Origin of the sequence: Leucobacter iarius (genome assembly GCF_039530105.1) — a bacterium.
Lineage (GTDB): Bacteria > Actinomycetota > Actinomycetes > Actinomycetales > Microbacteriaceae > Leucobacter > Leucobacter iarius.
Genome location: NZ_BAAAOB010000006.1, coordinates 55,866 through 111,632 on the forward strand (window position 1 = coordinate 55,866; position 55,767 = coordinate 111,632).

General features: G+C 71.0%; 49 protein-coding genes and 1 pseudogene (1 of these 50 cut by a window edge). 31 read left to right on the forward strand and 19 right to left on the reverse strand.

What is annotated here, in order from left to right; translation table 11 throughout:
• The 3 genes from ABD169_RS15720 to ABD169_RS15730 form a co-directional block, all read right to left on the reverse strand.
• Nucleotides 1–30, reverse strand: partial view of a TetR/AcrR family transcriptional regulator gene (locus ABD169_RS15720; protein WP_344033565.1) — the start only. The gene continues 591 nt to the left of window position 1, outside the view; the window shows 30 of its 621 coding nt (coding positions 1–30); the start codon lies at nucleotides 28–30; the stop codon falls past the left edge of the window.
• A 101-nt stretch (nucleotides 31–131) separates the two neighbouring features.
• Nucleotides 132–2,357, reverse strand: coding sequence for a YhgE/Pip family protein (locus ABD169_RS15725; protein WP_344033566.1), 2,226 nt, complete (start codon nucleotides 2,355–2,357; stop codon nucleotides 132–134).
• 442 nt (nucleotides 2,358–2,799) lie between these two features.
• Entirely contained in the window at nucleotides 2,800–3,939 is a 1,140-nt protein-coding gene (locus tag ABD169_RS15730) for an SMI1/KNR4 family protein (protein WP_344033568.1), read from the reverse strand.
• Between the two features lie 60 nt (nucleotides 3,940–3,999).
• Between ABD169_RS15730 and ABD169_RS15735 the strand changes: the two genes are divergently transcribed.
• The 3 genes from ABD169_RS15735 to ABD169_RS15745 all read left to right on the forward strand — a co-directional run bounded on the left by ABD169_RS15735 (nucleotide 4,000) and on the right by ABD169_RS15745 (nucleotide 7,126).
• Nucleotides 4,000–5,058 carry an ankyrin repeat domain-containing protein gene (locus ABD169_RS15735; RefSeq protein ID WP_344033570.1) on the forward strand — a complete coding sequence of 353 codons (1,059 nt, stop codon included), beginning with the start codon at nucleotides 4,000–4,002 and terminating at the stop codon, nucleotides 5,056–5,058.
• Entirely contained in the window at nucleotides 5,055–5,480 is a 426-nt protein-coding gene (locus tag ABD169_RS15740) for a hypothetical protein (protein WP_344033571.1), read from the forward strand. The genes ABD169_RS15735 and ABD169_RS15740 overlap by 4 nt, the downstream gene beginning before the upstream one ends.
• Before the next feature lie 137 nt (nucleotides 5,481–5,617).
• On the forward strand, nucleotides 5,618–7,126 hold the full coding sequence (locus tag ABD169_RS15745) for an Ig-like domain-containing protein (RefSeq protein WP_344033572.1): 1,509 nt from the start codon (nucleotides 5,618–5,620) through the stop codon (nucleotides 7,124–7,126).
• 106 nt (nucleotides 7,127–7,232) lie between these two features.
• On the opposite strand, the gene ABD169_RS15750 is transcribed toward ABD169_RS15745, so the two are convergent.
• Nucleotides 7,233–8,639, reverse strand: a complete 1,407-nt coding sequence (locus tag ABD169_RS15750) for an APC family permease (protein ID WP_344033573.1) — start codon at nucleotides 8,637–8,639, stop codon at nucleotides 7,233–7,235.
• Nucleotides 8,636–9,577, reverse strand: coding sequence for a proline iminopeptidase-family hydrolase (locus ABD169_RS15755; RefSeq protein WP_344033574.1), 942 nt, complete (start codon nucleotides 9,575–9,577; stop codon nucleotides 8,636–8,638). The genes ABD169_RS15750 and ABD169_RS15755 overlap by 4 nt, the downstream gene beginning before the upstream one ends.
• Nucleotides 9,578–9,708: 131 nt before the next feature.
• Between ABD169_RS15755 and ABD169_RS15760 the strand changes: the two genes are divergently transcribed.
• A complete protein-coding gene (locus tag ABD169_RS15760) occupies nucleotides 9,709–10,452 on the forward strand; it encodes a FadR/GntR family transcriptional regulator (protein ID WP_344033575.1) in 744 nt (247 codons plus the stop codon).
• Here the strand turns inward: ABD169_RS15760 and ABD169_RS15765 are convergent.
• The 3 genes from ABD169_RS15765 to ABD169_RS15775 form a co-directional block, all read right to left on the reverse strand.
• On the reverse strand, nucleotides 10,439–11,335 hold the full coding sequence (locus ABD169_RS15765) for an acetamidase/formamidase family protein (protein WP_344033576.1): 897 nt from the start codon (nucleotides 11,333–11,335) through the stop codon (nucleotides 10,439–10,441). The genes ABD169_RS15760 and ABD169_RS15765 overlap by 14 nt on opposite strands.
• Before the next feature lie 151 nt (nucleotides 11,336–11,486).
• On the reverse strand, nucleotides 11,487–14,438 hold the full coding sequence (locus tag ABD169_RS15770) for a helix-turn-helix transcriptional regulator (RefSeq protein WP_344033577.1): 2,952 nt from the start codon (nucleotides 14,436–14,438) through the stop codon (nucleotides 11,487–11,489).
• A 44-nt stretch (nucleotides 14,439–14,482) separates the two neighbouring features.
• Complete coding sequence (locus ABD169_RS15775) at nucleotides 14,483–14,719, reverse strand: hypothetical protein (RefSeq protein WP_344033578.1); 237 nt, start codon at nucleotides 14,717–14,719, stop codon at nucleotides 14,483–14,485.
• 479 nt (nucleotides 14,720–15,198) lie between these two features.
• Here ABD169_RS15775 and ABD169_RS15780 point away from each other — a divergent pair, with 479 nt between their 5' ends.
• Nucleotides 15,199–16,755, forward strand: coding sequence for a molybdopterin-dependent oxidoreductase (locus tag ABD169_RS15780; RefSeq protein ID WP_344033579.1), 1,557 nt, complete (start codon nucleotides 15,199–15,201; stop codon nucleotides 16,753–16,755).
• 45 nt (nucleotides 16,756–16,800) lie between these two features.
• Here ABD169_RS15780 and ABD169_RS15785 read toward each other — a convergent pair whose 3' ends face one another.
• The gene (locus tag ABD169_RS15785; RefSeq protein ID WP_344033580.1) at nucleotides 16,801–17,337 is read right to left on the reverse strand and encodes an SRPBCC family protein; all 537 of its coding nucleotides are present in this window, start codon (nucleotides 17,335–17,337) and stop codon (nucleotides 16,801–16,803) included.
• 95 nt (nucleotides 17,338–17,432) lie between these two features.
• Between ABD169_RS15785 and ABD169_RS15790 the strand changes: the two genes are divergently transcribed.
• Nucleotides 17,433–17,936: a winged helix-turn-helix transcriptional regulator gene (locus ABD169_RS15790; RefSeq protein ID WP_344033581.1), complete on the forward strand. Its 504-nt coding sequence runs from the start codon at nucleotides 17,433–17,435 to the stop codon at nucleotides 17,934–17,936.
• Between the two features lie 37 nt (nucleotides 17,937–17,973).
• Here ABD169_RS15790 and ABD169_RS15795 read toward each other — a convergent pair whose 3' ends face one another.
• Nucleotides 17,974–20,736, reverse strand: coding sequence for a helix-turn-helix transcriptional regulator (locus ABD169_RS15795; protein ID WP_344033582.1), 2,763 nt, complete (start codon nucleotides 20,734–20,736; stop codon nucleotides 17,974–17,976).
• A 163-nt stretch (nucleotides 20,737–20,899) separates the two neighbouring features.
• Between ABD169_RS15795 and ABD169_RS15800 the strand changes: the two genes are divergently transcribed.
• Nucleotides 20,900–22,942, forward strand: a complete 2,043-nt coding sequence (locus tag ABD169_RS15800; RefSeq protein ID WP_344033583.1) for an Ig-like domain-containing protein — start codon at nucleotides 20,900–20,902, stop codon at nucleotides 22,940–22,942.
• Between the two features lie 55 nt (nucleotides 22,943–22,997).
• Here ABD169_RS15800 and ABD169_RS15805 read toward each other — a convergent pair whose 3' ends face one another.
• Nucleotides 22,998–23,831: a TSUP family transporter gene (locus tag ABD169_RS15805; RefSeq protein ID WP_344033584.1), complete on the reverse strand. Its 834-nt coding sequence runs from the start codon at nucleotides 23,829–23,831 to the stop codon at nucleotides 22,998–23,000.
• 92 nt (nucleotides 23,832–23,923) lie between these two features.
• On the opposite strand from ABD169_RS15805, the gene ABD169_RS15810 reads away from it, so the two are divergent.
• Entirely contained in the window at nucleotides 23,924–24,865 is a 942-nt protein-coding gene (locus ABD169_RS15810) for an AraC family transcriptional regulator (protein WP_344033585.1), read from the forward strand.
• 47 nt (nucleotides 24,866–24,912) lie between these two features.
• Here ABD169_RS15810 and ABD169_RS15815 read toward each other — a convergent pair.
• Nucleotides 24,913–25,938: pseudogene (locus tag ABD169_RS15815) on the reverse strand (MFS transporter); the annotation flags it as partial.
• Nucleotides 25,939–26,101: 163 nt separating this feature from the next.
• On the opposite strand from ABD169_RS15815, the gene ribB reads away from it, so the two are divergent.
• Nucleotides 26,102–26,734, forward strand: a complete 633-nt coding sequence (gene ribB / locus ABD169_RS15820) for a 3,4-dihydroxy-2-butanone-4-phosphate synthase (protein ID WP_344033586.1) — start codon at nucleotides 26,102–26,104, stop codon at nucleotides 26,732–26,734.
• Between the two features lie 30 nt (nucleotides 26,735–26,764).
• On the opposite strand, the gene ABD169_RS15825 is transcribed toward ribB, so the two are convergent.
• Complete coding sequence (locus ABD169_RS15825) at nucleotides 26,765–27,511, reverse strand: siderophore-interacting protein (RefSeq protein ID WP_344033587.1); 747 nt, start codon at nucleotides 27,509–27,511, stop codon at nucleotides 26,765–26,767.
• An 87-nt stretch (nucleotides 27,512–27,598) separates the two neighbouring features.
• Between ABD169_RS15825 and ABD169_RS15830 the strand changes: the two genes are divergently transcribed.
• A complete protein-coding gene (locus ABD169_RS15830; RefSeq protein ID WP_046454113.1) occupies nucleotides 27,599–28,171 on the forward strand; it encodes a TetR/AcrR family transcriptional regulator in 573 nt (190 codons plus the stop codon).
• Between the two features lie 7 nt (nucleotides 28,172–28,178).
• On the opposite strand, the gene ABD169_RS15835 is transcribed toward ABD169_RS15830, so the two are convergent.
• Nucleotides 28,179–28,739, reverse strand: a complete 561-nt coding sequence (locus ABD169_RS15835) for a dihydrofolate reductase family protein (RefSeq protein WP_344033588.1) — start codon at nucleotides 28,737–28,739, stop codon at nucleotides 28,179–28,181.
• A gap of 167 nt (nucleotides 28,740–28,906) precedes the next feature.
• Here ABD169_RS15835 and ABD169_RS15840 point away from each other — a divergent pair, with 167 nt between their 5' ends.
• From ABD169_RS15840 to ABD169_RS15900, 13 genes are all read left to right on the forward strand, one after another.
• Nucleotides 28,907–29,350, forward strand: coding sequence for an Asp23/Gls24 family envelope stress response protein (locus tag ABD169_RS15840; RefSeq protein ID WP_344033589.1), 444 nt, complete (start codon nucleotides 28,907–28,909; stop codon nucleotides 29,348–29,350).
• Nucleotides 29,347–29,538, forward strand: a complete 192-nt coding sequence (locus tag ABD169_RS15845) for a DUF2273 domain-containing protein (RefSeq protein WP_046454116.1) — start codon at nucleotides 29,347–29,349, stop codon at nucleotides 29,536–29,538. The genes ABD169_RS15840 and ABD169_RS15845 overlap by 4 nt, the downstream gene beginning before the upstream one ends.
• Nucleotides 29,535–29,882, forward strand: a complete 348-nt coding sequence (locus ABD169_RS15850) for a hypothetical protein (RefSeq protein WP_344033590.1) — start codon at nucleotides 29,535–29,537, stop codon at nucleotides 29,880–29,882. The genes ABD169_RS15845 and ABD169_RS15850 overlap by 4 nt, the downstream gene beginning before the upstream one ends.
• Nucleotides 29,879–30,442 (forward strand): hypothetical protein, encoded by a 564-nt coding sequence (locus ABD169_RS15855; RefSeq protein ID WP_046454118.1) that lies wholly within the window; start codon nucleotides 29,879–29,881, stop codon nucleotides 30,440–30,442. The genes ABD169_RS15850 and ABD169_RS15855 overlap by 4 nt, the downstream gene beginning before the upstream one ends.
• Nucleotides 30,439–31,056 carry a hypothetical protein gene (locus ABD169_RS15860; protein WP_344033591.1) on the forward strand — a complete coding sequence of 206 codons (618 nt, stop codon included), beginning with the start codon at nucleotides 30,439–30,441 and terminating at the stop codon, nucleotides 31,054–31,056. Before ABD169_RS15855 ends, ABD169_RS15860 begins: the two co-directional genes overlap by 4 nt.
• Before the next feature lie 42 nt (nucleotides 31,057–31,098).
• The gene (locus ABD169_RS15865; protein WP_046454120.1) at nucleotides 31,099–31,314 is read left to right on the forward strand and encodes a hypothetical protein; all 216 of its coding nucleotides are present in this window, start codon (nucleotides 31,099–31,101) and stop codon (nucleotides 31,312–31,314) included.
• A 119-nt stretch (nucleotides 31,315–31,433) separates the two neighbouring features.
• Nucleotides 31,434–31,700 carry a GlsB/YeaQ/YmgE family stress response membrane protein gene (locus ABD169_RS15870; RefSeq protein ID WP_046454121.1) on the forward strand — a complete coding sequence of 89 codons (267 nt, stop codon included), beginning with the start codon at nucleotides 31,434–31,436 and terminating at the stop codon, nucleotides 31,698–31,700.
• A 103-nt stretch (nucleotides 31,701–31,803) separates the two neighbouring features.
• Complete coding sequence (locus ABD169_RS15875; RefSeq protein WP_046454122.1) at nucleotides 31,804–32,370, forward strand: RNA polymerase sigma factor; 567 nt, start codon at nucleotides 31,804–31,806, stop codon at nucleotides 32,368–32,370.
• A complete protein-coding gene (locus ABD169_RS15880; RefSeq protein WP_046454131.1) occupies nucleotides 32,367–32,990 on the forward strand; it encodes an Asp23/Gls24 family envelope stress response protein in 624 nt (207 codons plus the stop codon). Before ABD169_RS15875 ends, ABD169_RS15880 begins: the two co-directional genes overlap by 4 nt.
• 2 nt (nucleotides 32,991–32,992) lie before the next feature.
• Nucleotides 32,993–33,322 (forward strand): hypothetical protein, encoded by a 330-nt coding sequence (locus ABD169_RS15885; RefSeq protein WP_156174900.1) that lies wholly within the window; start codon nucleotides 32,993–32,995, stop codon nucleotides 33,320–33,322.
• Between the two features lie 99 nt (nucleotides 33,323–33,421).
• Nucleotides 33,422–35,017 (forward strand): Ig-like domain-containing protein, encoded by a 1,596-nt coding sequence (locus tag ABD169_RS15890; protein ID WP_344033593.1) that lies wholly within the window; start codon nucleotides 33,422–33,424, stop codon nucleotides 35,015–35,017.
• An 82-nt stretch (nucleotides 35,018–35,099) separates the two neighbouring features.
• Nucleotides 35,100–35,666 (forward strand): NADPH-dependent FMN reductase, encoded by a 567-nt coding sequence (locus ABD169_RS15895; protein WP_046454125.1) that lies wholly within the window; start codon nucleotides 35,100–35,102, stop codon nucleotides 35,664–35,666.
• A 231-nt stretch (nucleotides 35,667–35,897) separates the two neighbouring features.
• Nucleotides 35,898–41,393, forward strand: a complete 5,496-nt coding sequence (locus ABD169_RS15900) for a DUF7507 domain-containing protein (protein ID WP_344033595.1) — start codon at nucleotides 35,898–35,900, stop codon at nucleotides 41,391–41,393.
• A 103-nt stretch (nucleotides 41,394–41,496) separates the two neighbouring features.
• Here the strand turns inward: ABD169_RS15900 and ABD169_RS15905 are convergent, their stop codons facing one another.
• Genes ABD169_RS15905 through pdhA form a run of 3 tightly spaced genes read right to left on the reverse strand, consistent with a single transcriptional unit; the run spans nucleotide 41,497 to nucleotide 44,921 of the window.
• Nucleotides 41,497–42,762, reverse strand: coding sequence for a dihydrolipoamide acetyltransferase family protein (locus ABD169_RS15905; RefSeq protein WP_344033596.1), 1,266 nt, complete (start codon nucleotides 42,760–42,762; stop codon nucleotides 41,497–41,499).
• 21 nt (nucleotides 42,763–42,783) lie between these two features.
• Nucleotides 42,784–43,776, reverse strand: a complete 993-nt coding sequence (locus ABD169_RS15910) for an alpha-ketoacid dehydrogenase subunit beta (protein ID WP_344033597.1) — start codon at nucleotides 43,774–43,776, stop codon at nucleotides 42,784–42,786.
• On the reverse strand, nucleotides 43,773–44,921 hold the full coding sequence (pdhA, locus tag ABD169_RS15915; protein ID WP_344033598.1) for a pyruvate dehydrogenase (acetyl-transferring) E1 component subunit alpha: 1,149 nt from the start codon (nucleotides 44,919–44,921) through the stop codon (nucleotides 43,773–43,775). Before pdhA ends, ABD169_RS15910 begins: the two co-directional genes overlap by 4 nt.
• Before the next feature lie 172 nt (nucleotides 44,922–45,093).
• Here pdhA and ABD169_RS15920 point away from each other — a divergent pair, with 172 nt between their 5' ends.
• Complete coding sequence (locus ABD169_RS15920) at nucleotides 45,094–45,693, forward strand: TetR/AcrR family transcriptional regulator (protein WP_344033599.1); 600 nt, start codon at nucleotides 45,094–45,096, stop codon at nucleotides 45,691–45,693.
• Between the two features lie 18 nt (nucleotides 45,694–45,711).
• Here the strand turns inward: ABD169_RS15920 and ABD169_RS15925 are convergent, their stop codons facing one another.
• Together ABD169_RS15925 and ABD169_RS15930 are read right to left on the reverse strand one after the other, a co-directional pair.
• Entirely contained in the window at nucleotides 45,712–46,218 is a 507-nt protein-coding gene (locus ABD169_RS15925) for a YbaK/EbsC family protein (RefSeq protein WP_344033600.1), read from the reverse strand.
• A 26-nt stretch (nucleotides 46,219–46,244) separates the two neighbouring features.
• Complete coding sequence (locus ABD169_RS15930; protein ID WP_344033601.1) at nucleotides 46,245–46,856, reverse strand: DJ-1/PfpI family protein; 612 nt, start codon at nucleotides 46,854–46,856, stop codon at nucleotides 46,245–46,247.
• A gap of 313 nt (nucleotides 46,857–47,169) precedes the next feature.
• On the opposite strand from ABD169_RS15930, the gene ABD169_RS15935 reads away from it, so the two are divergent.
• The 7 genes from ABD169_RS15935 to pepN form a co-directional block, all read left to right on the forward strand.
• A complete protein-coding gene (locus tag ABD169_RS15935; protein WP_344033602.1) occupies nucleotides 47,170–48,984 on the forward strand; it encodes an ABC transporter substrate-binding protein in 1,815 nt (604 codons plus the stop codon).
• On the forward strand, nucleotides 48,981–50,042 hold the full coding sequence (locus tag ABD169_RS15940) for an ABC transporter permease (protein ID WP_344033603.1): 1,062 nt from the start codon (nucleotides 48,981–48,983) through the stop codon (nucleotides 50,040–50,042). The genes ABD169_RS15935 and ABD169_RS15940 overlap by 4 nt, the downstream gene beginning before the upstream one ends.
• Nucleotides 50,039–50,959 carry an ABC transporter permease gene (locus tag ABD169_RS15945; RefSeq protein ID WP_344033604.1) on the forward strand — a complete coding sequence of 307 codons (921 nt, stop codon included), beginning with the start codon at nucleotides 50,039–50,041 and terminating at the stop codon, nucleotides 50,957–50,959. The genes ABD169_RS15940 and ABD169_RS15945 overlap by 4 nt, the downstream gene beginning before the upstream one ends.
• The gene (locus tag ABD169_RS15950; RefSeq protein ID WP_344033605.1) at nucleotides 50,956–51,963 is read left to right on the forward strand and encodes an ABC transporter ATP-binding protein; all 1,008 of its coding nucleotides are present in this window, start codon (nucleotides 50,956–50,958) and stop codon (nucleotides 51,961–51,963) included. Before ABD169_RS15945 ends, ABD169_RS15950 begins: the two co-directional genes overlap by 4 nt.
• Nucleotides 51,960–52,772 carry an ABC transporter ATP-binding protein gene (locus ABD169_RS15955; protein WP_344033606.1) on the forward strand — a complete coding sequence of 271 codons (813 nt, stop codon included), beginning with the start codon at nucleotides 51,960–51,962 and terminating at the stop codon, nucleotides 52,770–52,772. Before ABD169_RS15950 ends, ABD169_RS15955 begins: the two co-directional genes overlap by 4 nt.
• Before the next feature lie 157 nt (nucleotides 52,773–52,929).
• Nucleotides 52,930–54,474 carry a serine hydrolase domain-containing protein gene (locus tag ABD169_RS15960; protein ID WP_344033607.1) on the forward strand — a complete coding sequence of 515 codons (1,545 nt, stop codon included), beginning with the start codon at nucleotides 52,930–52,932 and terminating at the stop codon, nucleotides 54,472–54,474.
• Between the two features lie 2 nt (nucleotides 54,475–54,476).
• Nucleotides 54,477–55,767 (forward strand): aminopeptidase N (gene pepN / locus ABD169_RS15965; RefSeq protein ID WP_344033608.1); only part of this gene is annotated, 1,291 nt, incomplete at its 3' end.

Consider the following 55,767-nt stretch of genomic DNA (forward strand, 5'->3'; position numbering starts at 1 on the left):
CGCCTCGCGGGCGGGGGAGCGTGTGCTCATCGGGTCGGCCCTCACAATTCGGCGGACGATCAGTTTAGCGGCGGACGGCTCATGACTCCGCAACTCCGGCCGTTCGTCTGCAATCACAGGTAGTCCGCGTCTCAGGCGACCGTGACCGCGTTGTCGAAAGCGTCACTCGAGTCCTGCTGGTGCCGCTCGCGCAGGCTCGCGATGGTAGTGACGGCAAGCGCCGCGACCAGCCACGTCGCGATGGCCAGGATCCCCGGCGCCAGGTCGATTGTTCCCCCGGCGATCAGGGATCGGAAGCTCTCCACGGCATAGGTCAAGGGGAAGTACGGGTGGATGATCTGGAAGAACATCGGCGAGGTCTGGATCGGATACGTGCCGCCGGCGGCTGCGAGCTGCAGCACAATGAGGATGAGCGCGAGGAAGCGTCCCGCGTCACCGAGGAGGGCAATGAGCGCCTGGTTGATAGCGAGGAAGGTGAAGCTCGCGAGAGTGATCATTCCGAATAGTCCCCAGGGGTTGGCGACGTTCAGCCCCAGTCCTCCGATGAGGATGAGCGTGACGAGCGCGCTCTGGGCGATGGCGACGGTCGCAACGGCGGCGAAGCTGCGTGCGGCGACACGGAAGCCCGAACCGCGTCCCTGCAGCGCGCGACGACTGAGCGCGGGCATGACGAGGAAATAGCCGATCGCTCCGACCCACAGCGCCAAGGCTGTGAAGTACGGGGCGAGCGCATAGCCGTAGGCGGGGACCTCGTTCGTTCGAGTGATCTCCGCATGGATTGGATCGGAGGTGACCTTGCTGAGGTCCGTGGCCTCCTGATCGGTGTAGGTAGGGATCTGAGAGACGCCGTCAGACAGGCCGGAGCTGAGCTTCGCCGCGCCGGTGTCGAGCGTTCCGAGCCCGTCGTGGAGCTTGGCGGCACCTGTGACAGCGTCATTCGTTCCGGTGCCGAGCGCGTTCGATTTCTCGGCAAGCGCACTCGCGCCGGAGGCGACCTGACCCGTGCCGTCGGCGAGCGTGCTGGCTCCGGTAGCAGCGGTGCTGATGGCAGTGGCCAGATCCGGCATTTTGTCGGAGAGCGCGGCTGCTCCCGCCGACACCTGAGCTGTGCCGGCCTTCAGCTGATCTGCGCCGGTGCTGGCTTGTGCGGTTCCGGCTGCGAGTTCTTGTGCCCCGGCGTTGAGTCCGGTGAGGCCCGTGTTCTCGGTCTTGGTGCCGACCAGCGCGGTGCCCCCCGCTGCGAGCTGCGCGGACGACGTCTTCACCGCTGTCGCGCCCTGACTGACTTGGGCTGCTCCGGTGCTGAGGGATGCCAGCGCCGCTTTGCGTTGCGGGTCGGTCATGATGTCGTAGTTCGCGACCAAGTTGGCGAGTCCTACCGAGACGGTGGTGGCACCGTCGGCGAGCGTCGGGGTCTGGGATGAGAGCGCGTTGAGCCCACCACTGAGCTGTGCTGCGCCGGTGAGTGCCGTATCGGTTGCGGTGGACAGGGAGGCTGCGCCGGTGTTCACCTGCCGGGCGGCAACGGCGAGGGCGTCAGCGCCGGTGGCTGCTGTGGACGCGCCGGCGGCGAGTTGGCCGGTCTGAGCCGGAAGTTCTGTAGTTTTCGACTGCAGCGCGGCGAGCCCGTCCCTCAGCGTGTGTGCACCGCTGTTTGCCTGCGCGGCACCGTTCGCGAGTGTTCCTGCTCCCGCGATGAGGAGGTCTGTTCCGTCCGCGAGCTGATCGAGACCCGCGACGAGGGCTGTGGATCCGTCTGCCGCACTTTTTGCACCGCTCGCAACCTGGGTGGCACCGTCGTCCGCTTCGGCCATCTTGTCGTGCACGGTGGTGAAGCCGAGGTAGACGTTCTTCAGATATTCGGAGCTCACCTGTGTTGCCAGAGAGTTGCGCACCGTTGTGGCGATCGTGGTCGCGATGGTCCCGGCGATCATGTTTGATGCGTCGTTCGTCTCAACGCTCAGTTTCGCGGCGCGTGCAGTTTCGGCGTTGTTCTCTGCTGGAGAGACGGCCGCGGCGGAGAAGCCGTCCGGGATCGTCATCACGGCTTGGATCTCGCCGGATTCCAAGGCGGCCTTCGCGGCCTTCGCGTCCATGCTCTTCCAGGTGAAGTTGTTGTTCGCGGTGCTCGAGGTGAGTTCTTCCTCCACCGTCGAGCCGAGATTCAGAGTCCTCCCGTTCGTCGTCACCGAGGAATCTTCGTTGACGACCGCGGCGGGCACGCCGTCGAGGCTGTGCGTCGGATCCTGATTCGCCCAGGTGAGCAGCCCCGCGTAGATCAATGGAATCAGCGCGATCGCGACAAGGATGACGATCGTCTGGCGGGACTTCTTGAGCTTCGCGAACAGCGAGGGCATGTGAGCGGCTTTCGTGAATCGATGAACTTTACAAATGTAAAGTAACACGTGATGGTCGCCGAATCAACAGGAAGCGCTTCTCGCCATGGTGAGCACGGCGAGGCCCGTGCCAGCACTGCCCGGGCGGACCAGCGACCCTGGTCTCGGCCCTGGAATCCGCGGCTTGCGGTCGATCCTTTCGTGGGCCGCGGGGGACTCGACCGGCGTGCCGTCGAACGAACTTCTTGACCGTCTGGATCGCGCGCCGCATGCGTCGGATTTCGTCTTGAAAAGCGAGCTCCTCTTCGGAGCCCGCTACGTGCGTCGGACCCGGCGGGAAGACGGAGACCTCTTGCCCGGAGAGCAGGAGGTCGCGGTTCGGATCCTGTCAGCCCGACCGAAAGCCCTGGCGAGAACGAGTTCTCGCCAGGGCTTCATGCGTTGCCTGGGACCGATCCGCGCCTCACGCCCGCCCCAACACGTTCAACACCCGAACCAACCCAACTTCGGTCTCGCGCGCGAACCGGAACCCACCCGCAACCGCGACGATCCCGCCCAAAGCGATCTGCGCGTCCCACCAGTCCTCCACGAAGCCGGGCGCCCATCCGCCCGTCGTGAAGCCGTAGGGCTGGCCCGTGTACGAGGACGGGATCATCATCGCGTAACAGGGATGCTCGTAGCTGCGATCCGCCGGATCCTCGTACAGGAAGTCCTCCCGCGAGCGAGCCGTGGTCAGCGACGAATACAGAAGGAACATGGTCGCGTACATGAGATGCGAGTCCGCGTCGGCGTGCAGCGCGAAGAAGCCCTTCTCGCGTACGATCCGCCGACCGATCGCACGGATGCTCGCCTCGCCATTTTCGAGCACTGGGCCGAGCGCCGCGAGGCCGCGCAGCACGATGGGGGAGAAGGATCCCTCCTCGACCGTCTCGAACTCCTCGGCGAGCGCCTCTTCGGGATCATCCAAGAACTCATCCTCCGGCACCAGTCCGCGAATGAACGTCGCAAAGTCCGGCGCGAGGAACGAAACACGATAGTCGTCCTCCTGGTCCACGATCACCACCAAGGGCTCGCCCTCCGGGCCGCATTCCCGATAGTCGAGCATGAATTCGCTGTGCCCGGCGGTCGGGGTATCGGCGAAGCACACGCCGATCTCGGGATACCCCCACTCGGACTGCATGAACGGCGACCCGAGATCACCGAGCAGCGACCACGTCGCCGTGCGGCCGATCGCGCGTAGCCCAGTGACGGCCACGTGATCCTCCGCCCAGACGTGCACGCCCTCCGTGGGGAAGCAGTTGCGGCGGAGCGTTCCGCCGTTCCGTCTGCGGCACAGCTCCACGTACGCGGCAGGCAGCCGGTACCCGAGCTCCGCCTCGACCTCGGCGACGAGCTCGTCGCTCGGCGCGGGCTCCGTGTACTTCTCGCGCCCGTACGCGGAATCGTCGAACAGATCTGCGAGCTCGCCTGCGCTGAAGATCGTCATGCCCGGCAGTCTGCCACGCCGCAGGCGCGGCAAGCGCGATGTGCAGAGCACGCGCAATGAGCGCGCCATGTGAGACAAACGACCGAGACGTTGCCGCCGCAGGAATGTCGGATGCACTGCGTAGAGTCGAACCGACGCCCCAACGCACCAACGAAACACGCAAGCAGGAGGACGCCCGTGGCCAAGCGCAAGACCTTGCCGAAGGACTTCGACGAGCAGCTGAGCTCGACGCCGCTCGACGACTTGAAGGCGATCTTCGACAAGACGCTCCTCGACGCGCGCGGCGGCTACGGCAAGCACACGGCGATCGGCTTCGTCGACTGCCCCGACGAACTGATCGCCTGGCTCGCTGAGCAGGGCCTCGACGTCGACGCGGCCGACACCTACGACCGCTCGCCGCTGTGGGAGCGGGCGTCACTCGGGCGCGACGCGCAGATCCCGCTGCTGCTCTCGCTCGGCGCCGACATCGAACGAACCGACCGCTACGGCGATACGCCGCTGCACGCGGCCGCGGGGAATCAGCGCGCGGCGACCGTCCGGATGCTGCTCGGGCACGGTGCGGATCCGCGCCGCCTCAACGAGAGCGACGAGGATCCGCTGCTCAACGGGTTGCATCGCACGCAGAACATCGGGATCCCGGCGATGGCCGAGGTCGCGCGCCTGCTGCTCGACGCGGGAGCGGAGCCGAGCGACGAGGCTCGTGCGCAGGTCACGCGGATCGGCACGGGCTTCGAGTTCCATCGCGCGGGCTTCAACCGCGACTTCCTCCCCGAGGTCGACGCCGGACTCACCGCGCTGTACGAGCTCTTCGGCGTCGAGCCGGTGCCGCGGCGCGCGATGCACGACGGCGTCTCGCCGATCACCGTGCCCGCGGGGGCCTGGCAGGATCAGCACCAAGCGCTGTGGGAACTGCTGGTGCCGTCGAGCGGGCCCGCGCAGACCGCGCAGGGCGAAGTGGTTCGGATTACGGGGAGGATCGCCCGCGAGATCCTCGACAACGGCAGCCCGAACTGGGACCGGCAGTTCAAGCGCATGCTCGCGGCCGTGCCCGAGCACCTCGTCACCGGGATCCCGGTCGAGGCGAGCGAAGCCGAGGAGGCGAGCCGTCTCGCGCACGCGCTCCGCGGCGGGAACGACAACGGTAAACGCGTGGACCGGTTGACCGAACTGGCGGTGTCGTGGGTAGCGCGAAACCCGAAACCGATCCCGCTCGGCGAGGTCGGGTACGACCGGTGATCACCACCGGGCAGATCGCCGCTCGCTCCGAGGGGGATCGGCTGCCGCTCCTCACGCTCGAGGAGTTCTTCGACGACAACGGGCGGGAGGATTCTTTCGCCCCGAACCGCTGGGGCTTCGGGCGCCCGCCGCTCGCCGAGATCGCCGAGCGCCTGCACCTGCTGCAGGCCGATGCTGACGTCGCCTGGGTCCGCGTCGAGCTGCACACCGACACCGAGATCGACGAGCCGGACGGCGCGGTCCTCGGCGAATCCATCGTCATCGGGACCACCGCACCCGCTGCCGAGCTGGAGGCGCGCCTCGACGCGGACTGGTTGCGCAGCGACGGCATCGTCGAGTCCGATGAATCGTCACTGCAGGACTTCTGCGAGGTGCCCGCCGTCGACGGGCACGCCCGCATTGTGTTCTTGGTCTGGGGCTGAGGCGCGCGGCGAACCGGATCCTGCCGGCACCGGCCAAGAGTTTCATGGCAGCCGGCTGGATACTCCAGTACGCTTCGCCTATGCGACGCATCATCGGAGCCGCCGCGGCACTCCTTATCGTCCTGACCGGATTGGTCATGACCCCCTCGGTAGCCACGGCGGACGAGCCGGTCACCGCGACCACCACGAAGCTCACGGTGAGCCCGGGAGTCTCAATACCGGGAGACACCGTGGAGTTCACGGTCGACGTCACCGCGGACGATGGTGCACGCCCGTCGGGGTACTTCGCCGTCAGCATCCCCGGCTGGGGATCGAGCCATGGACGGGTCGTCAACGGAACCGCGGTGGTCCAGCACGTGGCCGGACACAACTGGCCGGAGATCGCTCCGGGGACCTACACGGCGACTGCGCGGTTCACCCCGGACAACACGTACGCCGAATCGATCTCGAGCCCGGTCACCTTCACCGTCGCGTCCGCACCCGCTCCGACACACACCGCGGTGAGCCTGTCGCAGAATCCCGTCGTCGCGGGACAGAGCACGCTGGTGACGGCCACGGTCGGCAGCACGGTTCCGGGCCAGGTCGCGACAGGGGTCGTGTCGTTCTCGGTCAATGGTCAGCACCTCGCCAACGTCTCGCTGTTCGGCGGCACGGCCTCGACACCGTTCGTGCCACGGACCGCGGGGAACTACGTGATCACCGCGTTCTACACCGGTGAGGGGACCATGGCGCCCTCGTCGTCGACCGCGATACTCACTGCGATGGCGCCGCTGACAGTGCCGACGACCACGACGGTCACCGGGTCGCCGGACTCCGCCATGCACGGGGACCCGGTCGAACTCACGGCGAGCGTCTCAGCGGTGCTCCCCGCCCTCGCACGGAGCTCGGATCCGATGCCGACCGGAACCGTGGAGTTCCGGGAGGGAAGCACCTCCCTCGGGACCGCGACGCTGGACGACGGGACCGCGTCGCTGACCCTCTCGAACCTTGCGCCGGGCACGCACCGGATCACCGCGCGGTACTCGGGCGCGGACGGCTTCGACGCTTCCGATTCGGAGGACCCGTTCACCGTGACGATCACCGCCCGCCCGATGTCGATCGCGAGCCGCACGACCGTCTCGGCGTCGCCCGACCGGGTGGAGGCCGGATCCGAGGTCGCACTCGTTGCGGACGTCTCGCCCCTGCCGGTCGAGCGCCCGGCTCCTGCCTCCGCACGCGCGGCAGACGCGTCGGCACCGACCGGATCGGTGGAGTTCTTCGTCGACGGCGCCTCCGTGGGTACGGCGTCGCTGAGCGACGGCATCGCCACCCTCAAGACATCTTCGCTCGCGGTCGGCACGCATCGGATCACTGCCGCCTACCGCGGGGACGACGTGTTCGCCTCCTCGGAGAGCGACCAGGCCGCCACCGTCACGGTGGTCGCGAAGCCGAGCGTGAAGCCCACACCCACGCCGAAGCCGACCGCGAAACCTGGTGCGACCACGGCCCCGAGCAAGACCCAGGGAGGTGCGCAACTGGCCACCACGGGCGCCGATCCGACCGGATCGCTCGTCCTCGGCGGTGTGCTCCTCGTGGCGGGATCCGTGCTGACGCTGATCCACGTCCGTCGGCGAGCAGCGGGAACTGCCCGGGCGACCGCGCAGTAAGCCGACGCCGCGACGAAATACCGCAGCCCCGGTCGGGATCATGGATCCCGACCGGGGCTGCGGTATTTCGGCGGCCGGAACGGCCGGAGAACCGGGAGCCGGGACCCTACTCCGGCAGCTCGTCCACGGTCACGTCGATCTCGACGCTGCGGCCCGTGGCCTTGTTGAAGATGAAGATGGCGGTGCCGACGACGAGCCAGATGAGGCCCGCGATCTGCGCCTCGGCGCCCGCGTTGATCAGCACGTAGACGATGATCACGAAGCCGACGGCCGGCAGCAGGGCGTGCGAGATCCACTTCTTCGACTGCTTGCGGCGCAGGTAGAACCACATGACGGTGAGGTGCAGCAGCGCGAACGAGGTGAGCGCGCCGAAGTTGACCATCGAGCTCATCGTGCCGATCTTGCCGGCGAAGAACAGCACCAGGATCGCCGACAGCACGCCGACGGTGAGGATCGCGGAGCTCGGCACCTTGCGCGAGTTGATGTGCCCCAGGTACTTGGGCAGCTGGCGGTCGCGGGCCATCGAGTAGAGCAGGCGGCTCGTGGCGGCCTGCGCGGCCATCGAGTTCGCGATGCCGACGGCGAGCACGTTCACGACGAAGAACGCGTTCACGATCCCGGTGCCGGCGACGGCGCGGATCTGCTCGAAGAAGAAGTTGCCGACCGCGTCATCGGGGACCGGCGTGAAGTCGCCCGCGAGCATGGACGCGAGCCAGGTCTGACCGATGAACAGGCAGGCGACCACGAGGAGGCTGATCACCATCGCCTTGCCGGGCGCCTTCGAATCGCCCGTCGACTCCTCGGCCATGGTCGAGATGCCGTCGAAGCCGAGGAAGCTCAGCACGGCGATCGAGAGGGCCGCCGCGAGCAGCGCGGGGGTCACGTACTCGGAGTTCCAGATCGGCTTCGTCGACCACTCGGCCTGGGGGAGCTGGCCGCCGTTCAGGCCGATGATCGCGATCACGACGAACGCGACGATGAAGGCGAGCTCCATGACCAGGAAGATGCGGTTCATCCACTTGAGCGAGGTGACGCCCGTGAGGTTCACGACGACGTTGATCGCGACGAAGATGATGCCCCACATCCACCGCTCGGTGCCGGGGAAGATCCCGACCATCGACTCGGCGGCGATCACGTAGAGCAGCGTCGGCACGAGCAGGTAGTCGAGCAGCATGAGCCAGCCGGCGAAGAAGCCGAGGTTCGGGTGGATGCCGCGGCCGACGTAGCTGAAGACGCCGCCGGCGAGGGGGAACGCCTTCGCCATCTGCGCGTAGCTCAGCGCGGTGAAGATCATCGCGATGAGGCCGATCGTGTAGACCAGCGGCACCATGCCCATGGAAGCGTTGTAGACCGATCCGAAGATCGCCCACGGCGCGATCGGCACCATGAAGATGAGGCCGTAGACCACGAGGTCCGCGGTCGACATCGACCGCTTCAGCTCCTGCTTGTATCCGAACCGGGCGAGGTCGGCGTCGTTGCGGGCGCTCTGCGCGCTCGGGGAGTGCTGGTTCATGCGCTGACCTCCGTGGTCGCGGTATCGGGGTCGGCGAGGCGGTCGGCCCCGGCGAGGAACTCGGTGACGATCGCCCGGAACTCCTCGGGCTTCTCGAGGTGGGAGCAGTGGCTGGCGTCCGCGATCACGACGGATCGGGCACCGGGGATGTGCTCGGCGAACGGCTGCCAGGTGATCGGCTGCGCCTCGTCGAATTCGCCGGCGAGCACGAGCGTCGGCACTTCGATCCGCGGCAGGCGATCGATGATCGTCCAGTCGCGCATCGTGCCGATCACGTGGAACTCGTTCGGGCCGTTCATGGTGTGGTAGACCGTGGGGTCGGCGTCGACGTTCGCGACCGAGTCGAGGTAGTCCTGCGGGGTCGGATCCATGCGCACCACGTGGCGGCGGTCGTACTCGCGCGATGCCGCGAGGTACTCGGGATCGTCGTAGCTGCCGTCCGCCTCGTGCCGTTCGAGCGCCTCGCGCACCTCGGTCGGCAGTTCCTCGCGCAGCGCGGCGGCGGCCTGCGACCAGAGATCCATCGCCGCGGGGGAGTTGCAGATCTGCAGCGACGCGACGTTCGCCGGCCGGAGCACGGCGATCTCGGCGCCGAGCATGCCGCCCCACGACTGGCCGAGCACGTGCGCGCGTTCGATGCCGAGCGCGGCGAGCACGGTGTGGAACTCCTCGACGAAGAGCTCGGGGGTCCAGAAGTCCGCGGGAGCGTCGGGCTCGTGCGTCGAGCGCCCGCAGCCGTACTGGTCGTAGTGCACGACGGTGCGGCCGGTGGTATCCGCGAGCTCGGCGAGCGAGCGCAGGTAGTCGTGGGAGAACCCGGGTCCGCCGTGCAGCACGATGAGGGGGAGCGCCCCTTCGTGCGGGGCATCGGGGCGGGTGATGCGCACCCAGGTGTGGCCGGACCTGAAGGGCACCCGGGTTTCGTCGACGGTCGACACGAATCTTCTCCTCGCTGAGCCATTTCGTGATGGGGGACAAAAGGCATAGTAGGGAGACCTTTTAGAAAAAGAAAGCCCACGCGCCCTAGGCTGAGGGATCAGGGACCCCCGGAATCGAAGGAGGCGGGCCGATGAGCGAAGCGTTCGAGCAGCGCACCCGCGCCGACGAGCTGCGGGATCGGCTGCTGACGGCCGTGCTGATCGGCGAGTACCTGCCCGGATCCCGGCTGCCGAGCGAGCGGGAGCTCGCCGAGTCGCTCGACGTGGCGCGCGAGACCATGCGGCAGGCGCTGCGCATGGTCACCGAGGCCGGCCTGCTCGAGGTACGCCGCGGCCGAGGCGGCGGCTACTTCGTCACCGCCGCCCGCATCGACGAGCGCAGCGCCGCCGCGCAGCTGCTGCACCGGCGCCTCGCCGAGATCGAGGACGCGATCGACGCGGGCAGCCGGATCCAGGGCGCGATCTGCGAGGCCGCGGCCGAGCGACGCACCGCGGACGACGTACGGATCCTCGAGGCGCGCCTCGCCGATTTCGTCGCCGCAGCCTCGGGGCGCGAGAAGCAGGCCGCGGACTCGCGCCTGCACCTCGCCATCTCGGACGCCGCGCACATCCCGGCGCTCGCCGACGCCATGCTGTTCCTCGACCGTCGCGTGAGCCTCTCGGCGCCCCAGCATCCGTGGGGCGCGATCGAAGACCAGGCGGCGATGGAGGAGCGGGCGACGCGGGATCACACGGAGCTCGTGCGGCTGATCGTCGCCGGCGAGATCGCGGCCGCGGGCGCGGTCGCCCGGCGGCACGCGATGATCGACCGCGACCTCATCGAGCAGGCGCGGAAGCGCGCCGAGGCGACGGCGGTGGACCTCAGGGGGCGCTGATCCCGTAGGCCTCGGCGACCTCGACCGGCAGCTCCATGCGGGCGGTGGCCCACGGATCCACGACCTGGCTGATGCGGGCGTCCCCGACGAGCGAGAGCAGCATGAGCGCGTCGGTCGCGTCCAGCTCGCTCCGCTCGACGAGCAGATCGCGCATCATGCGGGTCGACTCGGTCACTGCGTCGCGCAGCTCGGGCGCCGAGGCGATCGCGATGAGGTGCTCGGAGGTCGCGAGGAACGGCAGGGGGAGCGGCCGGCCGGGGATCACGGTGATGCGCAGCTCGACGACGGCCGCGATCTCGAGCCCGCACACGGCGACCTCGCCGTCGGCCATGGCCGCGTGCACGTCGCCGACCGCGAGGTTCGCGCCCGCGACGGCCACGGGCAGATACAGGGTGGTGCCGGCGGCGATGCGGCGCGTGTCCATGTTGCCGCCGTGGCCCTTCGGCGTACCGGTCGGCACGGACTCGTCGGCGGGGGCGGTGCCGATCACGCCGATCATGGGCGAGATCGGGATGCTGAGGCGGTCGCTGAAGCGGATCAGCCCGTCGCTCACGGGGATGCGGCGGGTGCGCTCCTCGACCGTGCCGGGGAGCACGCCGAAGTCGGGGTGCGTGGTCATGGTGCCGACGGAGTCGACCTCGATCGAGAGGATCTCGACCTTGAGGGTGTCGCCCGGCTGTGCGCCGCGCACCGCGATGGGGCCGGTCGCGGGGTTGACGTCGTCCCAGCCGACGGAGCTGAACAGCTGCGATTCGTCGGTGATGGTGTTCGAGAAGCAGTCCATCGTGATGATGCGCACCTCGTCGCCGGAGTCGATCGTGAGGACCGGCTCGTGCTCGGGGGCGAGCGACAGGACGGCGTTGTCGGCGGGAAGAACGTGCACGGTGGGCTCCGGTTTCACTCGGGGAGGCGCCGCGGGGCGCCCGAAGAGGTATAGCTGCTAGACCTATGCAAGCACGCGCGGCGGCTGCGCACCACTCCTGTCGGACGGTGCGCCGTTGCTGAGCGGTGGCGTGCCGCTGCCGAACAGCGGGTCAGAGGCGATCCGCCGCAGTGGTCTGCTCGGGGAGCGATGCCGGGGACTCGGTGCGCGCCAGCACCGCCGCTTCGGTGCGGGTCGCGACGCCGAGCTTGCGGAGGATCGCGGAGACGTGCACGCTCGCGGTCTTCGCGCTGATGAACAGCCGCTCGCCGATCTGCCGATTGCTGAGCCCTTCGGTGACGAGGTCGAGCACCTGGCGCTCGCGCGAGGTCAGATCGGCGACGCCGGCGCCGCTGTCGCCGGTCGCGGCACCGGCGAGAGCGGCGATCGTGCCGGCGCCCGAACCCGTGCTCGCACCCCGGCCCGTGCCGGACGCGCGGCGCAGGCCGGCCGCGTCGAGGAACTCGGCGGCCCTGCGCCGCAGGCGGTCGTGCTCGAGCCGCTCGGCCCGGGCGAGTGCATCGGCGCCCTGCTCGGCTGCCGCGGCGCGGTCGCCGGCAGCCGCGTGCGCTCGCGCGAGTTCGAGGCGCACGATCGGGGCGAACACCGCCGGGACCCCGTCACCGTCCGCGAGCGGCACCGCCTCGGTGAGCGCCGCAGTGTCGGCGTCGAGCACGGCATCGATGACGGGGCCCCAGCCGGGAATCTGCAGTTCGATCGGGAGCGAGCGCCAGGCGGTGCGGAGCGCTGCCGCGGTGGTCGCGGCGAGGTCGACGTGACCGTCGGTGCGCAGGTCGGCGACGACCCGTGCGCCTTCGAGGAGGATCCGGATCAGCTGCGCGGTGCGCGTGCCGTCGTCGTCGAGCGTGCGCTGCAACGCCTCCGCCGCGCGCAGGGGATCGCCGGCACCGAGCGCGATCAGGATCTCAACGCTGCGCAGCGAGTACCAGACCTGCCGCTCGACCTCGGAGGTCGCCTCCGCCCGCGGGCGCCACTCGGCCAGCAGCGCCTCGGCCTCGGCGATCCGCCCGCGCCAGACGAGGGTGCGGATGCGCGACATGGTCGAGTAGAGGCGGAAGATCTGCAGCGTGCGCACCTGCAGGTCGCGTGTCGTTGCCGCCTCGGCGCGGTCGATCTCGCCGAGCTCGATCAGCGGTTCGACCATGTTGTGGGACAGCACCGAGCCGGTCGCGCGCTCGACGCCGAGGGTGCGCGAGTGGGCGACGCCGAGCTCCGCGACCTCGACGGCCTCGCGGAAGCGGCCGAGCAGGTTGAGCGTGTCGGCGTAGTTGACGCGGTGGCGCAGCTGGCTGTCGTGGTCGACCGCGTGCTCCCACGACAGCCGGAAGTCGGCGAGTCCGGCCGTGACCTGGCCCAGGTGCACCCGCGCGCAGCCGCGCAGGTTCGCGGCGACCGACATCGCGGTCTCCGAGTCGGCGGTCTCGGCGAGCCGGTACGCTTCGTCGGCGGTCGCGACGGCCTGCTCGAGCCGAGCACCGGTGAGGTGGCGTCCGCCCAGGAAGTTGAGGAGGGTGGCGCGCAGCTGCGCCTCGCCGGGGTCGCCGTCGATCACCTCGAGCGCCTTCGTCAGCAGCGGCACGGTGCCGTGCCGCCCGAGATTCTGCAGGTAGAGCGCGCGGTCGCGCAGCAGGCGCGCGTGCACCGCGGGCTCGGCCGTCGCAGGATCGAGTTCGTCGAGGGCGAGCGAGACCACCGCGAGCGCGCGCTCGCCGTCCCCGCCGTTGCGCAGGATGGATCCGAGCCGGGCGAGGAACGCGATGCGTTCGGTGCCTGCGACGGCACCCGCGTCGGGCACCTGATCCCAGAGTTCGAGGGCGAGCTCACCGAAGCGGGCCGCGGTGGAGAACGCGTAGGCGTTCTTCGCCTGCTGCATGGCGCACACGGACGCGGCGAGGGCGCGCGGTGCGTCGCGCGCCTGATGCCAGTGGTAGGCCAGTGCGGCCTCGGATCCGCCCGTGCGCTCAAGCAGCTCGGCGTAGCTGCGGTGCAGGCGGGCGCGCTCGCCCGGGAGCAGGTCGTCGTGCACCGCCTCGCGCAGCAGCGCGTGGCGGAAGCCGTACGCCTCGCCGTCGCGGATGGTGAGGATGCCGGCGGTCATGGTCTCGCGAAGCGCATCGTCGAGCCGGTCATCGCCGCCCGCGAAGAGCTCGGCGAGCGGCTCGTGCGCGATGGGGCCCTCGGCCCCGGACGTCAGCCGGACGATGCGCCGGGCGTCGTCGCCGAGACTGTCGAAGCGGGCGAGGAGCACGTCACGCAGCGTGTCGGGCAGCGGCCCTTCGGGCTTGCAGAGCAGCTCCTCGACGAAGAACGGGACGCCCTCGCTGCGCTCGACCAGGTGCGCGAGCTCGGCGTCGTCGACGGCGCCCCGCAGCCCGAAGACGAGATCGCGCACGGCGACCGTGTCGAGGCGGGCGAGCGACAGGCGCTCGAGGAGCCGGGCGCGCTCGGCCTCCGCCAGGAAGGTGCGGATCGATCCGCCCCGACGGACCTCGTCGACGCGGCAAGTGAGGAGGAACAGCACGGGCCGCCCGGCGAGCGCGCGGAGCAGGAACGACAGCATCGACAGCGTCGCGGCGTCGGCCCAGTGCAGGTCTTCGACGATCACCACGACGGGGCGGGTCGCCGCGGCGGCTTCGAGGAGGTTCGCGATGGTCTCGCCGAGCCCCTCGGGGCGGATCGCGGAGCGGTCGATCGGCCCGGCGGTGCGCTCGGGCAGCAGCAGCTGCAGGGCATCGCGCCCCGGCCCCGCGGCCTCGTCGGCGGCGTCGCCGAGCGCGTCGAGGACGCCCCGCAGGATCGCGGGGAGCGGGCCGTAGGGCGCCGGCGTCGAACCGTAGTCGAGGCACCAGCCGGTGAGGACGATGGCCCGGCCCGCGACGGACCGCCGGAACTCGGACGTGAGCCGCGACTTGCCGATGCCCGCCTCGCCCCCGATGAGCTGCGACGCGGCCTCGCCCGCCTCGGCACGGCGCAGGGCGTCGTCGAGGCACGCGAGCTCGGCGTCCCGGCCCACCATGGCGGGGGAGGCGGTGGCGAGTGACATGGTCTCATCCTGCCACCCGCCACCGACATTCGCGGCGACGCCGATCACGCGGGATGCGGGGTGCGGTCGCTCGCGTTCCCGACGCGCTCGCGCGCGGCACGGGCGGCGTCGGTCGGGACGCGGTGGGCGGTGAGCGCGGTGAGTGCGCGGCGCACGATCCCGATGCGCGGAACGACCTGGTCCCGGTGCTCGGCGGCGACGCGCGCCCGTTCGGCCCGCACCGCGGCCTGCGCGATCTCCTGCTCGGTGACGCGGTATCCCATGTAGGTGTTGAGGTCCATGATGCTCTCCCTGTCTCGGTAGGTTCTACGGTCCTCGCTAAGGCCCCTCGGCCCCATCGGGCAGGTGCCCTATTTCCCGCCGGGGGATCCTTACTTCCGGGCCCTGGCCCCTGGCCCCGGGTCCCGGGCCCCGGGCCCGCAGCGGTCCTCGCGCTCCGCTCCTCGCGCTCCGCTCCTCGCGCTCCGCTCCTCGCGCTCCGCTCCTCGCGCTCCGCTCCTCGCGCTCCGCTCCTCACCACCCACCTCCCCAACGGTCGTTTCCCGGTCGAGTGAGCAGTTGTCCATGGAATACGGCCTCATTCCATGGACAACTGCTCACTCGACCGAGAAATCACGCGAGAAATCACGCGCGAAAGCAAGCGCGATAGTGAGGGGCCCGGGCAGCGGGAGCGAGAGAGTGGGCGCGAGGGCGAGCGCGGGGTATTACGGCGCGGTAAGGATCCGGCCGTTCCGCAGCTCGGCGTGCCTATCCTGAGCGCATGAACGGTCGCAGAGCGCTCGCCGCCGCGGGAGGCGCCGCTGCCGCGCTGCTCGGCGTCGGCGCTGGCGAGCTCGCCGCGGCGGTCATCGCGCCCGCGTCCGGGCCGTTCGCGGTGATCGGCGGCGCGCTCATCGACGCGGCGCCCGCCTGGGCGAAGGACACCGCGATCGCCTGGTTCGGCACCTCCGACAAGGCCGCACTGCTCACCGGGATCGCCGTCGCGCTGCTCGCCGTCTCGGCGGTCGCGGGGCTCTGCGAGGCCCGCTGGCGGCGCACCGGCATCGTCGCTTTCGCCGCGATGGGACTCGCGGTCGGCGGACTGTCGCTCACGCGGGCCGATGCCACGGAGATCTCCTGGGCGCCGTCGCTGCTCGCCGGCTTCGCCGCCGCGGGCGCGCTCCGGCTGCTGCGGGATCGGCTCCCGGAGCCCGCGCCGATCGCGCAGGCGGAGCCGCACCAGGCGGGTCCGTCCGAGATCCCCGCCCCCTCCCGTCGCCGCTTCCTCGTCTGGGCGGGCGGCACCGCCGCGGTCGGCATCGCGCTCGCGATCGCGAGCACGGCCGCGCGGGCCGGATCCGCCGCGGTGGCGAACGTGCGCAAGGCGGTCCGGCTGCCGCGCCCGGCGACGCCCGGGCCCGCGATCCCGGCGGGCGCCGAGCTCGACGTGCCGGGCATCACGAAGCTCATCACTCCGAACTCGGAGTTCTATCGGATCGACACGGCGCTCGTCGTGCCGACGGTGGATCCGGCGAGCTGGAAGCTGCGGATCCACGGCATGGTCGCGCGGGAGGTCGAGTTGAGCTGGGACGAGCTGCTGCGGCTGCCCATGACGGAGACGACGGCGACGCTGTCGTGCGTCTCGAACGAGGTCGGCGGCGATCTCGTCGGCAACGCCGCCTGGCTCGGGGTCCCGATCCGCGAGCTGCTGGCCCGGGCGAAGCCGAGCAGCGGCGCGGACATGGTGCTCTCGACCTCGGTCGACGGGTTCACCGCGGGGACGCCGCTCGAGACGCTCACCGACGATCGCGACGCGCTGCTCGCGATCGGCATGAACGGCGAACCCCTGTCGTTCGAGCACGGATTCCCCGTGCGCATGGTCGTGCCCGGCCTGTACGGCTACGTCTCGGCGACGAAGTGGGTCACCGATCTCGAGGTGACCCGTTTCGACCGGGCGACCGCCTACTGGACGGAACGCGGCTGGTCGGCGCGCGGCCCGATCAAGCTGGAGTCGCGCATCGACGTGCCGCGGGCCGGGCGGACGCTCGCCGCGGGCGAGACGGCGATCGCGGGGATCGCCTGGCAGCCGCACGTGGGCGTCGCGGCGGTCGAGGTGCGGATCGACGACGGTCCGTGGCGTCGCGCGACCCTCGCCCCGGCGATCTCGAACGACACGTGGGTGCAGTGGAGCCTGCCGTGGGTGGCGGATGCCGGCCGGCACGAGATCCGCTGCCGCGCGATCGCGCGGGACGGCACCGTGCAGACGGGCGAGATCGCCCCGCCCGCACCGGACGGCGCGACGGGCTGGCACACGATCCCGGTGACCGTGAACGGCTGAGGCCGTGGGATCCGGGCCGGATCCCGCATCCCGTGCCGCTCCGGATCAGGCCCCGCGCTCCTCCGACCCGGCCGCCACCGCCTCGCGCACCCCGCGGTGCAGGTCCTCGTGGTCGGCGTCGGTGAGCGCCTCCGTCCCGTCGAAGTCGTAGGGCTGCCCCTCTCCGGTCTCGATGAGCGATTTCAGGCTGCCGGTGACGAACATGCTCCACGCGTTCGTGCAGACCTCGTAGCACTCGACCTCCGGCGTGAGGCCCTCGTGCGCGAACACGACGGTGGCGCCAGTGCCGTCGGCGGCGGGGGAGATGTCGAACACGACGGTGGTGCCGGTCCACTCCTGCGTGTCCGAGATGAAGCTCAGGTGGCTGCCGGTCACGAGCCAGGCGATGCGGTGTCCGGGCTCGAGCTCGGTGACCCGGAATCCGCTGTAGTGGAGGCCGGGGACCACGTAGACGAATTCGTCGCCGACCGCGGTGGTGGTTCCGGTGATGCGCCCCCACCAATCGGGCACGCGGAGGATCGCGTCGTACGTCTCCTGCGGGGTCGCGGCGACGGTGATCTCGGCGGTGTAGTTCGGGCTCATCTCGGGCTCCTTCGTCCGGTGGGGAACACGCTGCTTGCGTGATGCAAGTGAGCCTAGGTCGAGAACTTGCATCACGCAAGTGATACGGTCGGGGCATGTTGGGAAAGCGCTACGACACCCAGGTCTGCTCGATCGCCCGCTCGCTCGAGCTCGTCGGCGAGCGCTGGAGCCTGCTCATCATCCGCGACGCCCTCTTCGCCCGGGTGAGCCGCTTCGGCGACTTCCAGCACAACCTCGGCATCGCGACGAACGTGCTCGCTTCGCGCCTCGACGCCTTCGTCGAGAGCGGGATCATGGAGCGCAGCGGCGCGAGCGACTACGCGCTCACGTCCAAGGGGCGGGCGCTCGCCGTCTCGCTCATGGCGCTCACCGAGTGGGGCGACGAGTGGGCGTCGCCGATCGACCCGCCGATCCTGTACCGGCACCTCGGCTGCCCCTCCGCCGGTGCGGAGGATCCCGACGCGAGCGCGGTCCACGCCGTCGCCGAGTGCGCGAGCTGCGGGCGGGTGCCCGCGGGCGAGGTCGGCGTGCGGATCGGGCCGGGCATGCCCAACGAGTACCTCGCGGCACGCCGCGGCGGATCGCGCGCCGGAGCCTAGCGGCGGCTCGCCGGACCGGCGCTCCCGGCCCGCCGGATCAGCGGCTCAGGCCGCGCAGTTCGCGGCGCGAACGCAGCCCGAGCTTCGCCAGTACGTTGCGCATGTGGAACGCCACGGTCGCGGGCGAGAGGTAGAGGCGTTCCGCGATCTCGCTGTTGGTCAGCCCGGATCCGGCCAGCACCGCGACCTCCCGTTCGCGGCCGCTGAGGCCCCCGAGCGCGCGGTCCGCCTCGGACGCGGGGGCATCGCGCAGCAGCGAGATCCGGCGGAGCGCGTCGTGGGCGCCGAGCGGCCCGAAGCCCTTTGCCGCGATGCCCAGCATGCGATCGCCCGCCTCGCCCTCGCCGGAAGCGAGCAGCAGCCGTCCGGCGTCGAACGCGGCCTGGGCGCGGGGCCCGGGCAGCCCGTCCTTCGCCGCGCGCCGGTACGCGCGGATCGCGCGGTCGTGCAGGCCGTACGCCTCGGCGACCCGACCCTCCAGCCAGTCGAGGCCGCCGAAGATCGGTTCCCACGAGTCGCCGGCCAGCTCGGTGAGCCGCGCGAGTTCGCGGTCCGCTTCCTCGGCACGGCCCAGCGCGGCGAGCGCATCGACCCGGTAGGTGAAGATCGAGGTTCCGGCCAGCCAGCGGGGGCCGATCCGTTCGTCCGACAGGATCTCGAGCACCTCCTCCGGCCGATCCAGCGCGCGGGCGCGGACCACCGCGGCGAGGAGCTCGAGCTCGACGCCCATGGTGTCGTAGGCCGTGACCGTGACCTCGGCGGCCGTGCGCAGGTCGCGCTCGTACCCCTCGGTGTCGCCGGCGGTGGCGTGCAGCACGGCGCGCAGCAGGTAGGAGAGCGGCCGGGCCGATACGTCGATGCTGTCGAGCACCGTCGCGATCGCCTCCTCGAGGCGTTCGGCGGCCTCCGCGGTGCGGCCGAGCAGCCAGGCGCAGTAGGCCTGCTGCACACGGGCATGGCCGATGCTCCACCCGGCGACGCCGGACTCGCGCAGTCGGGCCACGCGTTCGAGGTCGGTCGCGGCCTCCGCGATCCGACCGATCCCGCCGAGGTGCCCGGCGCGGCAGACGAGCGCGTCGGAGAGCGCGGGGGAATCGATGGCCGCGCCGATCCGTGCGCCGAGCGCGTCGAGCTCCGCCGCGGTGCGCTCGCGGAGTCCGAGCCGCTCGGTCGAGAGCACCAGCAGAGCGGTCGCCCGCAGTCCGACCTCCGCGGGCGAGGGGAGCGGGAGCAGGCGGCGGTCGGCGACGGCCGCGGGGTGCGCCGCGAGCGCGTCGGCGAGGTCGCGTGTGCGGTCCAGCAGCGCGGGCAGCGGGCCGTAGTCGCCGGTGGTGAGCTGGATCATGACCGCCAGCATCGCGGTGTGCAGTTCGAGGGTGCGGGCGTCGGGGTGCGCGACGGAGGCGGCGAGCAGGCCTGCGGCGAACTCGGCCGCCCAGGGGATGTCCCCGGTGATCTGCCGGGTCTGCAGCAGCGCGAGGTCGCGCAGCGGCGAGCTCGGCATCCGTTCGAGCTCGGGGAGCAGGTCGAGCACCGAGGGGCTGACGAGCTCGGCCGCCGCGAGGATGCAGATCTCGACGACGAGCTCGTCGCGCAGCTGCGGGTCCGCCAGTGCGGATGCCCGGCGCAGGTACTCGATCGCTCGGTCCGGCTGGCCCTCGGAGACCGCTCCTGCGGCGGTCGTGCGCACTTCGGCGAGGAGCAGCGGGTCGAGCTCCTCGGCCGCGTCGAGCCGGCAGACGAGCGCCCGGTGTGTGCTCGACAGGGCGTCCGCGGCGGCGGTCAGCACCTCGCGGCGCTTGGCGGAGTCGATGCGGGTCGCGACGTCGGCCGCGTACAGGTCGTGGAACGGGGCGATCCGCTGGTCGCTCGCGGTGACCAGCAGCCCTGCCGCGAGTGCGCCGGCGATGTCGGCGGACTCGCCCAGGCGGTGCGCGACTCCGAGCAGTTCGTGCCGTTCGAGCGATCCGCGCAGCACCGACGCGATCTCCACCGTGGTGGCGATCGCGGACGTGGCGCCCGTGCCGACGGTGTGGAACGGATTCTCGGGGATGCTCGGGAACTGCACGTCCTCGTCCCAATGGCTGCGGTCCGGCGCCGTGCGCTCCATGCCCGCGACGAGGGCGTCGATGTGCACGGGGAGTCCGCCCGAGAGGTCCCTGATCCGTTCCGCGAGCCGGAGCGAGATCTCGCGTCCGTGCACGCGCGAGGCGTACTCGCGCACCTCGGGGGCGTCGAGCGGGTCGATCGCGAGCGGTCGGACCTCGCCCCAGGCGGTCGGGTCCGCGGCCACGATCGATTCCGCGAGCCCGCCGACCCGGGGCGCGTGCCCGCTGAGCACGACGAGCAGCCCGCCGTGCGCGACGCGGCCGAGCACGAAGCGGAGCACGCCGGCCGATGCGTCGTCGATCCACTGCGCGTTGTCGACGATGACGCAGAGCGGCCGGCCCGAGGAGACGCCGCGGGTGAGCGCGGGCAGGAGCGCGCGCCCGGCGGAGAGCAGGTCGAGCGCGGTCGGTGCGTCGAGCAGGCCCTCGCGGATCCCGGCGGCGCGGGCCACCTTGTCGGCCAGCGCGAAGGGGAGCGACTGCTCGAAGGCGTCGGCCGTGGTGGCGATGATCCGCGCCCGGCCCGATCCGGCCTCGATCAGCTGCCGCACCCAGGTGCTCTTGCCGACCCCCGGAAGGCCTGTGACGGCGACCAGGGCGCTGCGGGTCCGCCGCGCGGCGTCGAGCACGGCGCCGGGGCGATCCTCCGCGGCGAGTGCGGGGTGCGGGATCGCTGCGGGCGCGGGATGCATCGGAATCCTCTCGGGGGGTGCCGCCCGGTGCGGCGGTGCGTGTGCCGATGCTACTCGCAACCGCGCCCATCAGCGACGGATAGGTTTCGCGTCCCGCGCGGGAACGAGCCCTCGCCGCGACCTAGATTCCGATCGGAAACGTCTCTCGATGAAAGGACCGATCATGCTCGGCCTCCGTCCTCCCGCCCGCAGGCGGCGCGCGCTCACCGCGGGCATCACCGGCACGACGCTGGTCGCCGCCGCACTCGTCGGAGGGCTCGCCGCGGCGACTCCCGCCGCGGCCGCGACCGAAGTCGCCCCCTTCGCCATCGGATCGCTCTCGGGGCAGGAGTGGACCGTGCCCGCGGGTGTGCACGCGATCACCGTCGACGTCGCCGGTTCGGCCGGAGGCGGTGGCGGATCCGTCAACTTCCCGGGCACCGACTGGTCGATCACCTCCGACGGGGCGGGCGGCGCCGGCGGACGGCTGCTCGCCCGGGTCCCGGTCGAACCGGGGCAGAAGCTCGTCTTCTATACGAGCACCATGGGCGGCCCCACGGGATCGAAGTCGAACCCGGGAAGCGGCGGCGCCGGCTGGCTGCGCGGCGGTAACGGGAACACCGGCTCGCTCGAGGGACATGCGGGCGGCGGTGGCGGCGGTGCGAGCGCAGTGCGGATCCGCACGGCTGCCGGTGACCACGAGCTGGTCGTCGGCGGTGGCGGTGGCGGTGGCGGCGGCCTCGGGGGAGCCTTCGTCGACTACCGCGGTGGTGTGGGCGGCGCCTCGGGCCAGGGCGGCGAGAACGGCACGGGTGCCGGGCACGGCAACGGCGGCGGTTTCGCGGGCAACGGCGGCAACGGCACCGGCGGAGGCAACGCCGGGAAGAGCTCCTCCGGTGGTGGCGGTGGTGGTGGCGGAGCCGGCATCAACGCGGGCTTCGGCGGTGGCGGCGGCAAGGCCGGCGGCGGCGGTGGCGGCGGCGGTGCCGGCGGGCAGAGCTGGATCGACACCGGCGCCGGCGTGCAGCTGCTGCAGGATCAGCGCTACTGGGGCGGCAACGGCTTCGTGCAGCTCTCGTACACGATCGAGCAGGGGACTTCGCTCTCGGCGGTCTCGACGCAGAGCCGGTCCGTCTACGGCACTCCCGCGACGATCACGGCCACGGTCGCGAACACCGAGGGCGGCGCGGTGCCGACCGGCACGGTCACGGCGTCCGAGGGCGGCACCGACATCGCCACGGCTCTCGTGGCCGCGGACGGCACCGCGAGCTTCCCCGGGCTCGTCACCGCGGTCGGCTCCCACGCGCTCGAGTTCGCATACGATCCGGGCGATGCGCCGTTCGCGCCGGCGACCGGAACGCTGACCCAGATCGTGGATCCGGCCCCGACGCACTTCGCGGACCTCGCGGGCGCCGCGCCCGCGCAGGTCGGCGGGCCCCTGACGATCACCGGCCGCGTGCTGGTCGGTCCGGCCCCGCAGACCGAACCGGAGACCGGGACCCCCGCCGCTGCGGCGAACGACGCCCGTGCCGCGGATCCGGCGGCCCCGACCGGCTCGGTCACCGTCTCCACCGGGGGCGGGGTGCTGGGGACGGCGCCGATCGCCGCGGACGGCTCCTTCGAGTTCCATCCGGCCTGGGTCGCGGGCACCTCCGAGTTCACGATCGACTACGCGGGCGATGCCGACTATTCGGTGGCGCCGCAGGGCACGGTCTCGATCGATGCGGCGAAGGGGCGTACGACGACCGCGCTCGGGCTCGACTTCGGCTCGGTCCAGGTCGGGGCCACGGCCACGGCGACCGTCTCGACCAGCCTCCTGTCGCCCGCGGTCATCGAGCCCGGCGGGTCGGTGCAGCTCACCCTCGACGGCGCTCCCTACGGAGCCGGGATCCCCGTCGGCGATGCGGATCCCGCAACCGTGGAGCTCAAGAACCTGGCCGTCGGAACGCACGTGCTGCGCGCGTCCTACGCCGGAGACGCGTCGTTCGAGGGATCGAGTAGCGCGGAGGTGAAGATCGTCGTGACCGCCGCACCTCCGGTGCCGCAGGTGCCGAAGCCGACCCCGGCACCGCTCGTCGCGGGCGGACCCGCGGTGCTGACGCGGACGGGGATCGACTCCGCATCGGCGCCCGCTGCGGCGCTGGGCGTGCTCGCCATCATCTGCGGAGCGGCAGCGGTGACCGCGGCCGCGGTCCGTCGCCGGGTCGCGACGGCACCGCGTCGATAGCGACGGGAGGCCGCGCCGCACTCGGTGCGGCTCAGGCGCCGGCCCGGTGACCCTGTCACCGGGCCAGCGCCACGGCGCCCGCCGAAACGGCGAGCAGAGCGAGATAGGTCCAGGCGTGCACACTGTCGGGGATCCGCGGGGGCCTCCGGCGCAGCAGCACGATCACGGGGATCGCACCGACGAGCAGCGCCAGAGCCGAAGGGAGGTCGACCGAACCGACCAGACCGGGGACGGATGCCGTCGCTGCTTCCGACTGGCCGAGGCCCGGCGGGAGCAGCAGCGAGACCGCGAACGCCGGGGCGACCACGGCCACGGTGAGCGGGTTCGCGAGGGTCGCCGCCACGGCCATCGAGGTTCCCGCGCGACGCATCAGGGGAACCGTCATCACGCTGCCGCCGACGCCGAGGAAGGCCGCGACGGCGCCGATGCCGAAGCCCAGCGAGTCCGGGACGCCGCCGGTCTTCCGCGCCCGCGGCTTCGCGTCGCGCTCGGCGGGCTGCGTGCGGCGCAGGAATCCCGGGCGCAGCAGGAGATCGGCGATCGTGATCGCGACGTAGGCGACGAAGCCCCAGCGGATCAGCCACTCGGGCGAGAACCGCCCCGCCGCGGCACCGGCGGCACCGCCCGCGGCGAGCAGTGCGACCAGGAGCCCGCGCCCGCGCAATCGCGCCAGGGTCCGGCGGTCGGTCGAGACCGTCGCGACGATGCCGTTCACGAGCATGACGAGCGCGGACGTCGCGGTGGCGACGGGGATCGCCCGAGCGCCGAGGTCGGCGTCGAAGAGCGCGATCACCGGGACGGCGACGAAGCCGCCGCCGAAGCCGAAGAGCGCCGTCGTGATGCCGACGGCGATGCCGATGAGGACGATGAGGGCGAGGGAAGCGAGCACCGGTCCAGTCCATCGCCGATGGGCGAATACCGGCAATCGAAGGTCGGACACTCTTCTTCGAGTTCCGGCCAGATCGAGCGTAGGGTGGGACCGTGCTCAACGGATCGCTCGAAGCCGTCGATCGGCTCCCGGTCGACGTGCTGCCGATCGGGACCGAGTACCCGCCCGACTTCATGCTGGCACGGCACGCGCATCGCCGGGCGCAGCTCCTGCACGGCGTGCACGGGGTGATGCGGGTCGATACCGACGACGGGTCCTGGGTCGTCCCCGAGGATCGCGCTGTGCTGATCCCGCCCGGAACGCCGCACGAGGTGCGGATGGACGGGGTGACGACCTGGAGCCTCTACATCGAGCCGGCCGCGGTCCCGTGGTGGTCGACCCGGTGCACCGTGGTCGAGGTGGGGGCGCTCCTGCGGGAGCTGCTGAGCGAGGCCAGCCGGTTCGCGATCGACTACGACGTCTCGGGGCGCGACGGAGCGGTGATCGGGCTGATCCTGCACGAGCTCCGCGCCGGAGCGCCGCTGCCCTTCCACGTGACGGTGCCCGCGGAGGAGCCGTTCCGCGAGCTGTGCCGCGCGTTCCTGAGCAGTCCGGACCTCGCCGTGACGAACGACGAATGGGCGGCGAGCGCGGCCATGAGCGGGCGGACGTTCGATCGTCGGTTCCGTGAAGCGGCCGGGGTCTCGCCGGCCGCCTGGAGGGCCCGGGCGCGGCTGCTGGCCGCACTGCCGATGCTGGAGCGGCGCACGGTGACGGAGGTCTCGGCGGAGCTCGGCTACGCGTCGCCCGCATCGTTCACCGCGGCCGTCACCCGGGCGTTCGGCGTGCCGCCGTCCCGGCTGCGATCGAGCGCACGTCCGGCCGGGACGGCGGAATCTCAGCGCGCCGAGCGACGTGCGCCGACGAGCTCGACGATGCCGACCGCGGCGGCGAGCACGGCCACGACCGCGGCGAACACGAGTCCCGCCGGGCGCAGACCGGTGGCGACGGCGAGCAGCCCGACGCCGATCGCGGGCACCGCGAGCATGAGGTAGATCCCCGCGAAGAAGGAGGACGAGACCTCGCCGCGGTGCGCCGGGGGCACCTGCTCGACCGTCGTCGCGATCCCCGCGTTCAGGCAGAGGCCGCCCGAGACGCCGAGCAGCACGGCGGAGACGAGGAGCGCGGCGAGCAGTGCCGCGGAGAGCGCGGCCGCGAGGGCGGCCGCGGCGAGGACGAGGCCAGCGCAGCCGACCGCGAGCGCGGTGCGCGGGCGCATGCGGCGGGCGATGAGCTGTCCGACGGCCATGCCTGCGAAGGCGATCGCGACGACGGAACCGGCGAGCAGGTGGCTGGCGAGGTGCAATTCCTTCGCGAGGAAGAGCGCCGAGACCGCGGTCAGCACTCCGGTCACGGCGAAACCGGTGCCCGCGGCCAGAACGGCCCGGACGAAGGAGCCGCGGATCTCGGGCGGCACCCGGAGGCGGCGCGGGCGGATCCGGAGCGTGCCGCGCGCGTCCGGCGCGGGGGCCGGGGTCCAGGCCGCCAGGCTGATCAGGGCGAGCGCGCAGAGCGCGAGGTGCGCGATGAAGGGGACGGCCAGGGGCAGGGGCGCGACGTCGGCGAGGAGGCCGGCGAGGAACGTTCCGAGCGCGAGGCCCCCGGTGTTCGCGGCGACCGCGAGCGTGCCCGCGGCGGCCTTCCGCTCTGCGGGGAAGAGATCGATGACGGCCGCGGTGCCCGTGCCGCTCATGAGGCCGGCGCCGAGGCCGGAGATCACGCGCGCGACGATGAGGAGCGGCAGGGACGGCGGGAGCATGAACAGGATCGCGCTGAACAGGGCGAGCGCGACGGCGATCAGCAGCACGGGTCGGCGTCCGAGGTCGTCGGACAGGCGGCCGAACAGTGAGAGCGCGCCCACGACGCCGAGCGCGTAGACGGCGAAGAGCACGGTCACGGTCAGCGGCGAGAAGGCGAGTTCCGCCGAATAGATGGAGTAGAGCGGGGTCGGGATGGTGGTGCCCATCATCGTCACTGCGAAAGCGAAGGCGGTCGCGACGACGGCCCGCCGGGGCACCGCGGAAGCGGCGACGTGCGGCGGCGACGAGAGCGTGGTCGGGGAAGGCATGGAAGCGCTCCTTAGAAATGAGACAAGATGCCTCGAAATGATAACACTTATTCAATCCACCGTGTCTCATTATTCAATGACCGCTTTGCGGTCCACGGTGTCCTGATACCCTGGGGCGAATAACGAGACAGGTCGTCTCGTTGACTAGAGGAGGTCTCTCAGCATGGAGGAGCGAGCGCTCACCCCGGTTCCCGAAGTCGTAGATCAGCTCCGAGCGGGGCGGATCGTGCTCGTCGCGGACGATGCGTCGCGCGAGAACGAGGTCGATGCGATCGTCTCGGCGGAGCTCGCCACCGCGGCGAGCATCGGGTGGATGGTGCGGCAGACCTCCGGGCTGCTCTGCGCGCCGCTCACGGCGGAGCGCGCCGATCTGCTCGAGCTCCCGCCGCTCGTGGCGGAGAGCGAGGATCCGCGCGGGACCGCCTACACCGTGACCGTCGATGCGCGGTCGGTCGGCAGTACCGGGATCTCCGCGACGGACCGCGCGCGCACCGTGAACGTGCTCGCCGACCCGCAAGCTGGGCCGCGGGATCTGATCCGTCCGGGACACGTGCTCCCGCTGCGTGCGCATCCCGACGGGGTGCGCGGGCGCGGCGGGCACACGGAGGTCGCGATCGACCTCCTCCGGCTGGCCGGCCTGCGTCCGGTCGGGGTGCTCGCCGAACTGGTGGACGACGAAGGGGAGATGCGCCGCCTGGACGACGTGCTCCGGAGCGAGCGCTTCGCCGGGATGGCGATCACGACCGTCGCCGCCGTGCGGGAGCACGTCATCGCGGGCGGAGCGGCCGGGGCGTAGGGGCCTCGGCGGCCCCGGTCGCGTGAGCCGCTACTCGCGGTAGTCGCCGACGCCGGCGCGCCAGTAGCCCTGGACGTGCAGGTCGGCGAGGTCCAGGCCGCGCACCAGTCCGCGGAACCGCTGGGCTGCTCCGGCCTCCGCGGCGAACCAGACCCCCGCGTCCGGCTCGAACCGCAGTCGGGTCGCGGTGTCCACCAGCGCGGACCCCGGGGCGGCGTGGGCCGCGCGCTGAAGCCAGGTGATCCCGGCCCCGCGCGAGAGCGCGATCTCCTGCCGGTCGGCGTCGTCGGCGAGCTCGACCCAGGCGTGGATCGGGCGGTGGCCGCGCTCCCGTTCGAGGATCGCGGCGATCGCGGGAAGCGAGGTCTCGTCGCCGAAGAGCTGCATCGAGGCGGCGTCCCGCCCCGGCGCTCCGCTGGGGCGGGGGCCTCCGATGCGAGCGGTCTCGCCGACGGCGCAGCTCTCGGCCCAGCGCGGCATCGTGCCGCCGTCGTGCAGGAACGCGTCGATATCGACCTCGTTGCTGATGGGGTTGAAGCCGCGCACCGTGTAGGCCCGGCCGTGCTCGGTCGATCCGCTGGGGTCGCGCGGGTCGGGGACGAAGAGCTTTACCCAGGATCCCGGGGTGCCGTGCACCACGGGCGCGAGGTCGTCGTCGCCTCCGAGTGTGAGGCGGAGCATGTGCTCGGTGATCTGCTCGCGGGCGGTGACGACGACGTCGCGCGATGTGGTGGGGCGGCGTGCGGGGCGCGTCGCGTTCGCGGGTGCGGAGGGCATGCGGAACTCCTTTTCGAGGCAAGGTGTATTGCAACAGTAGCTCGGCCTTTTCGGAACATCAAGCACCGAAAGTGCTAGGGTCGGGGCATGACCGAACGCACCCGCCCACTCGGCCGTCCGCGCAGCGAGGACGCCCGGCTCGCCGTGCTCCGAGCCGTCGACGACATGCTCGTCGAGGAGGGTTACGCGGCGATGACCATGAAGGGCATCGCCGAACGCGCAGGGGTCGGCCGCCAGACCGTCTACCGATGGTGGTCCTCGAAGGCCGAGATCCTGCTCGAGGCGAGCGCCGCCGACGCGGCGCGCGAGCTGACCGTGCGCTCCGGTGCGGACGCCGAGTCCGAGGTGACCGCGTTCCTCGTCGCACTGACGACCTTCCTCACCCGATCCGACGCCGGGCTCGCCTACCGTGCACTGCTCGGCGAGGCCCAGCACGACCGGAAGGTGGCCGAGCTGCTGAGCGGAACCGACGTGCTGGGCGACGCCGCGCGCGCGGTCATCGGCAGCGCGCGGGCGCACGGAGCGCTCGCCGCCGAACCGGACACCGACGCCCTCGTCGCCGAGCTCGTCGGGCCGCTCGTGTACCGGATCCTCGCCGAGGGCCGCACCGCCGAACGCACCGAGCTGCAGCGCATGGCGGCGCGCTTCCTCGCTCGGTAGCCGCGGATCAGGCCCCGCGCGGAAGGCGGTACCGCTCGAACACGATGCCGGGTTCGAACAGCCGGATCTCGGCGAGCTCCGCCACGATCGGCGACGCGAGCTCCGGGAAGAGGGGGGTCCCGCCGCCGAGGATCACCGGGCACCTGAGCAGGCGGACCTCGTCGACCAGGCCGAGGCGCAACGCCTGGCCGGCCAGATCGGCGCCGCCGATCGACACCGTCCGAGTGCCGCCGTCGCCCCGGGCGCGCTCGACCTCCTCGCGGAGCGGGGCGTCCGCGAGTCGCGCCGCACCGTCGACCCGGACCCCGCTCCGGCTGAACACCGTCTTCGGCAGCGCAGCCCAGACGTCCGCGAACTCCGCACTCGCGGGAGTCGAACGCATGCCGGGATCGGTCTCCCAGACGAGCATCGTCTCGTACAGGCGCCGGCCGAGCAGGTAGGCGTCGAGCGAGCGCACGTGCTCGAGCTGGAACGCGAAGAGCTCCGGACTCGGCGCGCCCCAGTCGAGACCGCCCGAGCGGTCCGAGATGAACCCGTCGAGCGAGACGCTCATCGAGATGGTCAGCATTCCTCGATGGTGCGCTCGCAGCGCGGATCGCGCAAGCGCCGATCGGACATCGTGACTGAACGCTGCGAAGAAGTTTGTGACATCCGCCCCTCGGGACGCGTCCTATGAGTGTCGCCGGTTCGGGCAACCCGCCTGAACGGTGCGAGTACGAGATGAAGGAGTGCATCATGGCGAATGTTTCAGGCGCGACTCAGCCCAAGGTCCAGTCGGCGGATCCCGGAACCGCGGATCTCCCCGGGAAGACCACTATCGAGGACGGTGTCGTCGCGAAGATCGCGGGGATCGCCGCGCGCGAAGTCGCCGGAGTGCACGCGCTCGGCGGCGGTGCCGCCCGCATGGTGGGCGCGATCCGCGAAGCGCTGAGCACCGCCGATCTCTCGCAGGGCATCACCGTCGAGGTGGGCGAGAAGCAGGTCGCCGTCGACGTCACGATCGTCGCCGAGTACCCGACCTCGCTGCAGCGGGTCGCCGACGAGGTGCGGGCCGCGATCACCCGAGCCATGCGGGAGCTCGTCGGCATGGAGGTCGCCGAGGTCAACGTCACCGTCAACGACGTGCACATTCCGTCGGACGACGAGGACGACGAGCAGCAGGAGGCGCGAGTCCGGTGAACGCCACCGTGCTCGGAGCCTCGGCCGGGGCCGTGCTGGCACTGACCTGGATCGTGCTCGGCTTCTGGGCCTTCGTGCTGGTCGCCGTCGCGATGCTGATCGGCGCGGCCGTCGGTCGGGTGATCGACGGGCGCCTCGACCTCCGGGCCGTCGCAGCCGCGTTCCGAGGCAGGCGATCCTCATCGTGAACGGCGAGGATCGCGTCGTCTCCGAGACGGCCTCGATACCCGGCCGCACGGTGCTGACCGGTCGCGCATTGCACCGGCTGGCCGTCGCACTCGTTCGCGAGAACGCGCGCGTACCGTCGGTGTCGGTGTCGGTGTCGCTGTCGGATCGTGCGGGACGCCTGGCGGCCTCGGTGGTCGTGCCGGTCGCGATGGAGGCCGGCATGCCGGACACGCTGATCGAGCGCGGTAGCGCGCTGCGCACCGCGCTCACGGAAGGGATGCGCGCGCTCGCGGAGCGGGACGTGGCCTCGGTCGACGTCCGCTTCGCGGGAGTGCGCGATGCTCGGAAAGGACGTGTGACATGACGACCGACGCGCGTGCCGCCCGACGAGTGATCCGCCGGGAGCTGCATCCGGCACGGACGGGTCCCGCGGTCCTCGTGGTGGCGCTGCTGCTGATCATCGCCCTCGCGGTCCCGGTGCTCTCGGTGTGGGCGCTGTTCGATCCCGGTCTGCGTGCGGGGCTTCGAACGGTCGAGGTGCCGCAGGCGGGATCGCCCGCAGCGGCCGCCGTTGCCGCCTCGGCAGCGGTGCTCCTCGTGCTCGCGGTGCTGCTGTGGGCCGCAGCGATCCTGCCCGGGCACCGCAACCGGCGAGCCCGCATCGGTGATCGACATGCGCTGCTGGTCGATGACGGGGTGCTGGCCGACGCGGTATCCGAACGCGTCGCGCGCCGCATCGGCGTCGACCCGACCCGGGTGTCCGTCACCGCGGGGCGGCGCACGATGCGAGTCGGGGTCGTCCCGACGAGCGGTGTGCCCGTCGACGAGGCCGCCGCCCGCGACGCCGCCGATGCGGTGCTGCGGGGCGTCGGGTTCCGATCCGAGATCCGGGTGACCGTCGCCGAACGAGGAGCGGTGTCGTGAACGCCACCAATCGGGTGCTGAACCGCCTCGTGCTGCTCCTGGCCGGAGCCGCGCTGTGCGGAACCGGGGCTTGGCTGCTGCTCACCGTCCTCCGGCCCGGATGGGCCGAGCGTCCGCTCCGTGCTCTGGACGACGGGCTCGGAGCGGTCGCGAGCGGAGTCAACGGTTGGGCGATCGCGCTCCCCGGCACCGGCCGAGTGCCCGGCGCACTGGTGCTCGCCTGCCTGATCGCGGTCGTCATCGCGATCTGCGCGGTGCTGTTCATCGGCACCCGCGGAGGCGGACGCATTCGCACGGTCCTCCGCGAGGAGGGTCCGGCCGGCGAGACCTCGGTGGATCTCAGCGTCGCGGACGCGATGCTCGCCGGGCCGCTGCGCGGACGGGCCGAGGTGATCTCTGCCGACTGCGAGGCGGCCCGCGTGAGGCGTGCCCCCGCGATGAAGCTCACCATCAAAGTGCGCCGCGGTGCCGACCTGTCCGAGGTGCTGCGCGCGGCCGATCGAGCGACCGCGGAGTGGGACCGGATGGCCGGAACCCCGGAGATACCGGTGGTGCTGCACCTCGCCGACCTCGGCTGGCTGGACCGGCTGCAGGCGAGAACCCGGGTGCGATAGCCCGCCCTGAGCGGGGCACGAAACACGGAACGGAGAACAGACATGCGAAAGAACATCCTGATCCTGGCGATCGTCGCGGGTGCCGGCTACCTGGTCGGCGTGGAATCCGCGAAGTCCCGCGGGAAGAACTACGAGGACCTGCGCCACCAGGTGGAGCGGCTGTGGAACGATCCCGCGGCGAGGAAATCCCGCCGACGCGCGGCGAAGAACCTCGGCAAATCGCTCGAGCGGACGCGGAAGAGCCTGCTCGGAAACTAGCGCGGCCGTGCGACGGAGCGACCCGGGCGCACTCGGCCGGTACCACCGGACAACCCACGAAACCGTACGAATCGCGCGGAGGAGAAGCTCCGCGCGACCCACTTGGAAAGGAGCCCATCATGGGATTCTTCAGTTTTCTGCTCCTCGGTCTCATCGCGGGAGCGATCGCGAAACTCATCCTCCCCGGCAAGCAGGCGGGCGGCTGGTTCGCCACGCTGCTGCTCGGCGTGGTCGGGGCGATGCTCGGCGGATGGTTGGGCGGGCTGATCTTCAACACCGATCTGCAATCCTTCTTCTCGCTCTCGACCTGGCTGCTCGCGATCGGCGGATCGATCATCGTGTTGCTGATCTACGGAATGCTCACCAGCCGTCGGGCACGCGACTAGCGACCGAGCACAATCATTGTCCGCGAGGGCGGGCCCTCGAGAGGATGAGGAGATCGGCCCGCGTGCCGAACCTCATCTCCGGGGGCTCGTCCGAAGGAGCAGCATGAGTATGGAACAGGCCGCCGCCGCGCTCGAAGCGGCTGACGACCGGATCGTGGCGGGTCGCGCCGCCGACGGGGATCCCGCGGCGTTCGCGGTGCTGGTGCGGCGATTCGCGCCGCTGATGCGCGCGTATGCGCGACGCATCCTTTCGGGGAGCGCCGAGGTCGACGACGTGGTCCAGGAGACCTTCATCACGGCCTGGCACCGGATCCCCGAGCTGGAGGACCTCAGCAAAGTGAAGAGCTGGCTGATGCGGATCACCAGCCGGACCGCGATCGATCACATCCGCGCGACGCGGAAGCAGATCGACCTCGATCAGATCGAGCAGGCCGCCCCCGACCACGCGGCCCCTCCGCGGAGGGCCGAGGCGCGGGCCGGCATGCGCGCGCTCAGGGACGCGCTCGCCGAGCTCCCGGAGGCGCAGCGTCAGTGCTGGGTGCTCCGCGAACTCGGCGGGTCGAGCTACGAGGAGATCGCGACCGATCTCGAGCTATCGGTCTCGACGGTGCGCGGGCTGCTCGCCCGAGCGCGCAAGCACATCATCGTGCGGATGGAGCAATGGCGATGAACGACGACGCACGTATCCCGGGATTCAGCGACCTCGGGCGCGGACCGGACGACCTCGACGGCCACACGATCGAGGAGCTCTCCGAGTATCTCGACGCCGGCCGGCTGCCGCTGGATCCGTCGATCGAGGAATCCGCAGGCTGCCGGCTCGCGCTCGACGCGCTCGAGCGCCTCCGGCTGCTCTCCGACGAGATGCTCGAGGCCGATGCCGGCGAAGAGCCCGAGCCCGATGCCGGGTGGACGCAGCGGATCCTCTCGAGCATCGCCTTCGACGCTCGAGCCGGGCGACGGATCCCGCTGCCCGCACCCGAGCCGGGCGTCGACCTGGGCATCACCGAGGGAGCGGTGCGCGGCCTGGTGCGGGGAGCCGAGCGCGCCGTTCCCGGAGCCGTGATCGGGCGGTGCCGACTCCTCGGCGACGTGACCGTGCCGGGCGAACCCGTCACGGTCGGCGTGGAGATCAGCGTTCCCTACGGCGAACCGATTCCCCGGCTCGTGGACCGGCTGAGGAGCGAGATCTCGGTCCGGCTGCGCACGCACACCCGATTGCGAGTGACCGGGATCGACGTAGTGGTGTCCGACGTCAGGCCGTCGGCGGTTCGAAACGAGGGGGAGCGGTGAACGTGGAACGGCAAGCGGAACTGCTGACGCAGATCGAGGCCATCGTCCGGGCGGTGCCCGAGGTCGAGGATCTGTACCGCTCCGGTTCGGTGCTGACGAATGCGCTCCAGCTCGGGGCCGAGGCGATCGGGGTCCGCGATGGGGCGGCCCCGCTGGCCGAGCTTTCGGAGCGGGACGGTGAGCGGTACGTGGAGATCGCGATCGGCGTGCGCGCGGGTGCCGGGGTTCCGCAGACGCTCGAGCACGTGCACGAGGCGCTCCGCGGGGTCACCGCGGAGCGGGGGATCGCGCTCCGCCTCACCGTCGTGCACATCGCGGACCGCGTCGACTGAGCCTGGCAGTTCTCTGGGAGCCGCGAGGGATCGCGTCACGATCCGGTTCGATTCCCGTGTTACCTCCGTATGCCTGAACAGGATTCACCAGGGGGAACGATGCAGAACACGCAATGGCAGGGAAGCGCCGACGGTGCGCGGAGGACGAAGCGAAGCGGAGCCGGCGGATTCCGCCGACTGAGCGGCCTCGCGGGGGCGCTCGCGCTCGCCGCAGGGCTTCTGGGGGTGTCGGCGCCGGCCATCGCGGCGCCGGTCGCAGCGGCCGCACCGACCGTGACCTACCCGGACGCGATCTCGAACATCTCGATCGCGAAGGACAGCGGCGGCTCGGGCTCGCTGAGCCAGTGGGAGCAGGTGCGGATCTCGGCCGACTGGGCCGTGCCGAACGGCGCGAAGGCCGGCGAGACCTTCGGCATGGCGCTGCCGCAGGAGTTCAGCCGCTACGGATCGGGCTCCTTCGAGCTCGCGGATCCGTCGACCGGCGTCGTGATGGCGACCTGCCAGGCGAGCGACGGCTCCGGCCCGCAGGTCGTGTGCACGCTGACCTCGGCGGTGAACGGCCTGGAGAGCGTCGGCGGCGACTTCTGGATGCAGGGGGTCGCGACGCAGTCGACCACCAGCGAGACGGTCGAGTTCGAGGTCGGCGGGAAGGTCGAGATCGTCGACCTGCCCGGCGGGGGCGGGATCACGCCCGAGGATCTCACCGAGCCCGATCAGCCCTACAAGTTCGGCGGTGCCACCGCGAAGGAGGGGCGCATCGAGTGGGTCATCGGGATCCCGCGCAGCTCGGTCGCCGCGGGGGCGTTCACGGTGAAGGACGCCCTCGACCCGAAGCAGGAGAACCACAGCTACACGGGTGAGGTGCAGCTCAACCAGCGTCCCGTGCAGAACGGTCAGTTCGTGGGCGAGTGGACGCCGGTGGATCCCGCCCGTTACTCGGTGAAGTTCGCGCCCGACAACAAGTCGTTCGAGTTCTCGGCGCAGGGACTACCCGCGGACGGCTTCAGCTACCGCCTCAACTACTTCACCCAGGCCGACGGGCAGGTGCTCGAGGGCGACGTCTTCGGCAACACCGCGACGGTGCAGGACACGACCACTTCGTCGGCATTCACCGTCAAGAACGAGGGCGGCGGCACCGCGAGCGGCAAGCAGTTCACCCGCTTCACCATCGTCAAGCAGCTCGACGGTGCGCAGGCCGCTGCCGCGCAGAACCAGAGCTTCAGCGTGAAGTACTCGGTCAAAGGCACGAACGACGCGCCGAAGACCATGACGCTTCGACCCGGTCAGCCGGTGAAGAGCGACCGTGCGCCCCTCGGATCGACCTTCGTGATCGAGGAGGTCGATCTGCCGAAGATCGACGGCGTCGCCTGGGGGACTCCCGTGCTCACGGGAACCGGGGTGCGGCCGGTCGGCGGCGGCGCCTACGAGGTGACTCCGGGGACGACCGCGGGAGTCGAACTCGTGCTGACGAACCTCGCGAACCCGGTCGTGCCGCCCACGCCCACGCCTCCGGTCCCGACCGTGCCACCTACGACGGTGCCGCCGACCGCGACGACTCCGCCCGCGACGCCGAAGCTCGCGACCACGGGCGGTGACGCGCTGATCCCGTTCTGGATCGCGGGCGCGGCGGCGATCGTGCTCGGCCTCGGCGCGACCGGGATCGCGCTGCGCCGACGGACGAACTCCGAAAAATAGTCCGCGGATCGGGAATGCCGCCGCGGGGGACCCCGTTGCCATGTATGCATCTGGATAGAAATCTCGGAAGGATCGTCATCCTATGACCACGTACAACGTCGGATTCCTCGTCGGCAGCATCTCCTCGACCTCGATCAACCGTCGCCTCTCGAAGGCGCTCGTGAAGCTCGCGCCGCAGGCCGATCTGAATCTCACGGAGATCCCGATCGCCGGGCTGCCGTTCTACTCGGCCGACCACGACGCCGCGATCCCGGCCGAGGCCGCGGACTTCAAGCGCCAGATCGAGGCGTCCGACGCGATCATCGTGATCACCCCCGAGTACAACCGCTCGGTGCCCGGTGTGCTGAAGAACGCGCTCGACACGGCGAGCCGTCCCTGGGGCCAGAACAGCTTCGCGGGCAAGCCGTCCGCGGTCATCGGCACGTCGATCGGCGCGATCGGCACCGCGGTCGCCCAGCAGCACCTGCGCTCGATCCTGTCGTTCCTCGCCTCGCCCGAGCTCGCTCAGCCCGAGGCGTACCTGCACATGACCGAGGGGCTGATCACCGAGGACGGCGAGGTGACCAACGAGTCGACCGCCGAGTTCCTGCTCTCGTGGCTCAAGGCGCTGCACACGCACACCGCGAAGACGCTCAGCCCGGTCGTCTGATCGGAGGACGCGAGGGGTCGGCATCCGCGGATGCCGGCCCCTCGGTCGTTTCCTGAACCGTACCTGGAAACCGGGTGGGCGAGCAGAATTCTCCCAGACCGGTTATTCTTCCTCTGAATCACCATCCGGGCCTCGGGGGAGGGACCGGTGAGATCCGGGGGGACTCTCTTGCGTTCAGAACGACGTCGTGCCGTCACCAGAGCCGTTGCCGGTTTCGTCTCCACCTTGCTGGTGGCGACGGGGCTCACGGTCGCCACGGAAGCGGTCGCGCCGCCACCCGCGTCGGCCGCCCAGGACCCGACGAGCTGCCAGGGCGCCGTCGCGCTCACGAACGGCGGCTTCGAGTCGCCGGCGATCCCGAACGCGACGTACCGGATGCTCGCCGAGAGCGCGGTTCCCGGCTGGGGTACCAACGACAGCCAGAAGCAGATCGAGATCTGGAGCAGCGGCTTCCAGGGCGTGCCCGCCGGGGCGGGTCGGCAGTTCGCCGAGCTGAACGCCAACAGCGCCAGCATGCTCTTCCAGGACGTGGCCACGACCCCGGGCCAGACGCTGGCCTGGTCCCTCAAGCACCGTGGACGCAGCGGCACCGACGTCATGCGCGTCGTGATCGGCGCGCCCAACGGCACGCTCGTGCAGAACGGGCCGAACCTCTCGGACGGGACCTCCGCGTGGGGCAGCCACACCGGCACCTACACCGTGCCGGCCGGCCAGACCACGACGCGCTTCGGTTTCGAGGCCGTCAGCTCGGCCGGCGGGAACGCCTCGGTCGGCAACTTCCTCGACGACATCACCTTCGGCACCGGCCCGTGCCTGATCACGACCAAGTCGGTGACCAACCTGAGCCGCGGCGGCACCACCGCCGAGGTCGGCGACGTGCTGCGCTACACCGTCACCACCCGCAACGACGGCGGCAACCCGGCGCTGCAGTCGGTCTCGAGCGACCGCCTCGACGCGGGGCTGGACTTCGTTCCCGGGTCGATCAAGATCGCCAGCGGTCCCGGCGCCGGCTCGCTCACCGACGCCGCGGGCGACGACCGCGGCGAGTACGGGTCGGGCGATCGCACGGTCAAGGTGCGCCTCGGCGACGGCGGGAACGCCTCCGCGGGCGGATCCATCGGCGTCGGCTCGAGCACGAGCTACACCTTCGACGCAAAAGTGAAGGTCTCTGCAGTGGGCGGGAACGTCACGAACGAGGCGAACGTGGCGTTCCGCGACGCCGTCGTGAACCAGGACCGGACCTCCACGAGCCAGCAGACCGTGACCCCGGTGAATCCTGCGGCTGATCTCGCCATCACCAAGGTGCTCGATGCGGGCACGCTCGTCTCCGGGCGGACCGCCTCCTTCACCATCACGGCGAAGAACAACGGTCCGCAGACGGCGACCGGGGTGAAGGTCACCGATCCCGTTCCCGACGGCCTGACGAACGCCTCCGCGACGACGAGCGCCGGATCCTGCGCCATCGCCGCGGGCGTCATCACCTGCTCGCTGCCCGACCTCGCCGTCGGGCAGACCGAGACGATCCGGGTCACCGGGACGGTCGCGCCGTCGCGCGACCCCGGAGCCGCGCTGTCGAACACCGCGACGATCTCGGGCTCGCGCACGGATCCCGACCTCGGGAACAACACCGCCAGCGCCTCGCGCACGCTGGCGACCGAGGCGGATGTCTCGGTGCAGAAGACCTTTGCTCCCGCCGATCCGGTGGCCGGCCAGAACGTGACCTACACGCTCACGACGCACAACGCGGGACCGTCCGAGGCGCGCGACGTCGTGCTCACGGATCCGCTCGATCCCCAGACCGTCTTCGTCGGATCGGCTCCGGGGAAGGGGACCTGTGAGAACCCGTCGGGGACCCTGCTCACCTGCCGCATGGGCACGCTCGCCGTCGGCGAGACCGTCGTCACCACGGTCACCGTGCGGATCGCGGCGGGCGCGACCGCGGTCGTGCAGAACTCGGTCAGCGTGACCAGCAGCACGAGCGACCCTGATCCGAGCAACAACGCCGACTCGACGAGCTTCCAGCCCGACGTGATCGCCGACCTGGCACTCACCAAGACGGCATCCACCGCGCAGGTCGCCGCCGGCGGCACGGTCGACTTCACCCTGGCCGCTGAGAATCTCGGAACCTCCGACGCGGTGAACGCGGTGCTCAGCGACACGGTGCCCGCCGGGTTCACCGTCATCGGGGTCGATCCCTCGGGCGGGGCGAACTGCGGTTTCACCCCGACCACGGTCACCTGCACCTGGGGAACCTTCGTCGCGGGCGGTACCGCGAACATCGTCGTGCACACCGCGGTGGCTGCCGACGCGCCGGCCGGGACGGTCACCAACACCGCCTCGATCGTGTCTCCCGCGAAGGACGCGAATCCCGCGAACAACTCGGACTCCGCCGACGTCGAGATCGTGCAGAGCGCCGACCTCGGAGTGACCAAGACCGCGCCGTCCACCGGCGTGCCCGGCTCGGAGTTCACCTACACGCTGACGGTGCAGAACCACGGTCCGTCCGTCGCCCGCGGAGCCACCGTCTCCGACACGCTGCCAGCGGACTTCGGATCGCCCCGTACGGACCTCGCCGGATGCGGTATCGCGGCCGGCACCCTGAGCTGCGCGCTCGGCGACCTCGCCCCCGGAGCCTCGGTCACGGTGCACGTGACCGGGACCTGGAGCACGACCGCGACGGGAACCGTGCGCAACACCGCCGAGACCACCTCGGCGACGCCCGACCCGAATGCGGACAACAACACCTCGACCGCGGACGTCGATCTGCGTCCGAGCGCGGACGTCGCCGTCACCAAGACGGTCTCGGACGCGCAGGCGCCGCTCGGCGGCACGGTCGAGTTCACGATCACCGTCGCCAACCGCGGACCCTCGGCGGCTCAGGCCGTGGTGGTCGACGACGCGATCCCCGCGGGGCTCGTGATCACGAAGGCGACGCCCTCGACCGGCAGCTGGTCCGATGCCGATGCCCGCTGGACGGTCGGCACCCTGCTCCCGGGCAAGTCCGCAACGTTGCAGGTGACCGCGCGCACCGCCATGGAAGGCGAAGCGACGAACACGGCCGTCGCGACCTCGCAGACCCCGGATCCCGACCCGACGAACAATATGGACAGCGCGACGGTGACCGTGACGCCTTCGGCCGACCTGTCGATCGTGAAGACGGTCTCGCACGACCCCGCGCCGCTCAACGGCCAGATGACCTACACGATCGTCGTGAAGAACGCCGGGCCGAGCGCGGCGGCGGACGTGCGGGTCTCGGATCCGCTGCCCGCGGCGCTGCTGAGCCCGCGGACGAGCACCCCCGGCTGCACCATCACCGGTTCGACCCTCGACTGCGCCGCGGGGGCCCTCGCGGTCGGTGCCACCCTCACCGTCACGGTGACCGGCACCGTCGATCCGGCGACCAAGGACTCCCGGCTCTCGAACACGGCCACGGTCTCCTCGACCACGCCGGATCCGGTGGAGTCCAACAACCGCTCGACGATCGCGGTCCCCGTCGCAGGGGCGCCGCGCGTCGAGCTGGTGAAGACGGCGGCGGCTCCGCGAGACGCGAACGGCAGCGGGCGCATCGATGCGGGCGACACGGTCGCCTACACGTTCACGATCCGCAATACCGGGGACGTCTCGCTGACGGGTGCCGCGATCACCGATCCGATGCTGGGCGGCACGGTCGCCTGCCCGCAGTTCCCCGCCTCGCTCGCGCCGGGCGGCGAGGTCGCCTGCGCACCCGTCACCTACACGCTGACCCAGCAGGACCTCGACCGCGGCACCGTCCACAACGAGGCGTCGGTGGTGGCGCAGTCGGCGCGCGGCACGGCCGATGACGACGCCGAGGCGAACGTCACGATCCCCGCCGTCGACGCCATCTCCCTGCGGAAGGCCGCCGGCAAGGTCACCGACACGAACGGCAGCGGCCATGTCGATGCCGGGGACCGGATCTCCTACGTCTTCACGGTCACGAACACCGGCACGACGACGCTGAAGCAGGCGAAGATCACGGATCCGATGCTGGGCGGTGCGGTCGCCTGCCCCGCGCTGGACGGGGTCGAACTCGCACCCGGCCAGTCCGTCGCCTGCGCGCCGGTGGCCTACACGCTGACGCAGCAGGACATCGACGGCGGCGTGGTGAAGAACACGGCGGAGGTCGTCGCGAAGTCCCCGACGGGCACCGTCGACGACACCGCCGCGGCCTCGGCCGACATCGAACGGACGGCCGGCATCGACCTGCACAAGCAGGTCGGGCTGATCCGGGACACCAACGCGGACGGCCGCGTGAGCGCGGGGGACACGGTCGACTACTCGTTCCGCGTCGACAACATCGGCAACACGACCCTGCAGAACGTCAAGATCGCCGATCCGCTGCTCGGCGAGGCGGCGATCTGCACCTTCGCGGAGCTGCCCGCCGGCGCGAGCGCGAACTGCGGGCCGTTCGCCTACACGCTCACCCAGCAGGACCTCGAGAACGAGCGCCGTCCGAACACCGCGACGGCGACCGGCACGAGCCCGATCGGCCAGGTCGGGGACTCCGCCTCCGCCGAGGTCCGATTCGAGAGCGTCACGTCGATCGCGCTCACGAAGACGCCGGGCCCGGTCGACCGCGGCGCGGACGATCGCGTGGGCGCCGGCGACACGGTCGGCTACACCTTCACGATCCGGAACACCGGGACCACGATCCTGCGCGACATCGTGCTCGACGACCCGAAGCTCGGCGGGACCGTCGTGTGCGACGCGCTCGACGGGCTCGAACTGGCGCCGCAGGAGGAAGCGGTGTGCGGTCCGGTGGACTACCGGCTGACCCAGGCCGATGTCGATTCCGGCTCGGTGCATAACACGGCGACGGTGACGGGCGAATCCCGCAGGGCCCGGGCGGACGCCTCGGCCGAGGCGACGGTGAAGCTCCAGGGCGTCGACGGGATCTCGCTGCTGAAGTCGGCCGCGAAGACGGTCGACGCGAACCGGAACGGGCGCACCGACGCCGGCGACACCATCGCCTACACCTTCACCGTGACCAATACCGGCACGACCACGCTGAAGGGCGTCATCGTGAAGGATCCGCGTCTCAGCGGTCCGGTCGACTGCCCGACGACCACGCTCGCCCCCGGCGAGGCCATGGTCTGCGACGGACCCCCTGCCGTGATCACCCAGGCCGAGATCGACGCGGGCAAGATCCGGAACACGGCGACGGTCACCGGCAACGGGAGCCGCACGGATCCTCCGACCGCGACCGACACCGTGGTGACGCCGCTCGGCGCGCAGCCGGCGATCGCGCTCACGAAGCGGGGCGGCGACTACGCCGACACCAACGGCAACGCCAAGGTCGACGCCGGGGACACGGTGCAGTTCCGCTTCACCGTGACGAACACGGGTGCCACGACGCTGACGAAGGTCGCGATCACCGACCCCAAGCTCGGCGGCACGCTCGACTGCGGTCTGGGCGAGCTCGCCCCCGGCGCGACGGCGGAGTGCGGTCCCATCGCCTACCGCCTGACGGTCGCGGACGTCGCGGCGGGCAAGGTCGTGAACGTCGCGACGGCGAGCGGTACCGCCGGCACCGCCACGGTCACCGCCGCGGCCACCGCGACGGTCGAGCTGGCGGGGCTCGCCACCACCGGCGGCCCCCTGCTCTGGGCCGGCTGGATCGTCGCCCTGCTCGCGGTCGCGGCCGGTGTGCTGCTGCTCTTCGTGCGTCAGCGGCGGAAGCCCGCGGTCGCGCTCGACGGAACGGAGTAGCGTCCAAACGACGCGGCCCCGCCGACCCGATCAGACGGGTCGGCGGGGCGGCGTCGCGTCTCGGAGCGCGCCGCTCCACCGGCGACGGTCAGGCCGGCTCCGTCTAGACCAGGACGGCGAGCGGCTGTTCCAGCAGCTCGGTGAGCGAGGCGAGGAACCGCGCCGCGAGCGCGCCGTCGATGATCCGGTGATCCGCGGTGAGCGTGATGCTCAACCGTTTGCTCGGTCGGGCTTCACCGTCGACGAGCGCGACCTCATCGCGGATCGCTCCGACCGCGAGGATCGCCCCCTGCGGCGGATTGATGATCGCGGTGAAATGATCTACGCCGAACATGCCGAGGTTGCTGATCGTGAACGTGCCGTCGCTCATGTCGACCGTGCCGAGCGTGCGCTCGGAGGCGCGATCCACCAGGCCCCTCGTCCTCGTCGAGATGTCGGATACCGCGAGTCGATCGGCGTCCCGCAGCACCGGTACGACGAGGCCCGCCGGTGACGCGACCGCGATCCCGATGTGCACCCGGTCGTGCAGCAGCGTCGCTCCCCGCCCGCCCGGCGCGTAGGAGGCATTGACGCCGGGGTGCCGCCGGAGCGCGACCGCGACGGCCCGGACGAGCAGATCGTTCACACTGATGCGTCCCGCGTCTCCGGGGCGCTGCTCGTTGATCCGCGCGCGCAGCGCGAGCAGTTCGTCGACCGAAGCGGACGCGGTCGCCGTGAACGACGGGATCTCGGAAGCGCTCGTGCTGAGCCGTGAAGCGATCTGCTGGCGGATCGCGTCGAACGGTACCGCGCGGGAGGCCCGTGCGTCGGAGGGCGGGACGTGCGTCTCGACTGCGATGGGTGTTTCGGCCGGGACGATGGGCTCCGCGGGGGTGTCGGCGGTCCGTCGTCCGATCGCGGCTTCGAGGTCGGCGCGGACGACTCGACCCCCGGGCCCGGTGCCCGCGACCTCGGCGAGGTCGATCCCGCGCTCGCGCGCGAGCCTGCGGACCAGCGGGGTCGCCGCCCGGTGCTCGACGGGGACCGGCGTCGCGGAACCGGTGCTCGGGGGAACGGGGCTGGCAGGAGCGGGGCTCGCAGGAGCGGCCCCGGCCTGCGCGGGGGCGGCCCCCGAACCCGGCGCGGCCGCCCCCGAACCGTCGTCGAGCCGGGCGATCGGCGTACCGATGGGCACGTTCTCGCCCGCGGCGACCAGGATCTCGGACAGGATCCCGTCGTCGTAGGCCTCCTGCTCCATGAGCGCCTTGTCGGTCTCGATCTCGACGAGCAGGTCGCCGGCGTGCACGGGGTCGCCCGGCTGCTTGTGCCAGGCGGCGATCGCGCCCTCGGTCATCGTGTCCGAGAGCCGGGGCATGAGGATGTCGATCATGACGTCTCCTTCGGGGTCGGTTCAGTGCCGTCGGGCGACGGCGTCGAGGGTCTCTCGGATCGCGGCGATCGCATCGTCGAGCGAGGGCAGTGCGGCGGTCTCCAGCGACTTGGCGTAGGGCATCGGAACCTCCGCCATGGCGACTCGCCGTACGGGTGCGTCGAGCCAGTCGAAGGCCCCGTCCGACACGGTCGCCGCGACCTCCGCCCCGATGCCGTAGGTGAGCCAGTCGTCCTCGAGAACGACGCAGCAGTTGGTCCTGCGCACCGAGTCGACGATGGTCGAGCGGTCGAGCGGGCGGAGGCTGCGCAGATCGACGACTTCGACGTCGATCCCTTCCGCTGCGAGTCGTTCGGCCGCCTGCACGGCCACCGTCGCCATGCGCGAGTAGGAGATGACCGTGATGTCGGAACCGGGACGCACCACCTTCGCGCGGCCGATCTCGACGGGTTCCAGATCGTCGGGCACCTCGCCGGTGGTGTTGTAGAGCGCGAGGTTCTCGAGCACGAGCACCGGGTCGTCGTCCCGGATCGCCGCCCGCATGAGGGCTTTGGCATCGGCGGGGGTCGCTGGGGCGACGACCTTCATGCCCGGCACGAACGCGTAGTACAGCTCGATGTTCTGCGAGTGCGTCGCGCCCAGCTGCTGCCCGCCGCCGCCCGGGGTCCGGATCACCATCGGAACCCGGGCCTGGCCGCCGAACATGCCGTAGATCTTCGCCGCGTGGTTCACGATCTGGTCGAGCGCCAGCAGCGAGAAGTTGATCGTCATGATCTCGACGACCGGCCGGAGCCCGAGCATCGCGGCCCCGACCGCGGCGCCCGTGAACCCTTCCTCGGCGATCGGAGTGTCGCGGACCCGCTTCGGGCCGAACTCGTCCAGCATTCCGGCCGTGATCTTGTACGAGCCTTCGAACCGGCCGATCTCCTCACCGATCAGGAACACGCTCTCATCGCGCAGCATCTCCTCCCGCAGCGCCTCGTGGAGCGCCTGGCGATAGCTCATGCGGCTCACGCGAGCACCTCCGTCCGGTCGGGGGTTCCGGGTCTCGGCGGCGCAGGGAACAGCGCTTCGCCCGGCAGCCGGCGCGAGTCGTTCGGCACGGGGGTCGCATAGGTGTAGTCGAAGAGCGTCGAGGCCTCCGGGTGCGGACTCGCGTCGGCGAATGCGGCAGCCTCGGCGACACGGGCCACGGCTTCCGCGTCGATCTCGGCGACGAGCTCCTCACCGAGGACCCCCTCGGTGAGGAGGCGCGCGGCGAAGGCCGCGACCGGGTCCGCCGCGCGCAGGGCCTCGGCTTCCTCCCTGGTCCGGTACCGCGCCGGATCCACGACGGAGTGCCCTTTGAGGCGCTCGGACACGGTCTCGAGCAGGAACGGGCGACCGGCCCGTGCGCTCGCGAGCGCGCGCTGCGCCGCGGTGTGCACCGCGACGGGATCCGTGCCGTCCACCCGTGCGGCGTCCATGCGGTAGGCGGCGGCGCGCTTGTGGAGCTCTGGCTCGGCCGAGGCCTGCTCGACCGTGGTTCCCATTCCCAGGCCGTTGTTGACGACGACGTAGACGATCGGCAGGTGCCAGATCGCCGCGAGATTGAGCGACTCGTGGAACGCGCCGATGTTGGTGGTGCCGTCGCCCATGAGACAGATGACGGCGTCGTTCTCGCCGCGGTAGTCGATCGCCAGGGCGGCGCCGGTGGCGAGCGGGATCTGGCCGCCGACGATCCCGTAGCCGCCCATGAACCGCGAAGCGTAATCGAACATGTGCATGGAGCCGCCCCAACCTCGGGAGACCCCGTCCGTGCGCCCGTAGAGTTCGGCCATGATCCGCTCGGGCGCGATACCCCGGGCGAGCGCGTAGCCGTGCTCCCGATAGTTCGTGTAGACGTAGTCGCCGGGAGCGGAGGCCGACATGAGCCCGACCACGGTCGCCTCCTCGCCGAGGTTCAGGTGGCAGTACCCGCCGACCTTGGCCTCCGTGTAGGCGCGCGCCGCGCGCTCCTCGAACCGCCGGATCAGGACCATGCGGCGGTAGAAGTCGAGCAGCTGTTCGTCGGGCGGCGACTCGGACTCCGCGGTCGTGCGCGTGCGCTTCGTCGACGTTCCGCGGGTCGCGCGTGCTGCGCGTGCCGGCGCACTGCGCGGCTTCTGGGTCTGGGGCATGCGGGGTCTCCATTCTCGCCCGAGAATCGCGCCGGACCCGGCGGGTGGCTCGGGTGGGGCACGGATCTGCTGTCCGGTCCGGAGGATGCTCCGGGTCTCATGATCATTAATGATACGAAACACGTTTCATTATAGAATCGAGCGGGAGAAGTTGTCGAAACGAGGGAGACGCGTGGCGAGCGAGCAGGGGAGCCCCGGCTCCGAACCGACTCCGCGCAAGCGGGGGCGCCCGACCGGGGCCGAGCGTGCGCAGCGGCGCGACGACATCATCGACGCGGCGGTCCGGCTGTTCGTCGAACGGGGTTTCGCGCGGGTCACCTTCGATGACCTCCGCGAGGAGGCGCGAGTGACGAAGCGCACCATCTATGCCGACTTCGCCGATCGGTCCGAGGTGTTCCTCGCAGCGGTCGAGCGGTTGCGGGACCGCGCACTGGCGGCCCCCGCCGAACACCACGGACTCCCGGAGGCCGCGGCGACGATCGTGTTCGCCCTGCACTCGGACGAGGCGATCGGATTGCATCGGCTCGTGATCGCCGAGGCGCGCACCTTCCCCGGGCTCGCGGAACGCTTCTATGCGGACGGACCGGCCGCCTACATCGCGGCGCTCCGGCAACGGATGCCCGATCGCTCCGTCGACCGGGCGGAGGCGCTGTTCGCGCTGCTGCTGGGTGAACCCCACCGCAAGCGGCTGCTCGGGCTCACCTCGGCGCCGACGCGTGCCGAAGCGGAGTCGCAGGCACTCGCTGCGATCGCGGCGCTCGGGCTGCGGTAGCCGCGTCCCGATCCCGCCTCAGCCAGGGAAACCGGTGCCGTCGGCGTCCTGCCACCCGGTTGTGATGTCCACCCAGTCCTCCGCGCCGCTCAGCCGCTGCAGCTCGTCGATCGGGATCTCGACCATCGAGCTCGGCGTGCCCGCGGCCGGGTAGACCCGGTCGAACCGGCGCAGCGACGCGTCGAGGAAGATCCGCGCGCGATCGTTCGCCGCGAACGGGCAGACACCGCCGATCGGGTGCCCGGTCAGTTCGGGCACCTCGTCGCCGCGCAGCATGCGGGCCTTGCCGCCGAAGCGGCGCTTGAACCGGCCTCCGTTGACCTTCGCGTCGCCCGCGGCGACGACGAGCACGGCCCGGCTCGGGTCGCTCGGATCGCTGAACCCCAGCGTCTTCGCGATGCGCGCGGGTTCGGTGCCGAGCTGCTCGGCCGCCAGCTCGACCGTCGCACTCGATCCGGAGGTCTCGACGATCTCACCGGCGAACCCTCGGGCGTCCAGGTGCGCGCGCACGCGTGCGGTGTCCATGCTGATCCTCTGCGATTCGAGTCGAGTCAGGCCGCGAACGGGTCGCGGTCGGGGTCGCTGTTGCGCTCGTGCTCGATCAGTCGTGCCGCGCGGTCACCCGCGCCCGGCTCGACGATCGAATCGAGGAGCGCGAGGGCCATGTCGGTTCCCGCGGAGACGCCCGATGACGTCCAGCGATTCCGATCGACGACCCAGCGGGCCCGACGCTGCCAGTCGACCTCCGTTCCGAACCCGGTCGCCCAGGCGTAGGCGAGCTTGTTCGAGGTCGCGCGGTAGCCGTCGAGGAGCCCGGCCGCCGCGAGGACGGCGGACCCCGTGCACACCGATGCGACGATCGCGGCTTCGTCCGCCCAGCCGCGCAGCCAGGTGAGGAACGCTCCGTCGTGCACCAGATCCCGGGTTCCCGCACCGCCTGGCACCAGGACGATGTCAGGGGTCTCGGCGTCGGCCCAGGCCGCGGCGGCGACGACCTCGGTGCCCTGGCTGCTGGCGACGGTGCCTGCGACCGGACCGAGCAGCCGGATCCCGACCCGCTCCTCCGCCATGCTGAGCGCCTCGACGGGACCGAACACGTCGAGCAGCTCGAAGCCGGGGAACAGGACGATGTCGACGCGGCGCGGAGCGGGACGTGCAGGCATGAGGACAGCGTACTCAGCCCGACTCGGGCCGAACGAGCCGGGCGCCTCGCGGATCCGCGGGTTCGCGCCGCGCTTGTCCGGGCTCACAACGGCGCTGCGCGAAGACGGTGTTCCGCGACAACTCCTCGCGGGGCGGCCACCGCTGTACTGGGTCGAGACGCTGCGCGCGGCTGTCTTCCGGGATACCACCTTGGCCGTGCGCAGCGTCGACGACGTCGGCCGCCGCGCGGTCGGAGCGAGGAGGCTCAGCATGCCGTGGAGACCCCCAACGGACTCCGGAGGCTCCTCCGGGTACCGCCGGAGGAGCGGAACCGTGGGCCGCAGTGCGCTCGCGGCGGTCGCGATCCTCGTCGCCTGCGTACTCGCCGTCCCGTCGACGGCGAGCGCCGTCGACGGCGGCTCGGTGCCGGGGAACGGAGCGGACACGCTGACCATCGGGACGACCGACGAGATCGACACGATCAATCCGATGCTCGGATACATGTCGTCGACTCAGCAGGAGTATCTCTGGGACCCGCTCACGGCGTCCTCACGCACCGAGGTCGGCGAAGCGGCCCCCGGGCTCGCGGAGTCCTGGGACGTGTCGCCGGACGGGCTGACCGTGACCTACCGTCTGCGTCCGGGCCTGAAATGGAGCGACGGGAAGCCGCTCACCTCCGCGGATCCGCAGTACATGTTGAGCCGGATCGCCGCGGGCGGGCCGGGGCAGGGCATGTGGGGCAACTTCCTCGACTCGGTCACCTCGGTCTCGGCGCCCGACGATCGCACGGTGCAGCTGCACCTGTCGGTGCCGAACAGCATGATGCCGAGGATGCCGATCCCGATCCTGCCGAAGCATGTTCTCGAGAAGTATCCCGACACCGAGCTGTCGAAGTATCCGATCGACCCCGCGCACCTCGTGACCTCCGGCGCGTACCGCTTGATCGAGGGCGGGCCGGGCAGCTCGGTGCTCCGCTTCGAGGCGAACCCCGGGTACTGGAGGGGGGAGAGCCCGGTGAAGCACGTCAACTGGCGATTCTTCAAGGCGGAGGACACGGTCATGCAGGCGATCATGAAGGGCGAGATCGACTACACCTCGAGCGTCAACGCGCTGCAGCTCCGCGTGCTGGAGACCCAGCCGAATATCCGGGCGAACCAGTTCCCTCAGATCGGCACCTTCCGCGAGATCGGCTTCAACACGGGCTCGATCGACACCGAGACGGGCAAGCCCATGGGGGATCCGAACCCCGCGGTGCTCGACCCGAAGTTCCGCCACGCGCTCTCGACCGCGTTCGACCGGGAGGCCGTCGCGCACAAGGCCTACAAAGGCGGGATGACGCCGCTCAAGACGGTGGTCGGCGCGGGCTTCGACCGGTTCCGGTGGGAGGTCCCTCCGAGCGACCCGAGCGACTACGACCCGGAGCTCGCCGCCGAGCGGCTCGACGCGGCGGGGTACCGGCTGGGGGCCGACGGCAAGCGCACGCTGCCGAACGGCAAGCCCGTCGGCCAGCTCCGGCTTCTGGGCGACTCCGGGAATCCGTCGGCGCTGCAGACCGTGCAGCTCGTGCGCGAGTGGCTGCAGAACCTCGGCTTCGACGTGAAGGTCACGGCGATGCGCATGGAGAAGCTCAACGACGTGGTGCTGAGCGGCGACTTCGACATGTTCGAGCAGATGTGGGGCATCGACGACGATCCCGACTCGATCCTGATGTACTTCACCTGCGCCCAGCGCGGGCTGATGAGCGACTCCTGGTACTGCTCGAAGGAGTTCGACGCGCTGTACGCGAGTCAGAAGCGTGAGCTGGATCCGGCGCGGCGCATCGAGACGATCCGGAGAATGCAGGAGCTGCTCTACCGCGACGCCCCCTACATCGTTCTCGGCAACCTCACCGCTCGTCAGGCCTACCGGGTCGACCGCTGGCACGGGTGGACCCCCGCGCTGCAGCGGGCCGGCGACGTCATGGCCGATGTCGTCTCGTTGTTCTCACTGCGGCCGGGCGGTGTGCCGGGCAGCAGCAGCGGCACCGGCGGTCCGGCGCAGACCAGCGCCCTCGTGTACGGGAGCATCGGCGGCCTGCTCGTGGTCGGGGCGCTCGCGCGATTCATCGTGGTGCGGCGTCGCCGCGCGACCGCTGAGGAGAGAGAATGACCTCGAAGCCCATGCCCACGGCGACCCGGCTGAACGCCGCGATCGGCGCCGACCTGCCGCGCCGTCCTTCGCGCTTCAGCGGACGGTTCACCCCGCGATTCGTCGTCCGGCAGGTCACCGGGACCGTGCTGACGCTGTTCTTCGTGATCGTCGTGAACTTCTTCCTGTTCCGCGTGATCAATCCGCACCCCGAGCGCACGCTCGGCCGAGGCAAGGCCCGCACCGCCGAGCAGCTCGAAGCGATCCGGCACAGCCTGGGACTCGACGAGCCGCTGTGGACCCAGTTCGTGAAGTACCTGCAGCAGGTGTTCACCGGCGACCTGGGGGTCTCCTTCCAGTACTCGAGACCCGTGATCGACCTCATCGGGGAACGCATGGGGCCGACCCTGCTGCTCGTCCTGCCGGCCACGGTGCTGTCGATCTGGCTCGGCATCTGGCTGGGCAGCCGGCAGGCGTGGAAGCACGGTCGGCGCTTCGACCGATCGACCTCGATCTTCGCGATCATCGTCTACTCGATGCCCGAGTGGTGGCTCGGCCTGCTGCTGTTCATGGTGTTCGCGGCGAATCCCGTGCTCGGGATCTTCCCGATCGGCGGCCTGCATTCGCCCGGGCTGGACCCGTGGACGATCGACGGGGTCGCCGACACCATCTGGCACCTCGTGCTGCCGACCGTGACGCTCACGATCGCCTACATCGCGGAGTACTCCATCATCATGCGCTCGTCGATGCTCGACGTGATGGGCCAGGACTACCTGACGACGGGGCGGGCCAAGGGGCTCACCGACCAGCAGGTGCTGCATCGGCACGCCATGCCGAACGCCCGGCTGCCGATGACCACGCTCATCGCGCTCGACCTGGCCTTCGCGGTCGGCGGCGCGATCACCATCGAGACGGTGTTCTCGATCCCCGGACTCGGACTGCTCACGACCGAAGCGCTCCGGATCCCCGATCTGCCGCTGCTGCAGGGATCCTTCCTGGTCTTCTCCGCCGCTGTGGTGCTCGCGAACATGATCGCGAACTTCCTCTACGCGCTCCAGGATCCGAGGGTGAAATCATGACCGCAGTCTCCGAAGCCCTCCGGAAGCCGAGCGCCAGCTCCCTCCGATGGCGGCTCCGCCGCGAATCCTGGGGTCGGACCTGGCGGCAGTTCCGCTCGAACCGGGCCGGCATGGTGGGCCTCATCGTGCTCGCGGTCTTCGCGCTCATCGCGATCCTCGCCCCGTGGCTCGCGAACGCCGAAGAACTGCGCGCGAGCAACGCGACGGGCCCGCTGCTCGCGCCGCCGAGCCCCGAGTACCCGCTCGGCACGGACGACAACGGCCGGTCGGTGCTGACCCTGCTGATCTTCGGATCCCGGACCCCGCTGCTGGTCGGGCTCACCGCGACCATCATCTCGATGGTGATCGGCACCGTCGTGGGGATCGCGGCGGGCATCTCCGACGGCTGGTTCGGCGCGATCCTCTTCCGCGTCACCGAGTGGTTCATCGTGATCCCGTTCCTGCCGCTCGCCCTGGTGCTCGCGACGCTGCTCGGGGGCTCCCTGTTCTCGATCATCGTCGTGATCGGGGTCACCGGCTGGCCGTCGACCGCGCTCGTCATCCGCGCGCAGACGCTCTCGGTCCGGGAGCGCCCGTTCATGGAGCGGGCCCGGATCCTCGGGGCGGGGAGGTGGCACCTCATGTCGAAGCACGTCTTCCCGAACGTGCTCCCGCTCGTCTTCGCGAACACCACGCTGACCGTCGCAGGGTCGGTGCTGGCCGAGACCACGCTGTCGTTCCTGGGCTTCGGCGACCCGACCGCGGTCTCCTGGGGCACCATGCTGAACTCGGCGTTCAGCACCGGGGCCGTCTCCCTGGGGGCCTGGTGGTTCCTGCTGCCGCCCGGCATCTGCGTCGTGCTCGTCGTGCTCGCCTTCACCCAGGCGGGGCAGGCGCTCGAGGACATCGTGAACCCGCGTCTGAAGGAGGGTCGATGAACCGGCTGCTGACCATCGAGGACCTGCGGGTCACCTACCGATCCTCGCGCGGGGAGGTGCCCGCGGTCCGCGGCGTCTCGCTCGCGCTGGACGCCGGGCGCACGCTCGGCATCGCCGGCGAGTCCGGATCGGGCAAGTCGACCATCGCGAGCGCGGTGCTGCGCCTGCACCCGCGCAGCGCGCGCATCGAAGGACGCGTGGAGGTGTGCGGGCAGGACGTCAACGCGCTCAGCTGGGGCGCGCTGCGCCGCATGCGCTGGTCCGACGCCGCGATGGTGTTCCAGGGGGCGATGCACTCCCTCAACCCGGTGCTGACCATCGGCGACCAGGTGGCCGAGCCCGTGCTCGTGCACCGGCCGACGACGACCCGCGGCGCGGCCGCCCACCGGGTCGCCGAACTGCTCGAGATGGTCGGGTTGGCCGCCGAGCACGCGCACAGCTACCCGCACATGCTCTCGGGCGGGCAGAAGCAGCGCGTCATGATCGCGATGGCGCTCGCCTGCGACCCGCGCCTGCTCGTCGCGGACGAACCGACGACGGCGCTCGACGTCAAGGTGCAGGCGCAGATCATGCGCGTCCTGCAGAACCTCGCCGAGGAGCTGGGTCTCGGCCTCCTGCTCATCAGCCACGACCTCGCGGTGCTCTCCAGCGTCTGCGACGAGGTGGTGGTGATGCACGGCGGGATCGTGATCGAGCAGGGCCCGGGCGCGGAGCTCTTCGCGAACGCGCAGCATCCCTACACCCGGGCGCTCGCGGGCGCGTTCCCCACGATCGGCGACCCCGACTCCCGGTATCGGCCGCAGGGCGTCGGCGACGACCCCGCATCGTTCGAGGATCCGGCCGCGATCCGGGAGTTCCTGTCGCGGTGCGCGCACGACGACGGAGGCTGCCTCGTGCACCGACCGGAGTTCGCCCGATTCGCCCTGCGCGACGCCCCCGACTGCCTGCGGGCGACGGAACTCGGGATCCTCCCGGCCGACAGCGAGACGGAGACCGCCATATGACCGCGAACGCCCTCAGCGCGACCGAGCTGCACGTGACCTTCCGCGCTCTGCAGGGGCGGGGAGAGGTCCGCGCCGTCGACGGCGTCACCCTCGACCTCCGCACCAGAGAGATCCTCGCGCTCGTCGGCGCATCCGGCTCGGGGAAGACGACGCTCAGCCGCACCCTGCTCGGACTCGAGCAGCCCACGAGCGGCGCGGTCACCGCGCTCGGCGAACCGCTGCCGACCGGGGGCCGGGCGATGCGCGCGTATCGCAGGCGCACGCAGCTCGTCATGCAGGATCCCGCGGGAGCGTTGAACCCCCGGCACTCGGTCTACGAGTCCGTCGCCGAGGGGATCCGCCTGCACCGCCTGGTCGCCGAGCACAACGCGCGCGGCGAGGACGTCACCGAGGTCGACCTGGTCTCCGGCGCCCTCGCGAGCGCCGGACTGCGGCCGCCCGAGCGCTTCTTCCTGAGTTCCCCGCACGAGCTGTCGGGCGGTCAGCGCCAGCGCGTGCTGATCGCCGGAGCGCTCGCCGTCGAACCGGAGGTCATCATCGCGGACGAACCGGTCGCGAGCCTCGACGCCTCCATCCGGGGCGAGATCCTCGCGCTGTTCCTGCGACTGCGGGACGAGCTCGGGCTCAGCCTGATGATCGTGACCCACGACCTCGGGCTCGCCTGGAACATCGCCGACCGGGTCGCGGTCATGCAGGCCGGCCGGCTCGTCGAGGTCGGCGACACGGAGGACGTGCTGCTGCGCCCGCAGCACGAGTACACGCGGGAACTGCTCGCGGCCCTGCCGAACGAGCAGCATCGGGTGCGGTGACGGTACCGGCTCGCGCCGAGCCGGTACGCGCCCGATTGTGTCCCCTCACAACGCCGCGAGAACGAGATTGTCGACCGGGCCAATGTCGAATCCGAACCCGTCCGATGGACTGGACGCGGGGCCGAGTCCCCGCATCCAGAACTGCGAAGGAGCACCCGTGCCCGCCATCGATCCGACCCTCGCCGCCGCGCTCCATCGGGAGCTGCTCGCCTCGCGGATCGAGCCGGAGGAACCCGGCGCGGTCGTCGCCGTCTTCCGCGACGGCGAACTGATTGCCCACACGGCGCGCGGCGTCGCCGATACGGAGACGGGGGCCGCGCTCACCGAGCGCACGCGGATGAACATCGCGTCGGTCAGCAAGCAGCTGACGGCGGCCGCCGTGGTGATCGTCTCCCGCGAGGGCCGGGTCGACCTCGACGCGGACATCCGCGCCTACGTGCCGGAGCTCCGATTGCGCGGGATCACGCTCCGCGGGTGCCTGAACCACACGGCCGGCCTGCCCGACTACATGGGCATCGGCGAGGTGATGGGGCTCGAGATCCTGGAGGTCGCCCGACTCGACTGGTTCACCGACTGGGTGTCCACGATCCGGGTGCCCGACTTCCCGCCGGGCGATGCGGCGTCCTACTCGAACACCGGCTACGTGCTGGCGGCGCTGGCGATCGAGCGAGCCACGGGGACGCCGTTCCCCGAGCTCATCGCGGATCGCGTGTTCCGGCCGCTCGGTATGGACGACACCCTGGTCATGGAACTGCTCGCCGACACCGTGCCGAACATGTCGATGAGCTTCGAGCGCACCGACGACGGGCTCGCGCGCGCCGATATGGGGGTCGGACGACTCCCGAAGGTCCGGGGCGTCAACGGCGATGGCGAGATCCTGACGACGCTCGTCGACTTCGCCAAATGGCACGGGTTCCTGCGCGACGGTCGCGTGCTGGGCGACGAGGTGCGTCGTGCGCTGCTCGCCCGGGCGGTGCTGACCGACGGGCAGGTGTCGAGCTACGGGCTCGGCATCGAGCACGAGCGACGCGGCGAGCTGTCCGCGATCGCGCACAGCGGTGGGATGTGGGGCTATTCCACGTACTCGCTGCTCGAGCCGGACTCGGGGCTGAGCGTCGCGGTCTTCGCCAACCGCGACGACCTGGATCCCGCCGAGCTGGCGTGGCGAGCCCTGCGCATCGCGGCCCGTGCCGGCGGCATCGGCGGCCGCTGGTTCTCGGAGCGCTTCGCCTTCGGGCTGGAGCTGGCGGTCCGCGCCGACGGCGGCCTCACGGCCGCGGACGGGACGGAGCGCTCCGAACTCGTGGCGGCTGGTGCGGGTCGCTGGACACAGGATGACGACCTCGGCCTGGTGGAACTGCGCGACGGCGAGCTCTTCGTGGCGGCCGAGTTCGGGCTGCAGCAGCGGTTCCAGCGGCTCTCGGTACCGGGACCGGTGCCCGAGCACGGCCCGGGAGATTTCACCGAACCCTACGGGGGAGCGGCGTATCGGATCGAGCAGCGCGAATCGGGCGTCGTGGTCGTGCACCCGTCGAACGGCGTGCAGAACGTGACGCCCTACGGTGAGCGCGGCAGCAGCGGGACCGCGGAGTGGATCGGCGCCTTCGACGGCGGCTACCTGCTGATCGAGCGGCGACCCGCCGGCCGGGTGCGCATCGGCTCCGGCACCACCGTGACCGAACTGACCCGGAAGGACGGCTGAGCATGCCCGGAGAGAACCTGACCCGGCAGGAGGCGCGGGAACGCGCGGACGTCGTGCACCGCGTCGATCGCTACGACATCGCGCTCGACCTCGCGACCGGTCCCGAGACCTTCGCCGCGGACACCACGATCCGCTTCTCGGCAGAGCCCGGATCCGCGACGTTCCTCGACCTCGTCGCCGACTCGGTGCAGCGGATCGAGCTGAACGGCGAAGCGCTCGACCCGTCGACCGCGTTCGCCGACTCGCGCGTGCACCTGGCCCCGCTCGCGGCGTCGAACACGGTGCGCGTCGTCTCGACCCAGCGCTACACGAACACGGGTGAGGGCCTGCACCGCTTCGTGGATCCCGCCGACGGCGAGGTGTACCTCTTCAGTCAGTTCGAGATCCCCGACTCGCGTCAGATGTTCGCGGTGTTCGAGCAGCCGGACCTGAAGGCCGCGTTCCGGTTCACGGTCACGGCTCCCGCGCGCTGGAAGATGGTCGGCAACCAGCCGACGCCCGAGCCCGCGGCGGCCGGTGCGCGCGACGGGGAGGCGCTGTCGACCTGGGCGTTCGAACCGACCCCGGTCATGTCGAGCTACATCACCGCCATAGTCGCCGGGCCGTACGCCGAGGTGCGTTCCGAGCTCACGAGCCGCGACGGCCGCACGATCCCGCTGGGGCTCTTCTGCCGAGCCTCGCTCGCCGCCCATCTCGACGCGGACACGCTGTTCGCGGAGACCCGCAGCGGCTTCGCCTTCTTCGAGGAACTGTTCGACGTCGCCTACCCGTTCGACAAGTACGATCAGCTCTTCGTCCCCGAGCACTCGGCGGGTGCGATGGAGAACATCGGGGCGGTGACCTTCGACGAGTACTACGTGTTCCAGGGCCCGGTCCCGGATTCGCGGCGCGAGGATCGCACGGTCACGCTGCTGCACGAGCTCGCGCACATGTGGTTCGGCAACCTCGTCACCATGCGCTGGTGGAACGACCTCTGGCTCAACGAGTCCTTCGCGGACTACGTCTCGGTCCTCGCCGCCGCCGAGGCCACCGAGTGGCGCGAGGCGTGGGCGACCTTCGCGGCGTCGAGCAAGGCCTGGGCGGTCCGTCAGGATCAGCTGCCGAGCACGCATCCGATCGCGGCGGAGGTGCACGACCTCGAGGACACCCTGATCAATTTCGATGGGATCACGTACGCCAAGGGCGCGTCCGTGCTCAAGCAGCTCGTCGCCTGGGTCGGCCGGGAACCCTTCATGCAGGGCGTGCACGACTACTTCGTGAAGCACCACCACGGCAACACCGAGCTCCCCGACC

Excerpts from the sequence above, each read along its gene's own strand:
- ABD169_RS15725 (WP_344033566.1), bottom strand. The coding sequence starts at position 2,357 with ATGCCCTCGCTGTTCGCGAAGCTCAAGAAGTCCCGCCAGACGATCGTC.
- ABD169_RS15745 (WP_344033572.1), top strand. The coding sequence starts at position 5,618 with ATGACCCCCTCGGTAGCCACGGCGGACGAGCCGGTCACCGCGACCACC.
- ABD169_RS15750 (WP_344033573.1), bottom strand. The coding sequence starts at position 8,639 with ATGAACCAGCACTCCCCGAGCGCGCAGAGCGCCCGCAACGACGCCGAC.
- ABD169_RS15760 (WP_344033575.1), top strand. The coding sequence starts at position 9,709 with ATGAGCGAAGCGTTCGAGCAGCGCACCCGCGCCGACGAGCTGCGGGAT.
- ABD169_RS15770 (WP_344033577.1), bottom strand. The coding sequence starts at position 14,438 with ATGTCACTCGCCACCGCCTCCCCCGCCATGGTGGGCCGGGACGCCGAG.
- ABD169_RS15775 (WP_344033578.1), bottom strand. The coding sequence starts at position 14,719 with ATGGACCTCAACACCTACATGGGATACCGCGTCACCGAGCAGGAGATC.
- ABD169_RS15780 (WP_344033579.1), top strand. The coding sequence starts at position 15,199 with ATGAACGGTCGCAGAGCGCTCGCCGCCGCGGGAGGCGCCGCTGCCGCG.
- ABD169_RS15785 (WP_344033580.1), bottom strand. The coding sequence starts at position 17,337 with ATGAGCCCGAACTACACCGCCGAGATCACCGTCGCCGCGACCCCGCAG.
- ABD169_RS15790 (WP_344033581.1), top strand. The coding sequence starts at position 17,433 with ATGTTGGGAAAGCGCTACGACACCCAGGTCTGCTCGATCGCCCGCTCG.
- ABD169_RS15795 (WP_344033582.1), bottom strand. The coding sequence starts at position 20,736 with ATGCATCCCGCGCCCGCAGCGATCCCGCACCCCGCACTCGCCGCGGAG.
- ABD169_RS15800 (WP_344033583.1), top strand. The coding sequence starts at position 20,900 with ATGCTCGGCCTCCGTCCTCCCGCCCGCAGGCGGCGCGCGCTCACCGCG.
- ribB (WP_344033586.1), top strand. The coding sequence starts at position 26,102 with ATGGAGGAGCGAGCGCTCACCCCGGTTCCCGAAGTCGTAGATCAGCTC.
- ABD169_RS15825 (WP_344033587.1), bottom strand. The coding sequence starts at position 27,511 with ATGCCCTCCGCACCCGCGAACGCGACGCGCCCCGCACGCCGCCCCACC.
- ABD169_RS15830 (WP_046454113.1), top strand. The coding sequence starts at position 27,599 with ATGACCGAACGCACCCGCCCACTCGGCCGTCCGCGCAGCGAGGACGCC.
- ABD169_RS15835 (WP_344033588.1), bottom strand. The coding sequence starts at position 28,739 with ATGCTGACCATCTCGATGAGCGTCTCGCTCGACGGGTTCATCTCGGAC.
- ABD169_RS15840 (WP_344033589.1), top strand. The coding sequence starts at position 28,907 with ATGGCGAATGTTTCAGGCGCGACTCAGCCCAAGGTCCAGTCGGCGGAT.
- ABD169_RS15855 (WP_046454118.1), top strand. The coding sequence starts at position 29,879 with ATGACGACCGACGCGCGTGCCGCCCGACGAGTGATCCGCCGGGAGCTG.
- ABD169_RS15865 (WP_046454120.1), top strand. The coding sequence starts at position 31,099 with ATGCGAAAGAACATCCTGATCCTGGCGATCGTCGCGGGTGCCGGCTAC.
- ABD169_RS15870 (WP_046454121.1), top strand. The coding sequence starts at position 31,434 with ATGGGATTCTTCAGTTTTCTGCTCCTCGGTCTCATCGCGGGAGCGATC.
- ABD169_RS15875 (WP_046454122.1), top strand. The coding sequence starts at position 31,804 with ATGAGTATGGAACAGGCCGCCGCCGCGCTCGAAGCGGCTGACGACCGG.
- ABD169_RS15880 (WP_046454131.1), top strand. The coding sequence starts at position 32,367 with ATGAACGACGACGCACGTATCCCGGGATTCAGCGACCTCGGGCGCGGA.
- ABD169_RS15890 (WP_344033593.1), top strand. The coding sequence starts at position 33,422 with ATGCAGAACACGCAATGGCAGGGAAGCGCCGACGGTGCGCGGAGGACG.
- ABD169_RS15895 (WP_046454125.1), top strand. The coding sequence starts at position 35,100 with ATGACCACGTACAACGTCGGATTCCTCGTCGGCAGCATCTCCTCGACC.
- ABD169_RS15905 (WP_344033596.1), bottom strand. The coding sequence starts at position 42,762 with ATGATCGACATCCTCATGCCCCGGCTCTCGGACACGATGACCGAGGGC.
- pdhA (WP_344033598.1), bottom strand. The coding sequence starts at position 44,921 with ATGCCCCAGACCCAGAAGCCGCGCAGTGCGCCGGCACGCGCAGCACGC.
- ABD169_RS15925 (WP_344033600.1), bottom strand. The coding sequence starts at position 46,218 with ATGGACACCGCACGCGTGCGCGCGCACCTGGACGCCCGAGGGTTCGCC.
- ABD169_RS15930 (WP_344033601.1), bottom strand. The coding sequence starts at position 46,856 with ATGCCTGCACGTCCCGCTCCGCGCCGCGTCGACATCGTCCTGTTCCCC.
- ABD169_RS15940 (WP_344033603.1), top strand. The coding sequence starts at position 48,981 with ATGACCTCGAAGCCCATGCCCACGGCGACCCGGCTGAACGCCGCGATC.
- ABD169_RS15945 (WP_344033604.1), top strand. The coding sequence starts at position 50,039 with ATGACCGCAGTCTCCGAAGCCCTCCGGAAGCCGAGCGCCAGCTCCCTC.
- ABD169_RS15950 (WP_344033605.1), top strand. The coding sequence starts at position 50,956 with ATGAACCGGCTGCTGACCATCGAGGACCTGCGGGTCACCTACCGATCC.
- ABD169_RS15955 (WP_344033606.1), top strand. The coding sequence starts at position 51,960 with ATGACCGCGAACGCCCTCAGCGCGACCGAGCTGCACGTGACCTTCCGC.